Raw genomic sequence first — 57,671 nt, 5'->3', positions numbered from 1 at the left:
CGAACTTCATCAAGCACGTTTCCTCCTAGGGATTAAGTCATGCTCCGTTCCTTGCGCTGTGCTGCCCTGCTGGGCAGCCTTTTTCTGAGTGCGTCAGCACTGGCCGTCGACATTGACCAAGCCAGCTATGGCTACCCTTTGACCAACCCGTTTGAAGCCACCATCGCCACCACCCCGCCTGACCTTCGGCCCAAATTGCCGAGTGATGACGAGATCAACCAGTCCGATTACACCCTGAACATGCGCCCCGAGCGCGAATTCAGCCTGCCGGACAATTTCTGGGCGGTGAAGAAACTCACCTACCGCATCGCCAAGCAAGATCGTGCCGCGCCGCTGATCTTCCTGATCGCGGGCACCGGTGCGCGCTTCGACAGCAGCATCAACGAATACCTGAAAAAGCTGTACTACCAGGCCGGCTACCACGTGGTGCAACTGTCGTCGCCCACCAGCTTCGACTTCATCAGCGCCGCCTCGCGCTTCGCCACGCCGGGGATCACCCAGGAAGACGCCGAAGACATGTACCGCGTGATGCAAGCCGTGCGCGCGCAGAACGCTTCGTTGCCGGTGACCGACTTCTACCTCACCGGCTACAGCCTCGGCGCCTTGGATGCGGCGTTCGTCAGCAAGCTCGACGAGACGCGCCGCAGCTTCAACTTCAAGAAAGTCTTGCTGCTGAACCCGCCAGTCAACCTCTACACCTCGATCACCAACCTCGACAAGCTGGTGCAGACCGAGGTGAAAGGCATCAACAACACCACCACCTTCTATGAGTTGGTGCTGAACAAGCTGACCCGCTACTTCCAGCAAAAGGGCTATATCGACCTGAACGATGCCCTGCTCTACGACTTCCAGCAATCCAAGCAGCACCTGACCAACGAACAGATGGCCATGCTGATCGGCACTTCGTTCCGTTTCTCGGCAGCTGACATCGCCTTCACCTCGGACCTGATCAACCGCCGCGGCCTGATCATCCCGCCCAAGTACCCGATCACCGAAAGCACCAGCCTGACGCCGTTCCTCAAGCGGGCGCTGCAGTGCGACTTCGACTGCTACCTCACCGAGCAGGTTATTCCGATGTGGCGCGCCCGCTCCGACGGCGGCAGCCTGTTGCAACTGGTCGACCAGGTCAGCCTGTATGCCCTCAAGGACTACCTGCACGCCAGCCCGAAAATCGCCGTGATGCACAACGCCGACGATGTGATCCTCGGCCCTGGCGACCTCGGTTTCCTGCGTAAAACCTTCGGCGATCGCTTGACCGTCTACCCGCTGGGCGGCCACTGCGGCAACCTCAATTACCGCGTCAACGCCGACGCCATGCTGGAGTTCTTCCGTGGCTAAATATCTTCTGCTGCTTGCCGCCTTGATGTGCGCAGGCGTGGCCAATGCCGACAACAGCAAGGCCCATGAACCCGTCAAGGTCGACTCCGATGGCTTCAAGGAACCGCTGACCAAGCTCAAGTTCAACCCGGGTCTGGACCAGCGCGAGTTCGAGCGGTCGTCGCTCACCGCGCTCAACGTGTATGACCCACTGGAGTCGTGGAACCGTCGCGTGTACCACTTCAACTACCGCTTCGACCAATGGGTGTTCCTGCCGGTGGTCGACGGCTACCGTTACGTCACCCCGAGTTTCCTGCGCACCGGCGTGAGCAACTTCTTCAACAACCTGGGCGATGTGCCCAACCTGTTGAACAGCCTGCTGCAACTCAAGGGCCATCGTTCCCTGGAAACCACTGGCCGCCTGCTGGTCAACACCACTATCGGCATCGCCGGCCTGTGGGACCCGGCAACCGCCATGGGCCTGCCGCGCCAGAGCGAAGACTTTGGCCAGACCCTGGGCTTCTACGGCGTGCCCGGCGGCGCGTACCTGGTGCTGCCGATCTTCGGCCCATCGAACCTGCGCGACACCGGTGGTTTGCTGGTCGACTACACCGCCGAAACCCAGATCAACTTCCTCAACGTGGCCGAAGTCAGCTCCAACCACCCGGAAATCTGGGCGTTGCGTGCGGTGGACAAGCGCTACCAGACCAGCTTCCGTTATGGTCAGATGAACTCGCCATTTGAGTACGAAAAGGTGCGCTACATCTACACGGAATCGCGCAAGTTGCAGATCGCCGAGTAAACGCCCACAAAAAAGGCCATTCGATTGAATGGCCTTTTTTGTTGCCGCGCGATCAGGCCTTCGCGGTCTTCCAGAGCTTGCCCACCCCGCTGACCAGCGCCAGCACCGCGGCCCCGGCAATGATCCCCGCCACGCCATTGAGCAGCGTCGGCACCAACCACGCCACCCCGCCTGCGCCTTGGCTGACCGTCTCGATCCAATGATGCACCACAGGCACGCCATGGGTGAGAATCCCGCCGCCTACACAGTCGCCATGTATACGGATATGGACACCACAAAGTCCTTTAAATTCAGCATATTGAAAACACCTAGCCGTGTCCACATGGACATCACTAAAATGGACATTCCTACGTCAAATCCGCTATTGAGCGGCTCATCCGCAGCACAGCTCGGGCGGCCATGCATTATCGGGCAGACACCTGTGGAGCCGAGAATCACCCGCTAGTGAGCCACGATAGACAATAATCGATATCTCAAAAACGGCATAGAAATGACCGTCAGGCATTAGCGTGATCAATTCGCCCCCAGTTCGCGGAACCTTGAAACACCGCTGATAGTGACTGCAGCTAAAAAGCCAGCCATGAGGCCTACTACTCCGAAAAATGCAATTTTAAGAGTCGATCCCCATCCAGCACTTGCCGTAACTGTCGCCTCGATAGCATGCTCAAGGGGAGGTATGCCTTCAGCTACAAATGTCCCTCCGACAAGAAACATTGCAAATGTTCCAATCCATGATAACGCTTTCATCAGAAACGGAGCCGCCGACACCAAAACCTGACCAAACTTTTTGATCACTTTCCCCCACACTCCTCGGGCCTTCGATTTCGCAAGGGCGAGCCCGGCGTCATCAAGTCGGACAATGCCTGCGACCAACCCGTAAACGCCTATCGTCATCGCTAGGGCAATAACTATCAACGTCAAAATCTGCTGATATAAGGGAGCATCTGCAACGACATTCAACGTAATTACTATTATTTCAGCACTCAAAATAAAGTCAGTTTTTATCGCACCTTTGATCTTGCGGCTTTCATAATCAGCAAGCTCTTCTGCGTTTTTAGGCATGTAACTCTTGCCCAGCTCTTTTTCACCATGCTCCGCGCGTGAAAATTTAGCTTTAATCGCCTCATACCCCTCGTAGCAAAGGTAGACCCCTCCTGCCAACAGAAGCCACTTGATTGCTACCGGCAGCAGAGCACTCAAGAGAAGTGCACTCGGGACTAAAATTGCTTTATTTTTTAGGGATCCTTTAAATACAGCCCAGACCACAGGAAGTTCACGATCCGCCTTCATACCAGTGACCTGCTCAGCGTTTACTGCCAAGTCATCGCTGAGCACGCTCGCCGATTTTTTAGCGGCCACCTTGCTCATTACAGAAATATCATCTAACAGCACCGCGATATCATCCAACAACGCAAAAAAACTGCTACCAGCCATTTCATTCCACCCTTGGTATATTTTCACAATTCATGGATTAACTAACTGCCGCCATCAAGGCCAAAGCCAATCCCAATGGTTGCATGATAGTCGACACGATGGCATACATGTTCTAAGCGTGCAAAAAATCTTATCCTTGACCCATAGCGCCGCTTAGCGCACGCGACTTAAACAACAAACTTCGCTTGAACGCACGACCGGGTTAATCCTTCGATCTAGCTCTCCTGCCTCACGGCAATAGACAACTACGCACCTACAATCTAATTACTTTCCCACCCTAAAAAACCACAGTAGAAAACATACAAACAATCATTTAATTATACCTAAAACAACTCATTTCACCTCCCACCCAGACATATCATAAATTTAAAAAATTCCAGAAACTAGCAGACAACCCCCACACAAACTTGAAGCTCAGCCAGGAATCAAGAAGTCTTCTGACACTAGCGCTTAAAATTTCTTACAAGTACCAAAAAACTTACTTTAACCCTCTCACCAACCGCACCTCAAAGTATGCTCGGAGCATACTCTTATAATAAATTGGACAGCCTCCATATTTCACGTGCTAGGATTGGCTAATCGGTCAGCCTGGGTCGAGCGGTCGGCACGCAACGGTAACTCACAGGTTCATCACCCCGCTCTGTGCAACTCATTTAACATTAGTCATTGCGGGCAGCCGACACCGCCAAGGCCATTGGAGAATGACCCTGCGAGTACCAATTTTTTCGAAAGATCTCGAATCTGGTAAAGGTGTTTTGCGTTTAGCGAGATGCCTTCAACGTGACTGGCCTGGAAAAAACCAGATCAAGCTAAGCACCGCCCAAAACCTGATGAGCAGATGCCTTGGTTATGTGGATTTTCATGACGTCAGGGTGAGTGCAGACTGTGCCGATCCTGTATTCCCTTCTTTGGAAGATGTGCAAGCACAGAGCTTTGCGACCATCAAAACTGAAATAGCTAAATATTATCGACCAGCAGACATTAGCGATGAAGATATTTACGCACGAATCTGCAAGTGGCCTTTCATACATCTCCATGCTTTCCGCACGCTGTCAGGTGGTTCAGGCGTGAAGCTATCTGAAGAAGCACTTCAGTTATCTAAAAAAACCACCCTCCACTACAGGACATTAGTCTCTACTACTGCGTTGGATGCAAACGACGTTAAAACCATCTTTGAGCGAGTGAGGTCTGCTTTCGGTCATAACTCCAAAGAATTGACAATGAGCTATATTAAAAAACCGATTGGTTACTGCCGGAGTTATGACGACATACCCACGACATCAACCCCCCTCACCGAATGCCCTAACTGTGGGCCTGCCAGCTTTAATATTTCAAAAGGTTGAGTGTGAGCTATATCCCGCCTTAAAAATAATCGTGGCCTGCGGATTCCGTTTTCCCGATAATTGTTCAAGGCACCGCTTGACGAGATGGCAGTTCCTACCGTCAAGCGGAGACCTGAACTATTACACGATTATGAAGCCCGCCGCAGGTACATCGCTCCCGGCGCTCACTACCCAATCGTATAGCAAGCTTCGCAGAAGCGAAGCGTTATACAGCCATAGGAGATACATGCCCCATGCGATGGTTGACTAAGTTCCTCACTGCTATGTGGACGTGGTGTTCTGAAGAAAAGCGCTCCGAGCATGAAGAACTGAAAGAGCAGTCTTTCATCGAAGCCGCAAACAAACTTAAGACACTTCGAGTGACCGAACGTGGCGGAATGTCTATTGATCCGGAAGAGATTCGCGACCAAATTTTGGATAGCCGGGAAGCCTTAAAGCGCCTGGTGGCTCCGTCACATAGAAGGCCTGCGAATGCGCAACCGGAGCCCGACAAAGACACAAAGAATACTAGCGAAATCGGCGCCAGTGATTACGTTCAAATAATCTCTTGGCGGCGCCTACCCTCGAATACAGCGATCCGTTATGTTTGCCTCCAAGGCTTGAACACAGAAAAGTTCGCCATCGCAGTCACTGATTACTTTTCTGGCGACGAAAAGTTTTTATACGCTAATTCGCTCGAGCATAGGATTGCACAGAGACTAAAGACAACTGATTGTGTCGATCCGTTGCTATGGTTCGACTCACTCAGGGAAGCGATGGACGCTCACGATGCCAGTATTTAGAGCATCGACCATGTAGGCTCTCCAGCACCTAACCTCCAGCAGCTGCCTTTTCTGCTGCCTCAAGTAAACCTACTCGAGGATACTGTTTTGGATGCTGCTGGCTAACTTCAAGTAGCTTCTCTTGCAACCAAGATGCATCCAGCGCTGAAAATGAGAAGCCCATCCACTCGAACTGAAGTTCGAAGCCGCCCTCCTCAATGGTTCGAACCGCAACAAGGATGCCTGCGCCGACGGCACCGTCAAGAAACTCAAGGTTAGCATTCTCAACATGTACAGCACCTTCCGCGCTGAACTGCCATGCGCCGCACGACAATCGGTACTTTCTGTTGAGCAAACCTTCTTCACGCACCGCGGCCGTAACGCTTTCTACACCTGTTTGCTCCGCGATTGCCAAAGCTTCGGACAAGCAAAAGGCGATCTCTCCCGCGACCTCTGCACTGACGTCCACCCCTTCAGACTCAAATTCAATTCTCGCGCCTCTCCTGTCAGTGCCTGCAACACGGCATTCATAGAACTCATCGAACTCCCGACCTCGCCAGCACAGGAAGTCGCGCTTGAAACCAATTCTTTCCAACATCTGCATTTACCTTTTCAGCTAAATACAAACAAAAACGGTTTCTCGCTCCAAAAACTTTAGTGGAAACAAAAAATAATTTTGACGACGTTCCATATCAACTCTCGAACCCGGAAGACCGTTTATGCTGTGCGCGCCCTTCGGGGCGGCTGTCGTGAACCGAGCCGCTCGCCGCGTCTCGGCCCGATGGGCTTCCATCCTCGCGCCTCGGCCTGGCGGCCTGCGCGCTCCGCTTGCCAGTTGCATCTGACTCCGATGTTGGAAGGTTTCAACCTAGAAGAATCAGTGTGACCGCCGGCCGAATCCGCCTTCACCACGGAGCTGCTCTTCGACGAACTCGATCGACGAATCCAGCTCGTACTGTATCTCTTCGAAGACTGAGTCGAGTCCAGGATGACTGCCTGATGCTCGTAGCTCAGCCACCAACCGAGAAAGCTCTCGCCCCGTGGCCATAGGCATCCGGACATTACAGTAGACGGTGTCCTTGGTGTCTCGAGTCATAGAGCCTCCTGTTTGCTTCCGATGATAGCTCACCGTAATGGGAAGTCGTATTCGTGGGGCTGGGGCGCCCAAGGTACGGCTGTCATGCACCAAGCCGCCTGACGGCGTCTCGGCCCTGCGGGTTTCCATCCTCGCCTCTACGGCTATGCCTGCGCGCTCCGCTTGCCGATTGGATCAGATACCACACCACCGTCGCTGATGAGCTTGTAACGCTGGACTTAGAGACCCTTGACGATGGAAGATGGCCTTACGCCATAGGGATCGCAAGAGGCATTCCTTGGTAAATCCAACTGTTTACGCAAGGTCTGCACAGTGATCAGAGCAATGATGTCCCTCGACTTAAAGACTGCCTCGACAGCCCAGCGGAATGACTTCGACGCCAGACTCAAGGAACGGGGATGGGTCAAACTAAGCGGTGTCGATACTGTGTGGTGTGGCCGATTTGGCCAAATTGCTAACAACGAGGATGGGATCAAGGAGGTTCGTAACCACATTGCGCGGGCAGTGAAGGATGCTGCAGCAGTAGGCAAAGTTGAGCAGGTTAAGTACGTCGCACAGATTTCAAACGAGGCCGCGATCGGCCGGATCGTCTGGAAAAAAGGAGGCGAGTACGCACATCGCCATTACGATCCCTACACCGCCGAAGTTGAATAACGGGCGCGTTAACCAATGAATTCACAAGCTAACGCTTCGCGTCCGACTCGCACTCATCACCGTCAGCATCCTGGTATGAAAAATTTTGAGAAGTACGCTGAGCGTATGAAGCTCAATGACGTGAACTCTGTGGCGCGTCGGCAGATGTGGCCGGCCATGGTGAAGCGGATCCAAGCAGTCTTTGATGAGATTGAAAACTCACCGCTTGCCAGTCATTTCGGCTCTTTCTTCCTGCACCCGGTCGTTCCAGACGCTTACCGGCATTTGCCTGAAGGCCGATATCTTGCCCAATTGCAGTTGACGTGTGGGTTCCGGCTGTTAGGCCTCGATACGCTGGAAAAAGGCGACGAGCACCCCCAAGGCGTCGCCAAAACGCTCCTCGAAATAGACGCTGCCATGTGGTTCAACCAATCTCCCTCGGGAGCTGTCACGGTTTTCATGGCACCCTATCGTTCAGCAGTGCTGAAAATGAACGAAGAGAACATCATTCTGGGGCTGTACGCGAGCCCTGAGAAGCTGACCGACAAGCTGATCAGGGAGCTGTTCTCCACGTTCTTCAGGTATCTCTCCATTACGAGCGCTCACCACCAGCAGAGCGTGATGGACTACGGCTGGAGGCTGTGGCTGATTTACAAAGATGCCAGGACGAAAAAACACGAAGGGTTCGTCAAAACGCTAGAACGACTTCTCATGGCTGCGGGCGCAGCAGCCTGTATTTGGGTGATATTCCCCTCCACTACGGGCTCTGGGGCTAACACAAACATCGCGCCAGCGCAGCACTCACCCGCCGAGGTGGCCCCGCATAGCGGTCGAGTATTAACTCAGCCTGAACGCCTCTGTGCAGGCACCTGGTTGGAACTTGCGCAGCCTCGGCAGGAGGATGCCCCACCCTGCTCTCCCACTACGCCCACTCGGATTCCCTATCGATGAGCTCACCTTGCAATTCAAGAGGCTCGCGCCCGCATGCCGCCAGCTCCTCACAGGGGGGTGTATAGCTGCGCCCAAGGTATGGATGGTTTGGATAGCTTGAGGTTACCGGTCTTCGAGAGGATCCTCAGCTGTGCGTGCTTCAGGTGATAATTTTCCCAGGATATGCGCAGGTTCGCGTCCTCCAGAAAGGCGACCACACCATCACGCGATCCCACGACCACGCCGAGCGGATTGATTTGGTTTGCCTGACAAAAACTGAAAAGCAACTGATCAAAAGTGTTGGGGGCCAGGTGATCTACGGCCACGTTATGTCGCCCCAGTGATTCTCCTGTCACCGGACACGAAGCAGCACCGAGCAACCCTTGGTCTCGGAAAAGTCGGATCTGTTCTGTGATTGCGGTGCGAGCACCTGCGCGAAAGTCGAAGAGCTTTTGGGGCTGACGCTCTTTTGCTCGAGTGCTAGGGATGAGCTTCACCGCGTGCGTGAAGCCAATGTCAATTTCCGTATCGCAATGCCGGCGGAGCATAAAGCAGCGAGTACCGTGAGATGTCATCTGGGTGGTGATGCACTTGACGCCCTCTCCGGCTTTCTCCGCCCATTCATCGTGGTGCTGGAAAAGTCCGTACAGAAAATCAGAATCAGTGTCACTCACCAACGTGCTGTCAGGCGTCCTAGCCAGAATCTCTCGGCAGCGATCTTTGACTCCGTCCTTCGTTGCAAACCATTCATCATTGATCAGATATGGCACCGTCTGCCCTCAGGTAATGTCTCTCGCAAGTTATTCCAGCCCATCTCCATCTGCACCGCAACTGGATCGTTGGCGATTTGTCCGCCATTAGATAAGGGCACTCGCCCCATCGGGTGCAGATTGACATAGCTGACCGAATCCAAAATAGTGGCACGGTGACAGCTCATGCTCGCGCTCCGCCTGTTCGGGCGTCGTTACCGCAATGTGTCTCCCATCTGCCTACTAGGATGTAAATATGCAGACTGAACCAAAGCCTCTTTCCTCTGGATCTCGCTGGCTTCGATGGGATCCCCACGTACACGCACCAGGCACGTTGTTCAACGATCAGTTCAGAGGTGATTGGGAGGGATATCTAAAAGCCCTTGAAGACGCCCTTCCCGCCATCAGCGCGATCGCGGTGACGGATTACTACCTGCTTGATACCTACAGACAGCTAATTGAGCACAAGCAAGCGGGTAGGCTTGCAAGCTGCGAACTTCTCTTTCCCAATGTCGAAATTCGCTTCGATGTAGGAACTGCAAAATCCTGGATCAACGCCCACCTATTGGTGTGTCCCGATGAAGAAAATCACCTAGAAGAGCTTGAGCGCTTTCTTGCCTCGCTTACTTTCAAGGCTTTCGACGATGAGTTCAGGTGCACCCCAAGCGATTTGAGAAGGCTTGGAAGACGAGCGAACCCTGACATCCAAGATGACCAAGCGGCCCTGCGCCATGGTGCTGAGCGCTTCAAGGTTTCGTTTCAGGAGCTGAAGGACAAGCACAAAAACAGCCAGTGGGCACAAGCCAACCTCATCATCGCAGTCGCGGCAAAGGAGAATGACGGTACCTCCGCACTGAAAGAGGGTGCAGATGAGGTTTTGCGCCAGGAAATTGAGCGGTTCGCGCATGTCATTTTTGCCTCCAACCCGAACCAAAGGGATTTTTGGCTAGGTAGAAAAGCTTTATCCGCGGAGAGCTTGGTTGAGCGGTACAACGGCCTAAAGCCGTGCTTGCATGGCAGCGATGCCCATCAAACTGCCAAGACTGGAGCGCCTGATGGGAAGAGATTTAGCTGGCTCAAGGGAAGCCCTACCTTCGATACGCTTCGTCAGGCTTGTATCGATCCGGCAGGCAGGGCTTTCATTGGAGAGGAACCACCGCCTTACGGGAATGCTTCCGAGGTCATCTCCCAAATCGATATAACCAATGCACCATGGCTCAAGACACCATCCCTGGCTCTGAACCCAGGCCTGATTGCCGTGGTAGGCGCAAGAGGCTCAGGAAAGACCGCACTGGCTGACATCTTGGCGGCAGGCTGTGACGCACGGGGCAACGCAATTACAGGGCACTCGTTCTTAGTGAGAGCCCAAGACCACCTACAAAATGCTGAAGTGAATATCACCTGGTGCAACGGTGACACGCAGGCCAGCCCGCTCAATCAGACGACTGACGATGAGTTCGTGTACCCAAGAGCTCGATATCTGTCGCAGCAGTTCGTGGAGGAGCTTTGCTCAGCCGACGGTATGACGGACGGCCTCCTGGCAGAGGTCGAGCGGGTAATTTACGAGTCGCACTCCCCCACTGAACGTGAGGGTGCCATCAGCTTCAATGACCTGAGAGACATCCGTTCTGAGCGATATCGAGAGGCTAGGCGGCGGGAGGAGGAATCACTCGGCAGCCTGTCAGAGAGAATCAACACCGAACTCGAAAAACGCAGCCTCGTGCCCCAGCTGACTACGCAGGTGCAGGAAAAAGATTCGCTGGTCAAACGGCTAACCGAAGACAGAAGCAAGCTTGTCGCGAAGGGCTCAGAGGTCAGGCTGTCCAGACTGCAGTTACTGACCGCCGCCTCAGAAAAGGTTGCCGGCTATGTGAGGTATTACAAAGCCCAAGAGCAGCAGATTCTTCTGATGCAGGATGAGGTCAACAATGTTCGCCAGGTCGTGGCGCCCAGTGATCTAAGAGACATCCAAGCACGCCATACCAAAAGTGGTCTGGGGAATGATGAGTGGAGTGCTTTCTTCAGGGACTACGAAGGCGACGTCGGAGCCATCCTATCGAATATGCTGCTCAAGGCTCAAAAGAACAGAGACGCATGGATCGGAACCCCACCGGCTCCGAACGAAGACGCTCAACAGGCGTTTATCGCTGAAGGCGCCAAGCTTGAAGAATGCAATCTCTCGTTGCTGCAGGCAGAAATTGATCGACTCCAGCAGTTGGTCAGCGTCGACCAAGACACCGCCAAGCGATTCAAAGAGCTATCAACAAAAATAACCACGGAAACTGAGCTATTGCGGGCCAGCAGGGAGAAGTTAACCGACCATGTCGGGGCCTCCCAACGTCTCGAAGTCTTGGTGAGTGAACGGTGCGATTCATACAAGCGCGTTTTCTCTGCCCTCATTGCTGAGGAGCAAGTTCTCCAGGAGCTCTACTCGCCCATCAAACAGCGCCTGGAAAGCGCCCAAGGAACTCTCAACAAGCTTTCTTTCTCGGTAGCCCGAACTGTCGACATTGAGGCATGGTCAGCCGAGGGTGAGTCCTTGCTCAACCTCTCTAAAAAGGGCCCTTTCAGAGGCCGGGGTACCTTGCGCGAAAAAGTGCTCGAGTCGCTGAATACTCCCTGGCTCTACGGGGATGACGAGACCGTGCTAGCTGCGCTGAGAGAGTTTATTAGGAACTACCATGAACAGCTCGTTGAGCATGCGCCAGTAGCTACATCGGATCTGGCAGAGTATCGGCGGTGGACGAAACGCTTAGCCCAATGGCTCTACGGTACTGACCACATTTCTGTACGTTATGCCATAAATTACGACGGCGTCGAAATCCAAAAGCTCTCTCCTGGCACCAGAGGAATTGTGCTGTTGCTGCTTTACCTTTCGCTTGATGCGAAAGACAGCCGGCCACTGATCATTGATCAGCCAGAAGAAAACCTCGACCCCAAGTCAATCTACAACGATCTCGTCCCACTGTTCATGGCCGCCAAGTCGACTCGACAAGTGATTATGGTGACCCACAATGCCAACCTGGTCGTGAACACGGATGCCGACCAAATCATCATCGCTGAATGCGGCCCTCATAGTAACGGGCAGTTGCCTCCTATCACCTACTTATCGGGCGGACTGGAGGACAGGTTGATCCGTGAGCGGGTATGCGAGATTCTCGAAGGTGGTGAGACCGCGTTTAAGGAGCGTGCTCGTCGACTGCGGGTTCGGCTGTCTAGGTGATGTTCCAAGTCGCCGCTCGATGACGGGTTATACCAGCGAGCGGCGGCTTGGGCACTTAGGCCCAGAGGGCTTTTAAAGCTTGGAAACTCAACAAAAAGTTAGTACGTCGGGCAGGCCATTGGGTCATTGCCCCCAGCACTACTAATCAGCCATTCATTAGGCTTTCCAGCTCTGCGACCTCGTCCTGATGCAGACCTGGAAGAAAATACATCATGTCAAAATGTAGAACGCCAGGCTGGTCGTCAACCATCATGAATTTGTTCATGTCATTCCACAGATAGATAAGATCTTTGTCTGCAGTCACGAAGAACACATTCTCCCCATGGTTCCTAATCTCGCTCAGAAATAGGATTAGGGAATATATATCTAAAGCGCCATTGAACGAGTTCCCCCGCGCGAGGAAGTCTGGTTTGTTGAACTTCAGGAGCCTCAACGTCGGATTATGCTTTTCCACGCTGATCGCCTTGAACACAATGGCCGCAAATATTAGGTGTACCTCTTTGACGTTTGCGGCTCTCGCTAGACCCACGACCTCCTTGAAACTCGTTAAGGTTTGATCAAAGTTCTCCCCCGATTCGTATCTCCGGTACATTTCGTCAATAAACTCGAGTATTTCGTCTAATCCTTGGAAGAACGCTGAGCTAGCTCTATGCAATTGAGGCAGTGAGTCAGCAGTAGCCCTGATCGTAAGATTTGGGACTCGCTCCTGCATCTTGCTTGTGAAAAACCCAAGCTCCTCCTGCATCTCCTCCAGAGAGGGCAGCCGCTTATCAAATCGATTATTACCTTCAAGGAGAATAGGCTTAGGGTCGATCGTGATTTCTCTCTTCTGGAAGAGGTCAACCACTACCTGGATCGAGTTCTCTACTGGAGCTCCACTTTTGTCGATGTGCTTTTTGATCGTGCCGAACGCATTTTTATCAAAAAGCACGATAGCGCCATTAGGGATAAAGGCTAGCGGTCGCCACCCACCAGGAGCCAAGGCAACTGCATCTCCCTTCGAATGTATAAACCGAGCAGGTATTTCAGAATATTCTTTGAAATCCTTTTTTCCATCCATTTCATATGAGACGTTTCTGGCTTTGAGTTTGATCTCCACCCCTGCATCATAGCCAACGTAATCTTGCCAGTTAAAATCAATAAAATCTGACGCGGCGAAACTGGCATAGATAGTTTCAGCAATTCTGAACCAGAAGACGTCGTTACTTGACATGAAACTATCCTTTTTCTCATTAAAAAGGCCCCGCGGGGCCTTTAGTTTTCATTCAAACTGTCTTACTTTGCCAGCCAGCTCTCGACCTTGTCGGCGCCGTACTCGGCTTTCCATTCTTTCAGAATTTTATGGTTACCGCCTTTCGTTTCGACGACTTCACCAGAGTGCGGATTCTTGTACACCTTAACGGAGCGAGCCTTCCGAATGCCTTTGGTCTCTGCAGCTGCAGGGATACGGCGGGTAGCGGACTGAGGGTCGAGGATGGCGACGATATTGCGAAGGCTGTAACCGTACTCGCCCAACAGAGTGCGGAGCTTCTGCTCGAACTCGATCTCACGTTTTAGGCCATCATCGTTTTTCAGGGATTCAAGCTCTGCCAGTTGGGCAGCAAGCTGTTGCTCGAGGGCACGAAATTCAGCAAGGCGGGACATGTAACACCTCAGATAATTAGTGATGGCAGTATAGTCAGCAGCACCCTAGGTGAACAGGTCGGGAGGGCGTTATGAATCTGGCCCTTCATGAGGCTATTCCGTTAAGTCGTAGCAGATAGCATGACGGTGGCGCCCTCCCTCCCCCCAATCGCTTAGAACACAAAGCACACGCTGAAGTGTGAGTGAGCCGTGCAGCCATCCTATTTGTGAGTCACCCGCGCAGCTCGGTGTTCTAGAAGATGCTGCATCTCACTCTCCCATACCTCGAGGAATTTCTCCCAGTCATGAGCGTACGGCCCATCCGATACCCGCGTTGAACCCAAGCTTGCACGCAGAAATCTTTCTCTCCAAGGCTGGGGGATGTTTGCTTCGCGGACAATGCGGCAGCCTATCGGATGAGGCTCCGCAAGTATCGAGTCACGAAGCTGGTCGACACTGAGTACAGTTGCCGGGCTTGAACAGTCATGGGCCTCGCTCAGCTCGATATCGTCGAGAACATCTAAGACGTGAAGCGCCTTGGGGTCTCCAGGTGAAAGAGAGGCAAGCATCCAAAGGGCGTTCCGCCTAGCTACCTCTCGATGACGGAGCTCCTCGTCATGAATCATCTCTCTGAATCTCCAACGTGCTTGGTGGCCGCTGCCAAACGTTGAGACTGGCAAGGAGCCCTACACCCAGCGAGGCATCGCGTGGACGCCCCGTGGTCGTGACTAAAGTGTACCCTTCTCCAAGGGCAGACTTCGCTGCCTATAGATATGCGAGTCGAGGAGGCGTGAATGGCCATAGCTGTAGGAATACCTAGCTCATGAAGCTTGTTCGGTTAATTCGCCATGGAGAAAGTGCCGCCAACGCGGGCAAAGCCAGTTCGAATCACGCAGAGATTCCACTTACTCCGAAGGGAATTGAACAAGCGCACCAGGTGGCCCACTCGTTTAGTCATGCTCCGGCCTTGATCGTTGCTTCGCCATTCACCCGGGCACGGTCAACCGCTCTGGCCACCGCGACGAGGTTCGCTACAGTTCCTTTTGAGACGTGGCCCATTCATGAATTTACTTATCTTGAGCCGGCACGGTGTGCGAACACAACTGTCGCCCAGCGGAGGGCGTGGGTCGAAGAATACTGGTCTAGGTCAGACCCCAAATTCAGGGATGGTGAGGGTGCCGAGTCGTTTCTGGACTTTACATCTAGAGCTCAGTCTTTCCTAGATCGACTTGCAGAGCATTCTGCCGACGACATTGCGGTATTTTCACACGGGCAGCTTATCAACGCCGTCGCCTGGCTGATCGAGCGCAAACCGCAGCGAATCGATGGCCGGACGATGGGTGACTGGCGAGAATTCGAAATCAAGAACCATGTGCCTAACGGCTTCGGGTATTTGCTATCTAAGCACCCGAGCGAGACTTCTTGGAAAGTAAGCTCCGAGCTGTTCGCAAGCAGGCCCAGTCGCGAGCCCAAGAACAACAGCCCGACTCAGCTACAGAGTACCTAATGAACGTTGGAGGACATGATGTCTGAGCAATTGCATTTCACTCGTCAGACCCTATTAGCTGCATCAGATTTTATCGAAAAAGCAGGAACAAACGCAGGTTTTGACCTGATGGTGCAACGTCTTGAGTTGGATCAGTGGGTACCTTCAGGAAGTGAGCTGTCGGTTCCCAAGAAAAGAGTGTTATTCAACAAGACGCTCCTGGCGAGAGCGGAGCTTGTATTCTGGGCTAGGGAAGGACAGATGACACATGGCGAAGCCCTCGTCCGGGAAGCCGTTCGGCTCATGAGTTCGCCTCCCGCACATGCGGATCAAAAGCAGCTCGAGCGCTGCCTGGCGCGGGATGGGTTTGTTGTCTCATGGGATGCAGGAGATTGCGGATCAGGCACTCCACCTTGGCTGAGGCGAAGCTTGCCGCAAAATGTGGACTTGCCTGCTGGCGATGATCTGGTTCATCAGCATCTGAAGCGTTTTGGCTTCGTGAGATCGTGCGGTCATCTTGATCAGGCTATTGACGCGCATACCAGAGGCGACTGGGCCGCTGCTAACGCTCAGATCAGGACATTTATGGAGAGCCTCATTCTGGAGATAGCGACGCAGATTGCATCCGCTGAGCTGCCACCGAACCCCGGTTTGAATAACGGCTTTCAAGCCTTGGCCAAGTGCGGGTTTCTATCCGAGAGCCGTTCCGAATGGAACCAGGATGCGAAAGGTATGTTGAACGGGCTGATGAAGATGTTGCACTCAGATGGTTCGCATAAAGGCCTCTCTGATGAAGACCATTCGACGATGCGACTTCATATTGCGCTGGTCACCGCCAGGGCGATCTTGAATCGTTTGGCGAACAACGGGTGAGGAACGTTTAGCCCATTCACGATCAGCCCAGCGCCTTATTCATTTCGAATAGGGCGCTGGGCTGATCGGCATCACATACCTAGATCGTGCTCAAGTCGACAACCTCTAAGCTCTAATGTCAGCTTTTTCAGCGGCAAGAAGTGCAGAAGACCGTCTGCCAGGTGCTGGCTATGACATGAGAGCAACGCAATGTGTTCGGGTAGTGCATCAAGCGATGGCATCCCGGTGCCGGCCTCCAAAAAAGCTTTTTCTAACACGCGGAGTACGTCCACCCCCACCCACTGACGGCGGAGGTATTCCATAGAGCTGCGCGGAGGTTGGGGCCCAAAGCTATGGAGTAGATCCACAACTGCTTGATGAAGGCCGGTAGCTCCAAGATGGGCCAGCGCGACCTTCCAGAGCATCCCTTCTTGAGACAGGTTAAGCCGCGAGCGAGTGGTATTCACCTGGGTCATGCTTGCTTGTCAGCATCCTGACCATCCGCGGTTGCAGCACCGACTGGAGCCATAGCTGCGAACTCCTGCCGCACCTGATCCTCGCATTTATGGCAGGCGAAATATTGGATTCTCTCCATATCTCCTGTCACAAAAGCACCGCAATGCTCACACGTAACTGCCTGCCATCCGCGATCAAAGCATGAAACGCAACTCCACAACCCATCGATGACGAACACTGAAGGTCGTGTGCACTGACAGTTATGGCAGGACGCAATATGTTCGGCGCCCTCCTCCCACCACTGATCCCCCTCATGGATGTGAGCTGTACAGAGGTCAATCAAAGAGTCGGTGTTGAAAGCGAAGTGGCACGTCGGACATTCGGCGAGCGTTGCATCAAAGAACTCTATTTCTTCATTGCATCCTAGGCAGGGTAATTTGATATCAGCCTTCACCACCGCAGTGTCACTGACCCCGCACACCAGGCAGCTGTAATCTGTCCCCCAGGCGTGTACTTCACCCGCCACTGCTGACGCCAGCTCGCAGTGCCCGCACGCTATGATCGTCTTGCCTTTTTTCACCTCGATTTCGATTTGCGGCTTGAGGATCGTGAACCGAGAATTGAGAAAATCACGCTGCCTCATCATGCGGCGATTCAGTTTTTGAAGCTCAATTTTGTAAGGCTCGAAAACGTCCTTCCATGTCTCTGTGAGCATGGCATACAGGTAGTGCCATGAGGCCCACTGCTCAACGATGACGCCCGCTTGAGTGGCTGCAAGGTCGTCATGACCTGAATGAGCGAAGTGGACGATTTGGTTGCGATGCTCGCCTAGGGCTTTGAAGTTATCGGAGGCGGCGGTGTCAATTCTCTCTCCAAGTATCGAATTGATTCGCTTCAGAGCGTCATCGAGATAGACGGAAAGAAAGTCTCCGACATACAGGTTTTGGAGGTCGGCTGTCTCTGGTTTGGACAGCATAAGCGTCCAGTGCTCCGCCATTAGGCGTGCTTTCAGAAAGAGCTCAATGGCCGTATACAGGTCGACGATAGAGTTCTTGGGTCTTTCCTTGACGTGATCCAGTGACGTCTCTACGAACCCTAGCGCGTTCTTCACCAAAGCATCGAACAGCTGTTCCTTCGTCCGCTTTTCCTGCTTGAGCCACTTTCTTCCCATGAGTCCCACCTAAGTCAATGCACGGCCGCTTGATAGCTGATGTGCTACCTGAGATTTTGACTCAATGGACATGATGGCGCGATAGTGGCTCAGCGCCCTTTACATAGGAACGCTGCGTTTCACCCTCCAAACCTGGGTGCGAGACCAATCAGGGAGTGATCGATGTTCACGTACGACGTAGCCCAGCCTACGGATCAAATGCTGCTGAGCGAAATCCTAAACCTCGATAACGGGGAGCCTTTGGACGTAGACGCGTTTCTACGACGAGATTTGGTCGTCGTAATACAGGATAGGAACGAACTCGCTGGACGCTATGCTCGCGACCCAAGTCAGCCATGGCTGGTATGCAGGATTTGCGGCGGTGCGGTGATGCTTGTGCTTACTCAACAGCGGCGATTCCACTTTCGTCATCATCCAGATGAAGAAGGTACCAAAGGCTGCCCAATTTCGACTAAGGGGGCATTCAGCACCGATCAGATCAATCGGATGAAGTACAACGCTGCGAAAGAAAGCGCGGCTCATCTACGACTCAAAGGGATCATTCGTGACAGTTTGTATGCCGACGCCGCCTGCTCGGAACCGGAGGTTGAAAAGGTATGGCGCGGAATGCCTATCGCTGACCGGGCAACATGGCGCAAGCCGGATGTCCAGGTTTATCGGGAGCAGCAGCGGTTCGCGTTTGAAGTCCAGCTTTCCACTACCTTTCTGACGGAAATCGTAGGCAGGAGAGAGTTCTACCGCGTCAACGGTGGTGCCATCGTGTGGGTGTTTGAGGGCTTCAACCCCCAAGAAAATCGTACCGCTGAGCAGGATATTTTCTACCTCAATAACCTGAACGTCTTCGTTGTGAATGAGCGAACGTTGGAGCGCTCCCGAGAAGCAAAACGTATGGCGCTGACCTGCTGGTACGCGGTTCCACACCTAAAAGGTCGGATGATCTTCAACGAATGGCATGAAGAAGAGGTGTTTCTTGATCAGCTAATGGTCGATACGGAACAGCAACTGGTCTATTTCTACGACTATGCGACTCACCGAAAAGAGCTGGAAGAAACAATCGCTCCTGCCCGACTTCGCCAAGAATTCCACGACTTTTGGCTAGAGCACGGTACCAGCGAGGAACCCGAGGCAGATTTGGCCTGGAGCGAGCTGCGGGAACGTATGACTCTCGCAATGCCGCAGATTTCGCTGCCTCGCTCATTTCATGAGGGCCGATTTCATGGCGCAGTATCCATTGTTCTCAGCGCAAGATATGGTCGCCCCATTGGCTACCGACTGCCCCGCCTGATCAATGTGACGAACACCGCATTCGACTACTACAAGGCCTACCTGTTGCCTTTCGGCTGGACACTGGAAGCTTTCCACCAAGCAGAGTCGTTAGCTTCCCAGGACACGAAAAAAACATGGGAAAAACGCCGCAAAATCATTCGAGAAGCTCTGCGAAGCAAGGATCCGGCATACCGCCAAGACCTTCAATACAATCGGCTATTCGCGTTCTTGGTGCCAGAAATCAAGGAAGAACTTGCGACTGAGAGACATTGGTGAGAAGTCGCCCCTTAGTGCTCATTGCTATAAGTGGTGCTGCTTCGAATTTTCTCCGACGAGCCGAAGCGCCAGGGCCACCCGAGAGATTGAGTAATGCGTAGTTTCGACGTTGATCTGAAACGTGTGACCTACTTGCACTACATCACTGCCAAGGCGGCCATAAATTTCCCCTGGACTCACACGACTTCAGGCGGGTGGCATTACCTATCGTATTGGGACAGCACGACTGGCCTGGCGAAGGTGTCGCTTGCGGGCATTCACTATCCCGACACGTCAAAATACTTTGGCGACACGGGTATCATGAATGCTAGCAAAGAGCTAAAGCAGCGCGGCTGGCAGATCGATCACCAAATCTACATGGCCAATCACTTCCGTGCCGCTGGGGATATGGCTCTTGCTTGGGCCTTCGGCCAATCGAAGCATTGCAACGTCGAACTGTCCGAGTGGTTTCCAGACGATCGGGATTTGGCCGACATGGTCAGCCTTCTCAGACGCGTCCTCGATAGGCTTGATGGCGCAGAACGAGACCGGCTCGATCTATGGCTTGAATCGCAGCTCCGGCAAGATGGTAGGAGCACGCTCGTCTAGAGGCCTCAGATACCCCGTTAATTAACTCGAAAGGTCAACATGACTAATCAATGGCTGCAGCACATTCTCCACCAAGTGATCGAAGTAGTGGAGCAAGCGGGTGTTTTATTAGCCCACGAATACGTACGTCCAGGCGGCCGGAGAGGGTCAGGAGACAAAGCTGAAATTGATGTCGAAATAGAAGTGCTTCTCCGCACTGAACTGCTGGCGCTGATTGATTGCGATTGGTGGGGTGAGGAGACTGGCCACGTACTTTCCGGAAACGCGTTCTGCTGGGTTGTCGATCCGAACGACGGCACGAGCGATTTTTTGAAAGGACTGAAAGGCTCCGCCATATCTGTTGGTTTGCTCCATGACAACAGACCTGTGCTTGGGGTGGTGCACGCATCGGTCACGCCATCTAAAACATCTGACTGCATTGCGTGGGCCAGGGGCATGGATCATCTGATAAGAAATGGCAATCGCATCGTCGTCAATCTCTCGGATCAAAAGCTTTCCGAGGCGAGTACGGTGATGGTCAGCGCTGCAGCTGATAGCAAGCCCGAGATAAACAACGCCCTGTGCGCGCCGGCAGGGTTTTACGCAATGCCATCGATTGCATACCGTCTTGCGCGTGTAGCAGCTGGGGACGGCGTTTGTGGTATCTCGCTCTATCCCGTCAGCGCCCATGATGTCGTAGCTGGACATGCACTGCTTCTCGGTGCGAGCGGAGTGCTCATTGGCGACAATGCGTCTCCCATTCAATACACGACTGAGGCCACCATGGCGAAGGTATCAGGGCGTGTATTCGGTGGAGCACCAAGTGCCTGTACCGCACTGAGTAATCGGAACTGGAACATGGTTTTCGAGTAGTTCAGCCTTCATATCCATCTCGTGCCGCTGGTTCTCGAGCAGACGCCGTGAAACCAGAAAAATGTTGGTGCCCGCTAACTGCTGGCCGGATGCCCATTAGTCCATCCTTCAAACGCCCTAAACTTGTCGGCGCACCTATTCAACATCACCACTAAGAGGCAGACGCCGCTAACAGGCTTGCGAGATACGATCACTCTCGAAGCCTGAGTGAACGCCACGCAGGTATGCATACGCCTCGAATGCTAATCGGGCTACACACTCTCCCACTGACAAGTACCTTCCACGTTATTTTTTGAGCGAGGGACTGGAAACGTAGTCAAATGAGTTTATCCCTGCGAATCGTTATCCAACGGACATCGCCAAGCGACTATTGAGGCTTTTCACTCATCCGCTTCCGAAGGAGATGGAGCGCAAAGACTGCCGCCACTTCTTAATGCAATCACGAGTAACCGACAGAAATCCAAATGGCCATGAAAAATATATATGAATTTTTTATATCACTCTCTTCCAAAAAACACCTTGAATTCACTGATCAATAGCAACGAACAATCTGATTGAGAGTCAAGAATTGACAAGAAATCAATAATCACACTATTGACCTTTCATCTACAATCAGGAAAATGGCCGTGCTCGCCCTCCCACCTCATAAATTTGGATCAAAATGGCATACTCCATCAACATTTCCGCCAGTGAAATCTCCTCCGCCGTCTTCCTCGAGTTTAAACATCTTAGTGATGAATTTCGAATCGTGAAAATCTGTCGTTTCCAATGCATCGGTTGGATCTTAGATGCAATATCAAAAGTTGAAGAAGAAGTGAAAAATGGCGCTATTTGGGTGAACCCAGAAGTGTCTGTGCAGGCGTTGGTAGAATTCGCAAAGATTCCCGAGGTTCTGGCAAAAGAGATTATCGCATCCGATTCGAGGGATGAAATTTTTAATCTGGCATGGAATAATCTATCAGATGAGGAAAAAAACACAGCTATTACCGTAAACTTTACCTACCATCGTAACTTCTGGCTAGGATTTGAGACTTACGCGAAAGCCATAACGCTACACCTAGCCAACACAAAAAAAACCAAAGACCTAGAGGAAAAAGTCCAACAACTTGAATCTGATTTGCGTAGAGGCTCAAAAATAATTTCCCTCGTAGAAAATGATAAAAACGAACACTCCATGTGAAAACATTTTATAACAACTTAAAAACCAAGAGCATTTTTATACATAAAATAAAAACAGAATAACAGAAAATCAACCAACCAAGACGCTAAAAATACAGTTTTTAGGCTGGGTATTTTTTGTGCTTTGAGAATACCGAATACTCAGAGAGAGAGAGAGAGAGAGAGAGTCTGAAACAGTAATGTTACTTAGGGCTCAGCCCCCAACTTACTACTAAAGATCGGAATCACTCAAAGATTCAGGTAGCTGTTAATTTCTATTTTTCCGCTGCGCGGATCTGGCGACAATCATCCCCTTCATTGCAGACGCCCCCTCCTACACTATTCAATAAATATTTCCGCGAGCTCCCCAAGTTCGACAACACGGACAATGTCCGAAGTTGCGCCGAGTTTTTGGTAAGACGACTACAGCGCCCATTCATATTACAGAGCGGCGTCTAATCATCCAGAACCAATGCTCGACCTTCGCACGTACTTGGGGATTGACCCTCTCGATCTTGCGCTTAGCGATTCACAGGGCACTACACACCTTCGCGGTTTAGGTCTGCAGGTGATGCGAACATTGTCTCCATCGCGGATTGGCTGCAGCCAAACCGACCCGGCTTTGCATCAAATAACCACCCAGCATATCCAGTATGCAGATAGGCCGGACGACCATCATTCCCCTTCATGCTATGCGGTTAGGTTAAAGCAATCATACCCTTTCCAGGCATCATCTACGTCTTCTCAACTAGAAACAGTTATTTGCCTGCTTGCGCTCGCGGGGGCATTCGGCCTCGGCAAAGATCATTTACCTCACCAAAAAACTCGGCGGGTGGAGACCAGGCAATTCGCCAAAACTAGGAAGTCATCTTCAGATATTCTTATACACTTCAAGCTCTGCAACGGATTGCATGCAGATGTTCAAGCCAACTCTGAAGACTTGACTGACGTTTGTGCTAAGCCTCGGCAGCATAGTAAGAGACGCCATAGCAGAACTGCGCCACGACACCACCTCAGGAAAGCAACTGCGCGCCCTGCCGATCCAATCACTCGCCCGCTGCGTATACCGTAACTCCGGCGTCTGGCGCCAAGCGGCAAAACACAAGGACCGAAGCCATGCCCAACAGCGCGCACAGCAACATCACCATAGCCACATCACTTGTGACAGGCGTGGTGTGCCCACGCAAATTCATCAGTCCCCCCAACAGCGAAGCCGCGATGCCCACAGACAGGCTCATGCTCAATTGCACAGTCATCGCAGTGAGGCTACTGGCCCGGCTGCTCAAGGCGGCGGGTACATCAGCGTAGACCAGTGCATTTAGAGTGCTATATTGCAGCGAGAGAATCACCGCGCTGCCAAACAGCATCAACACGATGGCCCAATAGGGCGTGGCGCTGGTGAATCCGGCGCATGCTGCCAGGCTCAATCCAGTCAGTAACGCGTTGCGAGTGAGAGTGCGGCGAATACCGAAACGGCGAACTACACGTAATGCCATCAGTTTCATCAGAAGTGCACCAGTACCTCCGGCTAGAGTCAGCAGGCCTGCATGCAAGGGGCTAAGGCCGAAACACATCTGGAACAGCAGCACCAATAAAAGGGGTGACGACGCCGTTCCTAGGCGTAAAATATTGCCACCCCAGAAGCCAATACTGTAGCTAGGAATTCGCATTAGCGATAGATCCAGCAATGGTTCAGAGCATCGCCGCGCATGGTAGATGTAAAGCCCGCCGCACAGCAGCCCCACCGCAATCATCATCGCCACGTAGGGCCATGGTAGCAATCCGTGACTTAGCGCCTCGAACCCAAATACAAGCGCTCCAAGTGCGATTGCACAGAGTAACAATCCTCGCACGTCCAGCCTACGCCCTCGGATACCGGGATACGGAGGCACATGGCGCATCACTAACATCACGCCAACCAAGCCGATTGGAAGATTGATGAGGAAGACCCAATGCCATGACGCGAAGGACATAATCAAACCACCAAGCGGTGGTCCGATCATGGGCCCAATCAGCGCCGGTATAGTCAGGTACGACAGGTTGCGTAACAATTGCTCGCGCGGAGACCAGCGAAGCAAGATCAGCTGCCCCACCGGTACCATCATCGCCCCAGCCGCCCCCTGAAACATCCGTGCTAAACACAATTGCAATAGTGAAGTAGAGGCCGCACAGGCCAGTGATGAGACGGTAAACAGCACAATAGCTACCACCAACAGTCGGCGTGGGCCATACCGATCTGCAGCCCAGCCACTGACCGGAACACAAAGAGCGGCTGCCAGCATGTACAGGGATACAACAAGGTTCATGCGCACACTAGACGCGCCCAAATCGCTGGACATCTGCGGCAACGCAGTCATCACCACGGTAGCATCTATTAACTCCATGCACAGGGCACAGCCCATGATCATCGGAACCCGGCGCGAAAGTGGCCGGGTTGTTGACAAGGGTTCGGATATAGTCACTCAGAAAAAAACCTTATATCTATGATGGCGTGCTGTTGTGATGCTAAATAACGTTATGGACTGCCTTCCAGACACACGAGCTGTAGAGGCAAACAGCGTATGCGAATTGCTCCATCGCTCCGCCCGACATTTCTTCCTGTATTTCCAGTCGCAGCGCCAAATAGACGCTGAGGTAGACGGCGACCAACGGACAGATCGACTCATATGGAATTCCGCGTGCTGCGCGGGACATTTTTCGCCCTGAACCAACAACGTGCTGGAAAACTGATGAAAATCGGCAAATCTGATTGAGGTTGGCCTTCAGATTTCGAAAGATAGGGCATTGCTACCTCCGTGGCGTCTTGAAGGGATCAGGTAAATTCAGAGCTGGGATCTTCGAGGAATAAGCCAATGGATCGGCGACTGTCTACCGGGGGTTTACTACCAACATCAGCAGTAAGCTCAGAAACGACAAATGTAGGTCGACCCCGCTTATCGCTAAACTGTCAACCCAGCGCAGGCTCAAGTCCACCGCCACGTCAATGTGCATACACACCTCGCGAGAATGTCGCAAAAGATTTTGCCGGCTGCGAGGAGCGAGTGCTGCTTGCCAGCGGATAGCCAACTATTGGCCAACTGAACTGGATGGCGGCAACCTCTAAAAGGAACGATACCTGGCCCGCCAATATCAAACTGGGGCACATAGCACGACGCGAGAAGTTGCATCGACGCAAGACAACCACTTGCAGTTTATGTTTTGCTTGACTGACGTCGTGGGCACCTCCAAAAATAAGTGATTGGAACAAAAGGCGCCGGGCCAGGCCCCGCGCATGGTGGCTTCTGGCTATTTCGTTATACAGCGCTGGCTTCATCGCGGGCAGCGCTACCGGCAGTGTCCTGCGCTTGCAACGCACGCCAAGCGGCACTTGGACTAATTCCGTTGAGGTAGTAGTTGCCCAGCGCGCGCTCACGGAGGATGGCCGGGTTATGTGACGCCAGGGTGCGCGCGTTGCGCCAATGCCGGTCTAGGCGTCGGGCTTGGCTTGTGGCCGACGCCCCCCCCACTTCGAACAGCAGCGTACTGGCTTCTAGCACCTGCTCAAGCACCACTTGTTGGGCCTGGTAAGTACGGATGTCAGCATCAACATAATCTGCCTCCTTCGCGGAGCCATTCAGCTCAGCTTGGTGAACGCCCTCCAGCACCTCAGCGGTAGTCAGCACCAGAGACTCGCTGGCGTAGGCCAAGCTCGACAGGCGCCCAATCACCCGCTGTACCAATGGGTCATCCTTCGGGCTGGATTTACCCGGTACTCCGAAGGCGCGGGTACGCCCCAAAACGAAAGTGGTAGCATCGCGCAGTACCGCACGAGCGATACCGGCCAGGGTCGCGAGGTGGAACAGTTGGTAAAACGCCGAAATATAAGAATCTGCCCGCAGTTCACCAGGTTTAAAGCGTCGTAGCACATGTTCCTCAGGCACCGTGACATTATCAAAACGGGTGGTGCCGCTGCCACTCAAGCGCTGGCCAAAACCATCCCAGTCGTCTTCGCGCGTAACGCCTGGGGAGTTCACCGCCACGACTACACTTACGAAATCTTCATCGTCCATTGCAACTGCGGCAACCCAATCCGCATAAATCGCGCCAGTGCAATAGTATTTCTCGCCATTCAGAAGCCATCCATTTTCACCCGTGTCGAGAGTCACGGAGTTGGTGCTGCTATCACTGCGCTCGGCCATCGCAGCTCCCCAAAGCTGTCCAGCAACGACCTTTGGAAACCAGTAATCCTGTGAGGGTGCGTCGTGGCTTAATAGGCGCCCTTCGACAAAGCCGAAATGCGCACGCACAATTTGGGGCAGATTGGAGTCGGCCTCGGCCAAGTCGATCAAAAGGCCAAACAACACCGGAAGACTGACACCGGCGCCTCCATGCACAAGAGGCACACGCAGGGAGCTGAACGCAGAGCCGCGCAACAGCTCGACCGCTTCGAACGCCAACTCCCGCTGCTGCTCACGCTCTACCGCTCCTTCGCAGATCTGTTCGAACAGAGGTTGAAAGCGCGTGCGCAGCGCGCGGTAGCAAGTTTGTTCAGTCATAATTTGTCCTTACATAGCGATGGCATCACACGGGTCGTGCACGTGGATACAGTCAGTAATTGATAAGGTTGAGAACTCACGACCACTTAAACAAAAGCTTTCACCTGGGTCATCCCCCAAAAAACTCCTCATTCCAGGCAATAATGGTTTCGAGCATCAATGCTTAAGCCAGACGATGCCTAGCCGCGATAACATCAGCTCGATCACCGTCGCTGAAGCCCCTTGCCTTCGCGAAAGGCATAAATCTTTCTTCTGGGCCAGAAAGCTCGGGACTTCAGCCGCCCCGGCATCAGGCAACCTGATACGCCAGGCATGTAAGCCTTGCAGTTCGGGTCATAAACCTCCCCGCCAGCTTCATAAGCGTGTATCACACGACGTAGACTGCGCAGGCTTAGAAGTTGTAGGTAACGCCAGCGAACGCACCGAAACCGTCGCCCGGGTACATTGACGCGACATCGCTGCCTCGGGCGTTGTATGTCGGCAGCACCGCTGTCGCATAGTTTTGGTCGGTGAGGTTCTTCAGATCTAGGTACAACTGCCAAGTCTCGCTAGGATCGTCGTAGCCCATACGCCCCCCCCACACCGTATATGACGGTGCGTAAAAGCTGTTCGCGTAGTCCGCCGCGGTACTCGACGCTGATTGCACGTTGACCCCGGCATAGAAACCATTGGCCCACTGGTACTGAAGTTCGCCCTGATACAAGTGCTTAGGAAAGCCCGGTAGCACATTCCGATTGAACACTGGGTCGTTTTCGTAACGGAAGTCGTTGAGGGTGTAAGCTTGACGCCAAGTCAGACTGTCGCCGTTAGCGCCCTCCCACAGACGCGTACTCAACCCGGCTTCAATACCTTGGTGAATGGTCGGCGAGGAGTTTGCTGTAGTTACTACGGCAGCCGAGGTATTTGTCGCCGGTAGCAGTTCTACGCTGAGCAACTCGTTCTTTATCCACGACTTGTAGAACGCCAAACTGCCGTCAAAGATGCCATTCCTACCCTTGATGCCGAACTCTATGGTGTTTGCCGCCTGCGGTACCAGCGGCTTAGCATAGTTAAGGGTGACTGCCGAGCCGGAGATAGAAAAAGTGCTCGGAGGGTCGATGGATCGGCTGGCATTGGCGAACAATTGGACATCTGGCGCGATGTAGTATCGCAGGCCGATGCGCGGTGCCAATTTCCATTGATCGTATATGTAATGCTCGGGCAGCCCGCTGGTATTCGCTCGATCGCTGTATGTTACGTTAACGTTGCGCTTGATCTGTATCGCCGATAGGCCCGTGGAAAAATAAAGACTGTCCGTCAGGCCTAAGTCGTTGCCGAGACTGAATACATGATCGAAGGAACCATCGTACTCAGCTTGCTTCTGCAGTCCCCCTAGATCCTTGTCGCCTTTATAAGTACGTACCCCAGAACGTATATGCTGGGTGCTGCTCCAGCCAACCGTGCTAATGCTGGAAAGGCCTAAAACCTGGTCAGTGCGGGAGTACTTGAGCGAGTAGTTGATGTCCCGCCAATCCCAGTAGCTAGGGTTCACCGGGCTATGACGGGCAAGCACCTGAGGATAATTGTGGTACACCAGACCAGCTTCCAAGGTGGCATCATCGTCGAAAGTGTAAGTGGTCTTGCTTCCGATCCAGGTCGAACCAAACTTGGTAGAGTCGCTACGTGTGGCGAGCGTGGTAGGATTGGTCTGACTAGAGTTCTTTTTAAGTTGTGCACGAGTCAAAGCGCCAGAAATTTCGTGGTGTTCTTCGCGGTAACGAATATATAGACGGGTTTCTAACTTTGGATTGAAGCGATACCCGAAGTTGCTCACCACTCCCTTGGCCTTAGTGAACGTAAAGTCTTGATAGCCGTCGCGGATGGTATTGTCGACGCTGACGAAATAATCGGCGTTCTCGACTACTCCGCCGGTACTGAACGCCTGCTTTTGCCAGCCAAAACTACCGCCTTCGACCTTGATGCGACTACCTGGTGAAGTGAGCCCGGATTTGGTAACAAAGTTGACCGCACCACCCAACGTCAAAGCACCGTATTCAAAAGCATTGGCGCCGCGAAGAACCTCGGTATAGTCGAGACCTTGCGTATCTAGAAGTTCATAAGGCGTACCACCGGCACCGGTTAACGCGAGGCCGTCAAACAGAAACTTGATACCCTCTCGAAAATATCCCGGCGGGGTGGTTGAACCAGATCCGCGGATAGAAATTTTGACGCCGTCATTGCCACCAACAGCCTGGGCGTAAATACCCGGCTGATAGGCCATAGTATCTTCCAATGTAGCCGAACGGCCTTTCTCCACCTCAGCCTGGCTGACCAAACTGGTACCGCCCGCGACCTCGTCAAGTTTGGCCTGCGCTGCTATAGCAGGCGCCTGCTTTAAAGCCTGAACAATGACCGTGCCCAGTCGAATGTCGTCGTTTAAGCTGGCATCGGCGGCAGACGATAAGGGCGTAACAGCTAATAAAACGCTGCTAACAGCATATAGAGATGAGTGTCGAAATACTGTTGAAGTTGTCCAGTGCACGCGGTTCAAGGTCTTGCTCCCCACCTGATTAAAATTAGGCGAGTTTCTATTGGTATAGTCAATCGCACGACGAAAAATGCAGCAATCGTGCCAACCTGCGCAGCCCCTATTTCTACTGGAAATAAAGTTATAGAATGCCTGTCGGGGGTGTTTCAATACCGCAATAGTGTCCAGAAGGTGTTGCAAGGCAAACAGTTATACTCCCATCAGCTGTATCGCAGGATGCCTATCTGTCAGGGCATTCTGAGCGGGCAGTCTTTTGTTGACGACCAATTCACCCATTTTAATCAAACGGGTGCGAGTTACATTGCGACTCAGACCCAGTAGCTTGGCAGTATGAACCTGATTGTAATTACTAAAGCGATAGGCAGACCTAAGCAGAGAATCATCGACGCGCTCATGCAAAGCTCCGACTTGGTCTTCGAACAACTTCAGAAATGCGAACTCTAACAAAGTCTGTGCAGAGCTGTTGCTGACCGAGCAGTCATCCGGGCGCTCAATACGCATATTCGACATTCGTAAGTCGTCAGCACGAATTTCTCCATCGCGACAAATCAACAGTGTGGGGTGAATGACGTTCTCTAGCTCGCGAACATTGCCCCGCCAAGCATATTCCTTAAGGCGGCGTTCGGCATCACTGCTCAGGCGGATTTCGCCATATCCCAGGGGCTGACTGCAGCTCTGGATGAAATGATGGGTAAGGGGGAGGATGTCGCCAGGCCGTTCACGCAATGGACTAAGCTCCAAGCTGACCACATCCAGACGGTAGAAAAGATCCTCCCGAAAATGTCCAGCATTAATGGCCTTTTCTAACTTAACGTTGGTTGCAGCCAATACCCTCACGTTAATCGGAATACTCTTCCTGGATCCCAAACGAACCACTTCTCGCTCCTGCAGGACACGCAGCAGCTTTACCTGAATCGGTAAAGGCAAATCGCCAATTTCGTCAAGGAACAGCGTGCCGTCATTAGCCTCTTCAAACCAGCCCGCCTTAGCACTCAATGCTCCGGTGAAAGCGCCTTTCTCGTGACCGAACAACGCCGCCTCAACCAATGAATCGGAAAACGCTCCGCAATTGACCGCAGTGAAAGGCCGGCTCTTGCGGGCACTTAGATTATGGATATGTCGCGCCACCAACTCCTTGCCGGTTCCGGCCTCACCAATAATCAACACACTCGCCTCGCTTGGAGCGATCAGCTGTAGATGCGAAAGTAACGAGCGTGATTTAGGATCCTCGAAAACCTGTGCGTCGCCCGTATTGTGGTTGCAAGGCCCGGGGATGGAGGCAGAGATAGCAATTGCATCAGGGTTCCTCTAAGAGTAGAACGTAGGGTCAGGCGCGATGCTATTCAGCGCCCAGTTACCAAGTTCGTTGAGTTTATAATCCAGTGAATCGTGAAGCGTCTGAGTACGCAGGTTGCGCCAGTGGCGGTCTAGACCTAAGCAGGAATGTGTAGCACGCGCACCAGTTACCTCGAACACCTTGGTACAGATATCCAGGCCGTTACGACTCGCAGCTACTTTCACTGTTGCAATGTCCACCGCAAGCTTGCCTCGCTCGGCAGCGCTGAGTAGCGGGCCTTTAGCCCAAGCCGCATCCAATTCGTCTACTGCACGATCGAACAGGACTCTGGTGCTTTCCAGAGCGATCCAAAAATTTCCATAGTGTTTCAGAACATAAGGGTCTTGGCTGCTCGTCGATGCAGTTGACCTGAACCATGGACGGGTTTCCTCAAGAGTGTATTTACGGGCGTCTTCGAACGCTCCTTCTGCAATACCCAAGAAAATATTGGCGAAGTGTAATTGAGCAATTAACGGCCGTAGACAGGCGAACGGTGTACTGAGAGGGCCAGGATCAAGCAGAAGATCAGATTCTTCAACGCGTACACGCTCGAAAGTAGCACTGCCACTGTCTGTCTGGCGCTGGCCCATATTTTCCCAGTCGTCATAAAGTGTGATGCCACTTCGCGCACTGGGCAACGCAGCGATCAAAAGCTTACCTCCAGCTAGCGGGTCTACCGCCGACGCGATAAGCATTTCCGAGTTGGTTGCGCCAGAGCAGAAACTTTTCTTGCCGTTGAACTCCCGCCATCCACCGCAATTCCTGACGATAGTACGAGTGTCGAGGGGATTTAAGGCATTTCCCCAGAACCAGTTGTTACGGGCCGTAAGTTCGAACCACGGCTGCCACTGTTCAGGTCTACCAAACAGGCGGATGGTAGCGAGCATCAGATGGTGAAACCCGAGTACGTGAGCGACCGAACTGTCGGTTTTGGCAAACTCACGTACCACTTCGAAGGTCTCACGCCAACTGGCACCGTGCCCGCCAAATTGATTGGGGATACTCAGAGCTAGCAAACCGCTTTTACGCAGCGCTTCACGTTCTACGGCAGGGGTACCACCGCGTTGATCACGCTCAACCGCTGTTCTAGCAAATTCGATAGCCAATTCGCGAGCAATTTCCAGTGGGGACACGGGAGTGTTTTGCAGATTGGCAGTCACACTGTTTACCTCAAGTTTTGGCCGCGGGTGCAAGGCAGAGACGACCGCCATCTTTCCTTAAATCCTTTCAACCCGCATGGTTAAATTTCGAGCGAGGTATTTCTACTCTAAATCAAATCGCTACTGTTAGAGGCTGGAGAAGCAATAGCTATACCACTTATCAGCATCTGCATTTATTGGAGTTATAACTACTGCCGCCTGTATTGGCTATCTAATTAAGTACACAGATGTTGATGCACTGTTTGCCGAGCAACAGCTGAGCCAGAATCATCAACTCAGCGAGGGAGTTTTTGCAAATCACCCACGGTGTTTTTATCCACTGCAACAGTTCGGCAGGTAGTAGCGATTACTACTTCCACTAACACGAGCAACTTCCCTCCCACTCATCATGCTCTTCGGAACCGTCGCAAATATCGCCAATGGCGTCCACATTCGGCTGCACGAGGTAGCCGCCAACCCTAATATCTAGGTTTTGCAGATTAGGCGCAGCTATATTGTGTTTTCGCGACAGGGGCTTTCGTAGGGCCCATGCCGAAGCTATTCATCCTGCGGACGCAAAAAAATTATCGGGAACATCCGACTTGGCTTGGTATGAATCACTGATTGGAGCGGGAGGCGTCAAATTGTGTTGGACGCCGCCGCTATTGGCATTGCGAGTGCGCTGCTCAAGATAGATCCGTATTCCCTGATATGCAGGCCATTTCCAGCCTAGACTCAGCAGCGGAGTTCTTAAATTCAAGAAAAACGAAAATCTTGATGGACAAAAAGGGAAAAACGATTACGCATGGTTTGCCGAGATAATGAGTAAGTAATCGAAGATGGTGGTAGCAATTTTTTGTGCTCCCAAGGAACCAACATTTACGATTTTGAAATCATCAGTTCGGTGATACGTTTTTAATGCGGTGCCTGGACGCGAGTGACCGCTGAAGTGAAACTTAGCAAGCTTACATTAAAAAATTCAAAGGACCCCATCCGATTACCAGACAAGATAGCTAGCAGATCGTATCTGTCTTGCAATTGCCCCCAACTGCAACCACAATTTGAGCGTCTCAACGTAATAGGCCGCCACTACCTCCAAAGGGAACAGCCTACTTCAAAGTTTACTGAAGTTGTGCTTATACCGTTACTTGGCGGTAATTACCGACAATTTAGTAACCCCTGCCCTCTCGATAGACGCCATGACCCGCGCCACTTCGCCATAATTCACCCCATTATCAGCTTGCAACTGCACTCGCACATCCGGGTTTTTCGCCTTGGCCGCATGCAGCTTGAACTCCAGCAGATCGGCCTGGATTTCATCCTTGTTGATGAACACCTTGCCCTTGTCGTCGATGCTCACCACCAGCGGATCCTTCTGTTCCACCGGCGCCACTGATTCGGTCTTCGGCAGATTGATAGGAATCGCGTTGGTCAGCAGCGGCGCGGTGACGATGAACACCACCAGTAGCACCAGCATCACATCCACCAGCGGCGTGACGTTGATTTCGCTCAGCACTTCATCGCTGTCTTGTGTGGAGAAGGCCATATCAGGACACCTCCTTGACTTTCTGCCCGGCGACGCTGGCGCCCGACTTGTTCAGCACTGGATGCAGCAGCACGCGGAACGAATGTTTCTGCGCCAGGCTGTAGAAGTCGTGGGCGAAGTCGTCGAGGTCGGCGACGGTCAATTTCAGGCGACGCAGGAAGTAGTTGTAGACCAGCACCGCCGGCACCGCGACGGCGATCCCGACACCGGTGGCGACCAGGGCGGCGCCGATCGGCCCGGCCACGGTTTCCAGGCTCGCCGAGCCTGCCGCACTGATGCCTTTCAACGCCGACATGATACCCCAGACGGTGCCGAACAGGCCGATAAAGGGCGAGGTGCTACCGATACTGGCCAGAATCGCCAGGCCGGTTTCCAGTGAACGACGCTCACGGACGATCTGCTGGCGCAGGGCGCGTTCGAGGCGATCCTGGTGGTTGATCGACTGGCTGAGGTCCGTGGCCTGCACACCCTCCGGCACCTGAATCGCCGCGTACCCAGCCAATGCCAGGCGGGCTGCTGCCCCAGGCTCGTTGTGCGCAAGTTCGGCGGCCGAATCGAGGCTGGAAGCGGCCCAGAATTGCTTGTGGAATTTGCGATCCTGGTTTTTCAGCCGGGTGAACTGCACACCCTTGAGCAACGCCAGTCCCCAGGTCGCGACGGAAAAAAGGATCAACAACCAGATGACGGCGTGTTCGATGGATTCGAAGGGGGATGCAATCAGATTCATGGTCAGGCTCTCCAGCAAGGCATTGGATCGGTTGTAGCGATGCGCCTTGTGTCAGGTAGCTCGCGTGTCGTGGTTCAATAAGTTTGCTTTTAATCGGTAGGGCTACTTGATCTTGAAGTCGATCGGCACGCTAACCCAGCCGTCCTGGGCGACATCGCCCTGCTTGGCCGGGACAAAACTCCAGCGCTTGACCGCCGCCAGTGCCGCGTCATCGAGTTGATCGCGACCACTGCTTTTCTGGATCTGGATCTCACTGGGCTTGCCGCTGGCCATCACATGCACCCGCAACAGCACCGTGCCTTCCCAGCCGCGACGCATCGCCAGCGACGGGTACTCCGGTGCCGGATTCTTCAGGTAACCGACGCTGGCGGAGGCCGACGTCACCGGTTTCGGGGCCGGCGGTGCGGGTGGCACTGGAGCAGCGACCGGTTGTGGCGGCGCGGGTGGGGCCAGTGGTTGCTCCACCGGTTTGGCCACGGGCTTGGGCACTGTCTTGGGTTTTGAAGTCGGTTGGGGCTGCGGCGGCTTCACGGCCAATTCGTCCTCCACCGGCGGTGGCTGTTCGACCACCGGCGGCGATATCGGCTCGTGTGGTGGTGGCTGCGCCACCGGAGGTGCCGGCTGTGAAAACTCGATGGTCATCGGCGGGATATCCGGCGGCACCACAGGCAGTTGCGGCGGCGGTGCCTTGTTGAGCCAGACAATCACAGCGCCGTGTAGAACCAGCGCGAATAGACCCGTCAGAACTGCCTCGTGGGAACTCAGAATACGTTTCGGAGTGTAGTTCAAACTCGACAGTGCCAAAGGGCGGCTAAACACTCGTTCCAGCTCATGTAGATCACCGTTCCGCGCCGGACGACTCAGTAACTCCAGTGCATTGACGCTTTGAACATTGGCCATTAAAGCTCCTAGAGTTTAGAGATAGATTAAAATTTAATCACCAGTAGTTCCTTAAAGAACCTTTAGTGCTTGCTTACTCGTACCACTCGGTCGATGCCAAAGCAATACTCACACCCGCTATTACAATGTATGATGCCGTGGATTTCCATTTGTTAATTATTGGCTCACGCACGTAGCTTCAGTGTTTTTATTTGAGTAACTTTACGATGCCACCAGCGGGCTGCTTTAGTCGCCTGCCTCCCATCGCGGCCTTAAACAGGATTATATTTTATATTTCCCATAGAAGTAACTTCACCAACAAAAAAACCAACACCAAGACACTTACATCAAACGAGTTATCCAAGATGAGCAGCGCTGCTACATGTTACTTTAAATCATGTGTTTCAGAAATACGACCCGACGACGGATTTCGGAAAAGTACTCGAATTGACCGACAACATAACCTCCATGTGTAAACGCGACCATGCATGTAGATCTTCAAAACAGATAAACATTAAGGGTATTGAACAAATGTGGACACAGCATAAAATTTTAAAATTACATATAGCTTAACATCACCCACCGAGCAAGATTTTTTGAATGTGGACAAGCTGGCATGAGTTACGGCTCCCACTCAGAAAAAAAGAATCCTATACACAAGCGTGTATACACCGGCGCTTCGGCAACATCTATTCCTAATACATTACATACTTCCTAGTCGCGACTTACCAAAACCGTACTGAAGAAAGGTAGCTTCAACAGTTTCAACTGACTGGTAGGATTGGGACCCGCCAAGATCCTCCAAGACAGGATCACTTGGGATCAGCTGTAGGACAAAAACGCCAGCATAGTATCTTCTATAACATAATCACATCGCCAATCAAGCGTAGCGCCTGAGATTAGTGAAGCACTCATAACTTGGTCAACCAACCTCTACTAGAGGTTACATCAGCACTTATTTATTCACCCACGAGTCATAGAAATAGGTTGCTCCAAGTGAGGGTTCCAATCGAACGCCGCGGGCAGTCTTATAAATTCCTATGCGAGCACTTTGTGGAAAGCTAACCAGTTGTAGATACTGCTCGGCGATCTGCTGTTGGGCCTGGTAATACAGCTGTCGGCGGTGCTCGGGATTAAGAGTGGTAAGCGCACTCTGCATCAGAACGTCGAACGCGAGACTGGAATAGCCCGCACTATTTTGATGAAAACCACCTGGGCCCGCGGGCTGGATGAACGCAGAGCTAAAAATGATCCTCATCACGTCCGGGGTATTGGTAATCCAATAACCGGCCCGCACGTCGTAGTCCCAAGCGATTTGGCGCGCGGCGGCTTGAGAGTCGCTCATCCTGTCGAGCACTACGTCGATACCAACTTGACGAGTAGTAGCTTGCACCTGTTCCCACATCGTTAACTCGGAAGGTGGCATTCGTGCGCCTATCAAAACCGTAGCTTGCAGGCGTTTGCCGTTTTTGGTTCTGTATCCATCAGCGTCGCGACTTTTCCAACCAGCCAGATCGAGTAGCAAAGCTGCTCGATCAAGGTCGTAGTCTTGACTATGCTCAAAGTCCGGACTATAGAACGGTGTGGAAGTACTGAGAGGCCCTTCCGCACGGGGAAATTCGCCGAAATAAACGCTTTTCAGCGCGCTTTCAATATCGGCGCTGCGCACGAATGCCTCGCGCACACGGATATCGTCGAATGGTGCACGTCGAAGATTGAAAGTTCCATTTGTGGGGTTTCCCGGTCGCTGAGCAATGATCAGGCTGATATCCGGATTGCGCCGCGCAGCTTCATGCGACTCGGGAGGAAGCGCCTCGATAACGTCCACCTCTCCAGCTTGCAAAGAGGCGAAGCGCACCGAGGGTTCCTCAATAAACTTCCAGATTATACGGTCTAGATAGGCCTCCCCCTGATGTTTGGCTGTAGGCGGCGCGGAATTGTAGTTCGGGTTGCGCACCAGCTCTATCTGACTCTGACGGTCCCACTTAACTACCTTGAACGGGCCGCTACCAACCGGGCTTTTACAGTTAATATCACGACTACGAGTTAGCGCAGTTGGCGACTCCATACCCAAAAAACCTTGAGCCAAAACCTCAAGAAACGCAGCATAAGGTGTGGCGAGGTGGACAACAGCAGTGTTGTCGTCGACCACATCTGTGCCGACGTACTGGCGGATATATCCACCGGCGGTGCCTGAGCGGGTATTCGGATTGACAATGTGGTCAAGGTTAGCTTTGACCGCAGCCGCGTTAAACGGCGTACCGTCAGTGAAGCGCACGTCGTCGCGCAAATGGAAGGTGTACATCAAACCGTTATCGGATATCGTCCAGCTTTTCGCCAACCACGGGCCTATCACACCAGCGCTATCCATAGACACTAGCGAGTCTAGATACTGTTGAGCAACGATAACTTGCGGCATCTCGCCTTCAACATGTGGATCAAGACAGGTGGGTTCGCGATCAGAAGCGTACACCAATGTTCCGCCATGCACAGGAAAGTCCCCGTGCACTACAGCTGGTTTTTTACGCTCACAGGCACACAGTGTCAAAACCAATACGCAGGCGCCGAGCAGCGGAATGAAATAGCGATGGTAGATTATCAAGTTCCCTCCAGCAGACATTGTTGTCGCAATTTCGATGAGGCGCTCTAGCCTAGTTGAGCGCCCTCAAATCCAAGATCAACATAAGATTCGAGAGCGATATGGGAGTCGCGCCCACAGTTTTATCGCACAGGCGCCTCAACTCGAAACAGAAGAACTCCTGAAGCGTAGCGGTTCTAGCGATTGGATTAGCGCTGCGGGATCGCGATAACGCGCGGCGGGGTGATCGGCGGGAAGGCGCGAATTTCCTGGGCCGAATAAACGCTCTCGCAAGGTTTCACCAGGGGTGTAACGCTCACGAAACCTCCCGCGGCGGCGCAACTCAGGGACTACCAGATCAATGAAATCGCGGGCCGTCTCGAACGACAGATATTGACGAAGATTGATACCATCGATACCGTCCACGTCTAGCCAACGCTCTATCTCATCCGCGACTGCGGTGGGCGTACCCGCTACAAAATAGCGATCCTCCTTCAATCCTCCGAACCGAGCCAGTAGTTGTCCAACGGTAGTTTCAGGATCGTACTGTGTTAGTGCCTCCCAACCAGGATCAGCCCGCTTGATGATGTTCCGCAGGTGCTCATCCCTTCCGTACGCTTTTAGGTCTATAGCCAGTTGCGCGTGGGCCATGGCACCGTCAGAACTGACCAGTCGTCGGTAACTATCAAGTTTAGCGGACACCTCTTCAGCAGTACGACCAACGATCACTCCAGCCTGTACGATGAATTTGATGCTAGCCGGATCGCGCCCCTGCTCCTCAGTGTTACGACGCATTGTAGCGATGTTGCGACGCGCATCTTCGTGGGTCACACCACCTGTGAACACTACTTCAGCGTGACGTCCTGCAAAGGCGCTGCCCGCTGGAGAACCGGTAGCCTGGAACAACACCGGTGTACGTTGACGCGAAGGCTGGCATAAGTGCGGCCCGGCAACTTTGAAATTCTCACCGATATGATTGATGTATCGTACCTTAGAGGGATCGGTATATATGCCCCGCTCGCGGTCCTGCACAACTGCATCATCGTCCCAAGAGCCCTCCCACAATTTATAAAGTACATCAAGATACTCGTCGGCAATTTCATAACGCCGGTCATGAGGCACTTCCTGATCTAGACCAAAATTGCGAGCTGCATTGGGCAGATACGAGGTAACAACATTCCAGCCAATTCGACCCTTAGTTAGGTGGTCTAGAGTGCTCATGCGTCGAGCGAATGCAAAAGGCGGCTCGTAAGTGGTCGAAAATGTCACTCCGAAGCCGAGTTCGCGAGTCACGGCAGCCATCGCGGGGACGAGTAATAACGGGTCATTGCTAGGCACTTGCAGACCTTCGACCAATGCGGTTTCCGGTCCATTCCGAAAGCGGTCGTAGACGCCCACTACATCCGCAAGAAATACACCATCAAAGGTGCCATATTCGAGCAATTGGGCCAACTCGGTCCAATAATCCAGATCGTTGAAACGGTGACGATTATTTTCCGGGTGAACCCACATACCGGGAACGATGTGGCTTACACAGTTCATCTCGAACAGGTTTACGTGCAATTGCTTGGGCATACCACTCTCCAGTCAGGCGGCAGGGTTAGGAATACGGCGATGCAAAGCCTGAATCTCAGTGACCAATTGCTCGTCCAAGCGAACGTCCAGTGCACCGAGATTTTCTTCGAGTTGCGCCAGAGTGGTCTGCCCGGTGATAGCGCTGGCGACAAACGGCTGACTAATGACAAAAGCTAAGGCAAGTTGCGCCGGGGTAATGCCGTGACGTTGCGCAAGCTCAACATAGCTGGCTGCTGACTCCTCGGCACCGGGACTGCCATAACGATTAAAACCGCGATACACCGAAGACAGCCGAGCGCCCTCAGGCCGCTTCCCATGCAAGTATTTTCCGGTCAACGTACCGAACGCCAGCGGCGAGTAGGCCAGTAAACTCAAACTATCGCGATGGCTAAACTCTGAAAGACCGTTCTCGTACAAACGGTTGAGCAGATTATAGGGATTCTGGATACTGACGATACGCGGCAGTCCACTTGTTTTGCTGTGATGTAAAAAGCGCGCAACGCCCCACGGCGTTTCGTTGGACACACCGATGTGGCGAATCTTGCCGGCCTTGACCTGATCACCGAGAATCGACAGGCTTTCTTCGATAGCGGTGCTGTCCGGGTCGTCGTCCGTGTAAGGGTAATCGCGGGCTCCGAAAATGTTCGTGCTGCGGTCAGGCCAATGCAACTGGTAAAGATCCAGGTAATCAGTCTGAAGGCGCTTCAAGCTGCCATCTAATGCCGCTACGATGTTACGGCGGTCGTGATGCGACAGGCCGCCTCGAATGTGTAGCTGCCCGTCAGGGTCACGAGCAGGGCCTGTGATTTTGCTAGCCAGCACCAACCTGTCGCGCTGTTTGCTTTTAGCAAGCCAGTTTCCGAGGTAGCGTTCGGTGGTCGTCCAAGTGTCCGCCCGACTCGGAGTCGGATAGAGCTCTGCGGTGTCTATCAAATTGACCCCGGCGGCCACCGCAGAGTCCAGCTGCCGGTGAGCATCTTGCTCTGTGTTCTGGTGCCCCCAAGTCATAGTACCCAAACTGAGTACGCTGACCTCGAGTCTCGTGTGGCCTAAACGACGGTAAATCACTTTAGCACTCCTAAATCATTGAACCAGCACGTAAAAGCGCCGCGAGACAAACATTGTCTGAGAGCAGTTGGGTCTTGAATTTCACGTGCTTCAAACAGCACTGGCTTCGTCGCCTGCCCACTGTCCCTCTCGCGTCTCGCTGTGCATTGCGCGCCATGCCGAAGCGGGGCTAATGTCATTGAGGTAATAGTTGCCCAACGCCTGTTCGCGATAGATAGCAGGGTTGTGAGAGGCTAGAGTACGGGCATTGCGCCAGTGGCGATCAAGGCTCCGCTGGTTACTGGTAGCTGAAGCACCACCCACCTCGAAAATTAAGGTGGTGGCTTGGAGGACCTGCGGTAGAATGATCTGCTGGGCTTGGAAGGCATGTACTTCTGCGTTATTACATAACTGCTCAGCCCCAGACCCGGCCTCGTACGCAGCCTGCAAAGTATGGCCCAACGCCATTACCTGGGCCTCGGTGGCGAAACTCAGACTTGACAGCTGACCTATCACCCGCTGTACCAGTGGGTCGCTGGCTGGTCGTGACTGTCCAGGTATGCCAAATGCCCGGGAGCGACTTTTGACGAATGCCACAGCATCAACAAATGCTGCCCGAGCGATGCCCGCCAACGTGGCTAGATGCACCGCTTGGTAGAATGCCGTTAAGTACGACTCGGCACGGAGTTCCCCCCTTGCAGACCTACGTAAGATGTGTTGTTTCACCACAGGCACATCCGTAAAGTGCGTGCTACCGCTGCCTGTCATCCGCTGGCCGAAGCCGTCCCAGTCATCCAGCACCTTTACGCCCGACGCACGCGTTGACACAACTAGACTAACTAATTCTTCGCCGTGATTGGCCGCTGTGGCAATCCAATCCGCGTAAAGCGTACCGCTGCTGTAGTATTTCTGCCCGTTCAACAGATACTCACCGAAAGCATCCTCGGTAAGCGTCACACTATTTCCGGTACTATCTGTGCGCTCAGCCAAAGCTGATCCCCACAATTCACCGGCCACAACCTTGGCAAACCAGAAATCTTTGGAAGCAGCGTCATTAGCCGACAAACGCCCCTCTACAAACCCCAAATGCGCACGCAGAATTTGTGGGAGGTTAGAATCAGCCTCTCCTAGCAAGACCAATTGGCGCAGCAATTGCGGAAGGCTCGCGCCTAGCCCCCCATGGCTTCGTGGCACTCGAAGCGCTCCAAAGCCAGCCTCACGCAGCCATGCTACCGGCTCGTAAGCCAGCCGGCGCTTTTGCTCACGCTCCAACGCACCAACGGCGATGCGCGCATAGATTGGCTTGAAGCACGAATCCAGTTCAGCATCGGTTATAGCCTGTCCAGCCTCATGACTCATTTGCATCTCCTTAGTTTCCTTAGTTTGCTTAATCCTTGCGTTTAAATTCGCAAGCTCTTGTCGCCGGCTCAGCAACTGCTGGCTCCTTTTTAGGAGCCAATCAAGGATCTATCCAAAATTACCGAATACGTTTATTGCAGATGCCGTGCCAAGTTTTCAGCGCGTAATTACGGGCCCTTGGCACTGCGAACAAGTGGGGACTGAGACAATTTGCTGGAATGATGTTTGCAGGCGAACAGTTACTTCAGCATCAGTAAAAAATCTATACATTTTTGTTGCAAAGACAGCTGAGTTGGTAAGTGACGAAAAAATCCAAGTCTACGGGAGCATTTCAGCGACACTAAAGTAGATGTAGATGGGGTGAGCAATGATCGCCAAACTGCTTACAAAATTGGCTAGACTGATGGTGATTTTTGGCATTGATGCAAACAAGCTATTCCGCCGAATAAGGAATTTCTTATATTCAGACAAACTTGTCTTTTTATCTTGGCTTTAGCGATATCGAGCCTCTGCTTGGAAAACTGTACACTTAACGTGGCGCCCTCATAAGTTATCCAATCTCATATCATTCAAGTCAAAACTCATCAAAACGCACAAACTTGCATCTTTACAGCAGGTGCTGGCAAGCCACAACCATGCATGCCGACCTTAAACTGCACACCCACCTAAAGATAGCAATAAACTGCAATCAAAGCTTCATCACCCTTTAAGCTGCTATCTTCTCCTCCAAAGATACAGCAGCCATCAAGTGCTATTTGTCATTACGCCGATGAAAGCAGGCGCGCCGTGAGAGATTGCAAGCGAAACACCTACCGGAGACATCGTCACTCATACTCTCGCCCTCACATGCAGTAAACAGACCACTACATCTCGGAGCTAAAATAATATACTTTACAGTAACTGCAATATTATCTACCCCCCAATAACACTGTCACTCGAGGCGAAGCTTTACGCACTAACTTTAATAGCCATAGTTCCGACCTTACTAGGCACGATCAAGAGGGGCCGTTTTTTCATCGAGCAAAATCAAGAAAGAGCCATGCACGATAAGTTGGTAGCCGCTAAACGTCGACATACCTTCTGAAACACCTCTACCTATTCTACCGCACAAAACTACGGACATGAAAACTCTCTCTGAATCATAAATAACTATTACGTTTGGCTAAGGCGAAGGCACTTCAGTAGAGATAAAGCCCAACACAAGTAGCGCCTCACCCAAAGCGCTAGCAAATAAGATTTTAAATCAAAAATCCGAAACGATTGATACTTGTTTTTCTGCATGATACGAGGATCGTACAAGAGGCCCCGCAGCAATGTTACTGAAGCCCATTTCCTCCCCGAGCGCCGCGAAGCGCGCGAAAACGTCTGGATGCACAAATCGTTGTACAGGAAGGTGGTTTCGCGAAGGTTGCAAGTACTGACCAAGCGTGAGCATATCCACTCCGTGCTCTCGCATTCTGTGCATCACCTCAACCACTTCTTCATCTGTTTCGCCTAATCCCAGCATCAATCCAGATTTAGTCGGGACGTGAGGAACGCGTTTTTTGAAACCCTCAAGCAAATCCAGTGACCATTCAAAGTCCGATCCAGGTCGAACGGCTTTGTAAAGACGCGGCACAGTTTCCAGATTGTGATTGAAAACATCTGGAGGCTCTTGCTCGGTAATAGCCAGAGCTACATCCATGCGCCCACGATAATCCGGCACTAAAGTTTCCAACCTGACATCAGGAGACATCTTGCGGATTTCACGTAAACACTCGACGAAGTGGCTTGCGCCGCCATCTCTTAAATCGTCGCGGTCGACTGAAGTAATAACCACATATTTGAGACGAAGATCAGAAATTGCCGTCGCAAGATTGAGAGGCTCGTTCGCGTCCAATGGTTTTGGACGACCGTGTCCCACATCACAAAATGGGCAGCGCCGGGTGCAGATATCACCCATGATCATGAATGTCGCTGTCCCTCCGGAAAAGCACTCTCCGAGGTTCGGGCATGATGCTTCTTCACAGACACTATGTAGCTTGTGCTTTCTAAGTAGTGCCTTGATTCGGCTCACTTCTGGTGATGCCGCAATTTCCACACGTATCCAATCCGGTTTGCGAGGAAAGTCTTCGGTTGGAATGATCTTGACCGGGATGCGTGCGACTTTTTCTGCACCGCGAAGCTTCACCCCCGCCTGCAATGGTTGAGGGCGACTTGAAACAGACGGGAGCTCGCTCATGGCAACTGATCCTTTAACCGCGGTAGTAACGTTGAGGCACGAAAGGCGTCTTCGTAACTCGCATCGGAATACGCTTACCGCGGACTTCGGCGTAGAGAATCGAATCCACAGAAGCAAAGGTTGCTTCCACATAACCCATCGCGACTGGCCCCCCTAGAGTTGGGCCAAAACCACCACTGGACACCTCTCCGATAACGGCTCCCTCTTCGGAGTGAATCACTACACCTTCTCGAACCGGGATGCGTTCCAAAGGCAACAGGCCTACACGCTTTTTGCTCACACCTTTTTTCTGTTGAGCAAAGATTCTCGAAGCCCCAGGAAAATCACCGGCGCGGATACCATCTACGCGACGCGCTTTCGATATTGCCCAAACGAGACTGGCCTCGATCGGCGTAACCGTGGCGTCCATGTCATGACCGTAAAGACACAATCCGGCTTCGAGACGCAGTGAGTCGCGCGCGCCTAAACCGATCGCTTTGACTTCAGGTTGTGCGAGCAGTGCTCGAGCAAGTTCAACTGCTTTTTCTACAGGAACCGAAATTTCGTACCCGTCTTCACCCGTATACCCGGAGCGGCTAACGTAGCAGGAGATTCCATTGATTTGCGTCGCACGAAACTGCATGAAAGTCATCTCTTTGACAGCCGGTGCAAGGCGTCCCAACGCTTGGGCAGCCAAGGGCCCCTGTAAAGCGAGCAAAGCCCGACTCTCGAAAAGTGGCTCTACTTCACAGCGACCCTCCAAGTGTTGCTTAAGGTGAGCAAGATCTTGCTCTTTGCATGCTGCGTTGACGACGACGAACAAGTAGTCGCCAGCGTTGGCGACCATCAGGTCGTCCAGGATGCCGCCATCCTCATTGGTAAACAGCGCGTAACGCTGCATACCCACCGGCAAGTCCACAATGTCCACTGGCACGAGGGACTCAAGTGCAGCAGCGGCACCTTTCCCGTGTAAACGGATTTGCCCCATATGGCTGACGTCAAACAAGCCTGCCTGTTCGCGAGTATGTAGATGTTCTTTCATCACTCCCAAAGGGTACTGAACCGGCATCTCGTAGCCTGCAAAAGGCACCATTCGTGCACCAAGCTCCAGATGAAGATCATGAAGTGGCGTACGTTTCAAAGATTCTGTGGTCATCTCAAAAATTCTCCATCAGTTCGGCCTGTGCCTCAGCACTCAATAATGTTGACGGCCAACCCACCGCGCGCCGTCTCTTTGTATTTGGTCTTCATGTCCGCGCCGGTCTGGCGCATGGTTCGAATGACTTTATCCAAAGAAACGAAATGATCTCCGTTCCCTCGTAATGCCATACGGGCAGCATTAATAGCCTTCACAGAACCCATTGCATTGCGCTCGATACATGGAACTTGAACCAGCCCGCCGATGGGATCGCAGGTCAGTCCCAGGTTGTGCTCCATGCCTATTTCGGCGGCATTCTCAACTTGGCGAGGCGTCCCACCCAGTACCTCGCATAGAGCGCCGGCAGCCATGGAGCAAGCCACCCCTACCTCTCCTTGGCAGCCGACCTCTGCACCGGAAATCGAGGCGTTTTCTTTGTAGAGGATGCCTATCGCAGCCGCGGTCAAAAGAAAACGCTGCACACCTTCGTCACTCGCACTACCGATGAAGTTGACATAGTAGTGAAGAACTGCCGGAATAATTCCGGCTGCGCCATTGGTAGGAGCCGTAACAACACGACCACCACTGGCGTTTTCCTCGTTGACTGCCAGAGCGTAAAGATTCACCCAATCAAGTACCGAAAGGTTGTCCCTAAGCCCAGCTTCAGGACTGGTGCGTAGCTGACGGTAGAGATCCGCAGCGCGCCGTTTCACCTTTAGGCCGCCAGGCATTATTCCTTCGTTGTTGCAGCCTGCGCGGACGCAGTCCTGCATTACCTTCCAAATGTGGAGAAGCCCACGAGTCGTTTCCGAAGCAGGACGCCACACTTCCTCGTTGTGAGCCATCAGCTGACTGATGGACAGTCCATGACGCTCACACAATGCCAATAGCTGATCACCACTGCGAAACGGAAATGGCAACGGCGTTTTGTCCTCAACAATCCGGTCATGACCGGCCGCGTCCTCGTCGACGACAAAGCCACCACCGACTGAGTAGTACTCACGACTGCGAAGTTGAATACCCGCCTCATCGAATGCCCGAAAAATCATCCCATTCGGGTGATACGGTAAAGGTCTGCGAATCATTGCCAGGTGCTCTTTCTCGACAAAACGGATCCGATGCTTACCTAACAAATTGAGACTGTTGGCTGCCCTGATCTCGACTAATCGACCATCAACATTGGTCGTATCAACCTTGTCTGGATATTCACCCTCAAGCCCAAGCAATACCGCCTTGTCGCTACCGTGGCCCTTACCAGTTGCTCCCAGCGAGCCGTACAACTCAACCCTGACAGAGCTCACTGCTCGCAACAGAGCATCACTCTCCAGGCCCTCAACAAACGTCACCGCCGCGCGCATAGGCCCAACGGTGTGGGAACTGGACGGGCCAATACCAACCTTGAACAGATCAAAAACACTGAGCGACATGAACGACTCCAACTAGCGTGCGGGCAGCATCACTTTCCGTAGACTGGATAACGCGCGCAAAGCGCTGCGACTTGCTTAGCGACGTGCGCCTCCACATCGGCATCGCCCAAGTGATCAAGGATGTCGCAAATCCAGCCTGCTAGCGCTTGGCATTCTGGTACTTGAAAGCCACGGGTTGTGACCGCAGGAGTACCAATACGCAGTCCTGATGTCACAAACGGTGACTGAGGATCATTGGGGACAGCGTTTTTGTTGACCGTGATGCGAGCGCGACCAAGCGCAGCGTCAGCGTCTTTGCCAGTGATGCCTTGTTTGATCAGGCTTAACAAAAACAGGTGATTGTCAGTGCCGCCCGAGATCACCTCATAACCGCGTTCAATAAACACGGCGGACATTGCCTTGGCATTGCCAATCACTTGAGTCTGATACTCTTTGAAAGAAGGCTCTAAAGCCTCTTTGAAGCAAACAGCCTTGGCGGCGATGACGTGCATCAGGGGGCCGCCTTGTCCGCCAGGGAAAACTGCGGAGTTGAGCTTCTTTTCCAAGTCTGGGCTGGCGTTGGCGAGGATCAAGCCGCCTCGAGGGCCCCGAAGCGTTTTATGGGTGGTAGTGGTAACCACATCCGCGTATGGAAGCGGATTTGGATATAGGCCTGTAGCAACCAAGCCCGCAACGTGGGCCATATCAACAAATAGATAAGCCCCGACTTTGTCAGCGATTTCGCGAAAACGCGCGAAATCCAAAGTCTTCGAGTAAGCCGAAAAGCCGGCTACCACCATCTTGGGTTTGTGTTCGATTGCGAGCCGCTCGACTTCGTCGTAGTCGATCAGACCATTGGCATCAATACCGTATTGAACAGCGTTGTAGAGCTTGCCCGAGGAACTCACTTTTGCACCATGAGTCAGGTGACCACCGTGGGCCAGGCTCATACCCAAGATAGTGTCGCCTGGATTCAAAAGAGCGAGGTATACAGCGGCGTTGGCCTGAGACCCGGAGTGTGGCTGTACGTTGGCGTAATCAGCACCGAACAGCTTTTTTGCTCGATCGATTGCCAGTTGTTCTACAACGTCGACGTACTCACAACCACCGTAATATCGCTTGCCCGGATAACCTTCAGCGTATTTGTTAGTCAGTGCTGAGCCTTGGGCCTGCATGACCTGAGGACTGGTGTAGTTTTCCGAAGCGATGAGCTCAATATGAGCTTCCTGCCGCCCTTCCTCGGCATTCATTGCAGCGATCAAAACAGGGTCGAAATCTGACAGTGTGAGGCTCTTGTGAAACATGGAATATTCCTCAAAGAACGGGAGACAAGGTGCACTTGTGTCCCCCTGGTTCAGACTGAATTTAGGCGTCTTGATACAAAGACATTGGTGGGCAGGCGCACGAAAGATTTCGATCACCATAGACATTGTCTACTCGACCAACAGGCGGCCAATATTTGCTCTCCATAACAGAGGGAACCGGGAATACGGCCTGCTCACGACTGTAGGAGTGGTTCCACTCGCCGGTAAGCTCTGCAGCTGTATGGGGAGCGTTTTTGAGGGGGTTGTCGTCCGTGTGCAGATCACCACGCTCAACAGCGCGAATTTCTTCACGGATGCAAATCATCGCGTCACAGAAGCGATCCAGTTCTTCTTTGGACTCACTTTCCGTTGGCTCGACCATCAGTGTTCCTGCTACCGGAAAAGACATGGTCGGGGCGTGGAAACCGAAGTCTATCAGCCGCTTGGCAACATCCTCGACACTGATACCGCTGCTTTCTTTGATTGGGCGGACATCAAGAATGCATTCGTGCGCAACGAGACCATTTTCACCGGTATAGAGCACTGGATAATGCTCTTCCAAACGGCGAGCGATGTAATTCGCACTTAATATGGCAAGCTCAGAAGCGCGCTTGAGCCCCTGCCCTCCCATCATGCGGATATACATCCATGTAATAGGCAAAATACTTGCACTTCCGAACGGAGCAGCGCTGACGGCACCGTTTTTGTTTTCCAGATGCCCGTGGCCCGGCAGGTAAGGTGCGAGGTGAGACTTCACACCAATCGGGCCTACACCTGGGCCACCGCCGCCGTGAGGGATGCAGAAAGTCTTGTGAAGATTCAGGTGAGATACATCACCACCGAATTGGCCAGGCGCGCACAAGCCGACCATGGCATTCATGTTTGCCCCATCGATGTAAACCTGACCTCCGTGCTGATGGATGATGTCGCAGATCTCGCCGATCCGCTTTTCAAAAACGCCATGAGTCGAAGGGTAGGTAATCATCAGAGCGGCAAGCTGAGCACGATGCTTCTCGGACTTGGCGAGAAGATCATCGACGTCAACGTTTCCGCGTGCATCGCACGCGACAACTACCACACGCATTCCAGCCATTTGAGCAGTGGCTGGGTTGGTACCATGTGCTGAAGACGGGATGAGACAAACGTCTCGCCCAGCCTCGCCACGGCTTTTATTGTAAGCACGAATCGCCAGCAGTCCTGCGTACTCACCTTGCGAGCCCGCATTAGGCTGAAGTGATACTGCATCGTAGCCGGTAGCGGCGCACAGCATCGCCTCCAACTCTTGTGTCAGCTCCTGGTAACCCTTGGTCTGCTCGGGCGGGGCGAATGGATGCAATGCACCGAACTCAGGCCAGGTAACCGGGATCATTTCACTCGCAGCGTTCAGCTTCATGGTGCACGACCCCAATGGGATCATGGTGCGATCGAGAGCCAGATCTTTATCGGCAAGCTTTCGTAAGTATCGCATCAGCTCTGTTTCAGAGTGGTACCGATTGAACACTTCGTGAGTCAAGAATCGAGACTCTCGGCTCAATTGAGCTGGAATTCGGCTACCGGCCAAATCGGCCATATCGTCAAAGCTTGGCACCTTCTGATTGGGAGCCGCGAATACAGTCCACAGCGCCACAATCGATTCAGTTGTGCACGTTTCATCGATAGATACACCAACACGCGAATCATCAAGAAACCGCAAATTGATGCGAGCCTTTTTGGCACTCGCAAACACTTCAGTTGACGGCTGTGTAGTGATCACGCTAAGCGTATCGAAGAAGTAGTGTTGCTCGACCTGATGGCCGAGATCCTCAAAGCCCTTGGCCAAAATCGCGGTTAAACGATGAACACGCTTGGCAATATTTTTCAGGCCCTCAGGGCCGTGATAGACGGCGTAGGTGCTCGCAATGTTGGCGAGTAAAACTTGAGCCGTACAAATATTGCTCGTCGCTTTCTCACGGCGAATATGCTGCTCGCGGGTCTGCATAGCGAGACGAAGGGCAGGTTTGCCATGGCGATCAATCGATATGCCGACTAAGCGACCCGGCATGTCCCTTTTGAAAGCATCACGAGTTGCAAAGAACGCTGCATGCGGGCCGCCAAAGCCCAGGGGCACACCAAAACGTTGAGCGCTGCCCAATACAACATCCGCTCCAAACTCACCTGGTGGAGTCAGCAGAGTCAAAGCCAACAGATCCGCGGCAACTGCGACCAGGGTTCCTAGCTCGTGAGCCTTGTTGATCAGCTCTCGATAGTCAGTTACAGCACCAGTGCTCGCTGGATACTGAAGAAGCAGCCCGAAATAGCCATCAATCCCCTCCTTCAGCAGTTCGCCTTCATCACCCACGACAACGTCGATGCCCAACGGTTCTGCTCTGGTGCGCAGGACTTCCAGGGTTTGGGGGTGGCAATGTTGTGAAGCAAAGAACGCTGGTGCTTTGCTTTTAGACAGGCGCAGGCAAAAGGTCATCGCCTCTGCGGCAGCTGTTGCTTCATCCAGCAGAGACGCGTTAGCAATGTCCATCCCTGTGAGGTCGCTCACAAGCGTCTGGAAATTCAGTAATGCCTCTAGCCGACCTTGTGAAATTTCTGGTTGATACGGCGTGTAAGCGGTGTACCAGGCAGGATTCTCAAGCAGGTTGCGCAGGATCGGTGCAGGGGTAAGACAAGGATAGTAGCCTTGCCCAATGTATGTGTTGAACAACTCGTTTTTGGAGGCTATTGCCTTCAACTCAGCAAGGGCTTGAGCTTCACCCTGCCCGGTTGTTTGTTCGAGAACGCTAGTCCCTTGAATAGTATCAGGCACAACACTATCGATTAAGGTTTCGAGAGAGTCGTAACCAACAACCTCCAGCATTTCACGTACATCTTGGTCACGGGGGCCAATGTGACGAGCGACAAATTCGTTTCTTGTATCTACGGAAACTGAGTTAGCCATAATCTGTTTCCCCTCAGGCATTTTCCGCCAAGTACTGTTCGTAACCGTCTTGATCCATTAAATCGTCAAGGGCAGATACGTCGGCAGGACGAATTCGGAAGAACCAGCCGGAGTCCATGGGAGATGCGTTCACCAACTCAGGCTCATCGGAGACAGCCACATTCACCGCCACTACCTCACCGGCAATAGGCATCGTGATATTGCTTGCGGCTTTTACAGACTCAAGCACAACAACTTCAGCACCCGCCTCAAAGAAAGACAAATCGGGAAGCTGTACAAAAACTATATCTCCCAATGCCTCTTGCGCAAAACTGGTGATCCCTACAGTTAACTCACCTGATTGCTCCAAGCGCAGCCATTCATGGTCGTTAGTAAAACGTAAGCTCATGATAAGTCCCTAATACAGGTTATTATTATCCAGCCGAACACGATCCAGCTCCACACCGAGCTAGCAATTGTCGTACCAACAAAATAAACCTATTTAAATCATGGAGTTATCGAATCGGAATTGAAGTTAGGTTCTTGCTCGTATCGATATCGTTCCAAAAACTCATGTGTCATACATGACATATTGATCACCACAGCAATTTACAGGGGATCGAGACATGCGGAGCAAATTCGTTCCGCCGGAATGAAAACGCTCCATAGCAGTTTTTTTGCCTTCCGACCTAACATGATTTTAGTTAACACTAACGTGCCAAACCATCGCTACACTGCCTATCGTCAGGAGCAAATGAAACTATCTCTATCGCACAGAAAGCTAGTAGCCATATTATTTTTGTGGAAATTATTACCAAGCAACAGGTGAAAAGCATGACCTGCAACGCGCAAGCTTCTGTTTAACAAAAGCCAATACCTTGCTTAGTGTTCACTTTCTAAAGGCATAGAAAATGTTCTTTTATTATTTTGCATCGCAACAAATGTTTTGAATTGCTTAATATTCCCAAAGAAAAAAAGCTCCCTGGTTAGCTGTTCATACTCAGTCATATCCCGCACATTAAGAACCAACAAAAAATCAAAATCCCCAGTCACATAATAAACCTGTTGGACTTGCGGACAGCTAACAAACCGCTTTTTTATTTCATCCAATAAGTCAAGGCGCTCATTTTCAAGCTTAACTTCGACTATAACGGTTATAGGTCTACCTACAGCCGCCGGATCCACAATACTCACGTTCTGAGTTATGACGCCCGAAGCCTCTAGGGCTGCTATCCGTCGATTCACTGCCGAGGGCGAAAGATTTACACCTTCAGCCAATTCCCGTTGTGAGATTCGATTGTTCTCTTGAAGGAAATTGAGAATTTTACGGTCGTAAGCATCAAGCTGCATGTCGGTAATCCTTCACTGATGGCTAGCTCATTACAGCAGAAAAAGCCGCGCCACGCTCACTCCTTGCGCCGCAAACCTCCAAACGAAGCACTTAGAGGTCTCCTAGCGCAACAAAATGCCAAAAACGCAACGATGATGCATTTGCGCCCCTCATTTTCGAGCAATCGTGCGCGAGGGGCGCCGTAGCATCAGTCCATCCCACCTGCTTGTCAGGCAAGGGCTGCGCTCCACTGCAAACAATAAAAACGGAGGATGCATGATCAAAGCTATCCCTACAGCAATCGCAGCTTTTAGTTTGGTACTGCCCCGCCACCTATCCGATGGGAGTTGCACCATGAATATCGCTCAAGAAAAACGAAATCACCCCGACGTAGTTACAAAAGCTAGTCGTTTTCTAGCAATTGGCGCGGCAAGTATGCTTTTAGTTGCCACACTTAGTTTAACCAGCATGGCTAACGCAGCAAGCTTGGCAGAAATTGAAACTCGTGGAGCCCTTAACGTCGCAACCGAAGACAGCTACTATCCCTTCGAGTTTATTAAGGACGGACAATCCGACGGTTTTCATAAAGATGTTCTTGTAGAGCTCCGCAAATACGCTCAATTCAAAGTCAACCAAGACATTATGCCTTGGACAGGCCTACTTGCGGGCATTACATCTGGGAAGTATGACGCGGCAATTACCGGGGCTGGCGTAACTGAAGATCGTTTGGGTGCGTTTGACTTCGTTGCACCTGTCGCGCCTGACATCTCGTATTACATCAAGCGTGCTGATGACGACCGTATTAAAAAGCTTTCCGATCTCTCCGGATTAACCGTTGGAGTACAGGCGGGAGGAGCGCAATTGGCCAGATTGGCGCAGCTAGATGCGAAGCTCAAAGCGTCCGGAGGTTCAATTGGCAAGATTGTTCAGTACCAATCTTACCCAGAAGCTTATGCCGATCTAGCAAATCGCCGACTCGATTACGTAGTGAACTCGATCGTACCTGCCAACATGCTTGTAAAAGAGCGTCCAAAGGTTTTTGCTGTTGGTGAACCAACTTCGAGTATGGGGTATATAGCTTGGCCCGTCGCGAAGGGTAACAAAGAGCTGCTCGACTATCTGACAGGATTTGTCGATCACTTGCGTGATACAGGCAAATTAGCCGAACTACAAAAAAAATGGTTGGGCCAATCTTTTGATAACCTTCCACACGTTGAAATTACATCTTCTGAACAACTCAGTCAGCTAACAGCTAAATAATCTGAGGGGCCCCATCGCTGGCACAAGAGGTGCCAGCGATGGTCAGGCCGGTAAATATTTCTTTTGGTTTGGCAGGCAGCAAAAGACCAAAAGACTTGTTTGAAGGGTGTACTCAATGGAAACCGGTGACTGGATCACTCTCCTTAATGCTGCCTGGACAACCATTTGGGTTTCCGGCATATCCATCGTCTTAGGTATTATTCTGGGACTTGTTGTTGCAATGTTACGCGCAGCTAAAATCCCGGTCGTAAGCCAGACTCTCGCTGTATATGTCAGTCTGATCAGGGCGACTCCCATGGTCACGCTGGTTTTATTCCTTTTTGTGATTGCTCCGTCTATTGGCTGGGAAGTCGATGCGAGAGTGGTCGCCATTGCGGCCATGACTGTCAACACCACAGCCTTTAACGCCGAGATCTGGCGCAGCGCCCTGACCAGTTTCTCTCGCGAACAACTGGAAGCAGCAAAAGCCGGTGGCATGACCACGGGGCTGACGCTTCGTCGCATTATGCTTCCGCAAATGCTGACTACCAGCCTTCCCGGGCTCGTTAACGAAATGTCCCTCTTGGTCAAAAGCAGTCCAGCGATAGCGATGATCGGTATCGTGGATTTAACCCGAGTCACTAATCGAATCGCAGCAGTCACCTACGATCCCCTCCCCCCCATCCTAGCTGCGGGCCTGCTTTACATTTTAATCATCGGTGGTCTTGTTCGCTTCCAACGTATTGCAGATTCGCGCGCTAAGCGCTTGGCCATGTAGGTATTCCCATGAACGGACTTAAAATGCTATGGGACAACTTAGATGTGTTCGCAACTGGCCTTCAAAATACGCTTATTCTATTTTGTGTATCGTCAGTGCTCGCATTTATCTTGGCCTGCTTTATCGCCTTCTTACTAGAAGGGCGAGATAACTTTTCACGAAGACTCATACGATGGGGTTTAGACCTCATGCGCATGCTCCCTTTTTTGATTTTTTTGTATCTTCTTTACTACGGACTTCCAAATGTAGGAATTAGTTTAGACGTCTGGTCTGCAGGTTTCATTGCATTGATCACCTATCATGGTGCGTATTTCGCTGAGATTCTTCGTGCAGCGAGAACCTCACTACCGTCTGGTCAAGCAGAAGCGGCATACGCCCACGGCTTCATTAACTCGAAGATGTATTGGAGAATTCTGCTCCCGCAAATGGTAATGCGTTCGGGGCCACTCTTTGGCAATCAATTAGTCTGTCTACTCAAGGACACTGCCTTTCTATCGATCATTACGCTAATGGATCTAACGGCTGCGGCATCTGCTGTACAAGCAAAGTATTTCGTTCCTTTACCGCCATTTATATTCGTTATTGCACTTTACTGGTCTATCACACTGACAGTAGAGACACTTCTACGTCGACTTGCCCGACGAGCGCAGAAAAGAGGATTGGTATATGAATAAGTCCGCTCCGGTCGTTGAAATACGAGACCTCCATAAGCACTTTGCCGGCATTGAGGTTCTTCGCGGAATCGATCTCAAAGTCGAACGTGGTCAAACCGTCAGCATTTTAGGTTCTTCAGGCTCAGGCAAATCCACCATGCTCCGCTGCATTAACTGGCTGGAAGTCCCGGACGGTGGTGAAATTTACATTGGCGGCGATCGCATGGGAGTCAAAAGTAACGGTATTAAACCTATGTCAAATCGCGAGCTTGCAGCAATGCGTGCGCGGACTGCGATGGTGTTCCAAAGCTTTAATCTTTGGCCGCACCTTACCGTGCTTCAGAACGTTACTGAGGCCCCCGTTCATGTAATGGGTGTAAGTCGAAAGGATGCCAATGATCAAGCCATTGCGCTGCTGGAAAAGGTCGGACTGTCTCACAAGCATGATGCCTACCCTTGGTCGTTATCAGGCGGGCAACGACAACGAGTTGCGATTGCCAGAGCTTTGGCAATGAACCCTGAAGTCATTTTGTTCGATGAGCCAACTTCTGCTCTCGATCCAGAACTCGTTGGCGAAGTCCTGGCAGTAATGCGCTCTCTGGCTGAGGACGGATTCACCATGGTCATCGTGACTCATGAAATGGAATTCGCACGCGCAGTATCCAATGAGGTCGTCTTCATTGAAAAAGGATTGATCATCGAAAGGGCTGCGCCAGAAAAATTCTTCACAAACTCTGATAGCGAACGCGTGCGCCAGTTTTTAGGGCGTTACAGAACCGCCAATGCATAACCTACCATCCAAACCACTTATTCGATTTCAACGTAATTGCTGCCTCATCAAATCGCCTCAATGAAAGCAGCTTGAGCGTATGCATCGTTCAGTGCGACTGATGACCCAGTCGCCCCTACACAGGCCCATTCACAGTGATTATAGGAGCCGGTATGTTATTCGAAAACCCTAGAGCATCTCGTAGCGTCTACCCTGCTGACCTCCAGGAAGTGATGAGTGTCAGCTCAGCTCACCAGTCTCGTGATTGGCTTTCGAGTTGGGAGCATCTCAGCCAAAACTCAACTCCGTTATGGTCTCTCCCCGGCGTAGCAAAAGAGGCCGGAGTCGCTCAGTTCTGGGTCAAAGACGAGTCGGTACGTTCTCCATTGGCCAGTTTCAAAGCCCTCGGGGCTCCTATTGCGTTAATCAGGTTAATCCTGCGTCTCATGCCCCACGAATCCTTTGATCCTAGAGGGCTAATAACTGGACGATACCAAAATGATCTTCGTGACTTCACTGTAATTAGTGCCACTGACGGAAATCATGGGCGAGCTCTGGCCGCCGCTGCGCAAAGCGTAGGCTGCAAATGCGTAATAGTTCTGCACGCTAATGTGAGTACAGAGCGTGAAACTGCAATTGCAGAGTACGGTGCCCAGATCATTCGGATTGATGGGAATTACGATGAATCCGTAGAGCACACCGCCAAGCTAGCAGAACAGAACGGATGGCCTGTCGTCTCGGACACTTCATATGAAGGGTATGAAGTTGTACCTCGTGACGTGATGCAGGGCTACGGCACCATCAGTGCTGAGCTAATTGAGCAAACCACTGTTGACATACAAGTGGCATGCCCTTTCACCCATGTTTTTCTGCAAGGTGGTGTTGGAGGAATGGCTGCTGGGATCAGCAGTTATCTTTGGGAGGTTTACCAAGAGCAGCGTCCCACATTCATCATGGTCGAACCCAAACAAGCCGACTGCCTTTATCAGAGCGCAGTTCAGGGTCGCCCTGCTAAAGCCACAGGCTCAGTTGACTCCGTCATGGCGGGCTTGGCATGTGGTGAAACCTCCCCGCTCGCCTGGCGGTTCCTAGAGCCGAGTGTCGATTTCTTCCTGACCATAAGCGACGAAGATGCCATTGGTGCAATGCGCCTGCTCGCAAGAGGAAGCGCTACTGACATTCCAATCGTAGCCGGCGAATCGGGTGTGGCTGGCCTGGCTGCTCTAAAAATACTGGTACGAGATTCAGAAGCAGCCAAAAAAGTCGGCATAGGCAGTGATTCTCGAGTCCTGATAATCAGTACTGAAGGTGCTACTGCACCTGCGGTATACGAGAGTTTGGTGGGCGAGTCTGCGGAAGCCGTGGGTGCACGCCAACGCAATTGGCAACTAAAACAACTGTGATTAAAAGAGCGAAGGAGCACCTTCAGTGATTGACCAAGATGATTTTCACAAGCAGCTTGTGAGCTGGCGCCACCACCTTCATCAACACCCTGAGGTAGGTTTCGAAGAAGTCAAAACCTCGAACTATGTTGCTGATGTACTCGTCTCCATGGGGCTCGAGGTTCACCGAGGTATCGGTGGTACGGGCTTGGTTGCCAGCCTGAAAATCGGCGACAGTCCTGCGGTAGTAGGTTTGCGCGCAGACATGGATGCGCTTCATATTCATGAAGACGCGCCTGGCCGTGATCATGCGTCTATGACCGCCGGAAAAATGCATGCCTGTGGGCATGACGGCCACATGACGATGATTCTTGGGGCAGCAAAATTGCTAACCGAGAGTCGAGATTTCAACGGTACCGTTCGCTTCATTTTCCAACCAGCGGAGGAACATGGTTGTGGTGCGAAGGCGATGATTGCTGATGGTTTGTTTGATCGATTTCCAGTTGACGCAATCTACGGCGCTCACAACATGCCAGGGCTGCCCGCAGGATCGATCGCAACCCGCTCAGGAGGAATTATGGCAAGTGAGGATAACTTCGTTATCCGGATCAAAGGCCAAGGTACCCATGCGGCGAGACCCCACATGGGGATTGACCCCATAGTAATCGCTTCCGAAATAGTTTTGGCGCTGCAGACGGTAGTTTCTCGCAACCTCGACCCGAGCGTTCCGGCAGTGATTTCATGCACAGAGTTCATCACTGACGGAATCCGGAATGCGATTCCAACGAATGTCGTGATTAAGGGGGACACTCGAAGCTATGCGCCCGAAGTCCAGGCGATGCTGGAAAAACGGATGCGAGAAATATCTGAAGGCATCTGCAATCTCCATGGTGCATCGTGCGAATTCGAATACACCCACGAATTCGCACCAACCGTAAACTGGGAGCAGTGCACTCCCATCGCCGTCGCTGCGGCGACAAAAACTGTTGGCCCGGATCAAGTGAATGCTGACATCCAACCGATGATGATTTCTGAGGATTTTGGCGCGTTTCTCCAGGTAGTGCCCGGCAATTTTGTGTTCATTGGAAACGGTGAAAAGGCAGGTGAAGGTGGTATCCCTCTTCACAACTCCAAGTATGACTTCAACGATAATGTGCTCACTACTGGGTCACGCTACTTCGCTGAAGTTGCCCGAACAGCATTAGCTGTGGGGTAGGTAGGAAATGGGGTAGCACCGCTAGGTGCTCCCCTCTTTTACCGTTGGGAGGGCGAACCACGAATAGCTCTCCCCCCCAAACTG

General features: G+C 52.4%; 43 protein-coding genes and 2 pseudogenes. 19 read left to right on the top strand and 26 right to left on the bottom strand.

Going from position 1 to position 57,671, the window contains the following annotated elements; translation table 11 throughout:
- The first annotated feature begins 39 nt into the window (after positions 1-39).
- Positions 40-1,338: a serine/threonine protein kinase gene (locus tag ACP7EW_RS14545; protein WP_033897629.1), complete on the top strand. Its 1,299-nt coding sequence runs from the start codon at positions 40-42 to the stop codon at positions 1,336-1,338.
- Positions 1,331-2,119: an MlaA family lipoprotein gene (locus tag ACP7EW_RS14540; RefSeq protein ID WP_426217886.1), complete on the top strand. Its 789-nt coding sequence runs from the start codon at positions 1,331-1,333 to the stop codon at positions 2,117-2,119. Before ACP7EW_RS14545 ends, ACP7EW_RS14540 begins: the two co-directional genes overlap by 8 nt.
- Positions 2,120-2,171: 52 nt before the next feature.
- On the opposite strand, the pseudogene ACP7EW_RS14535 reads toward ACP7EW_RS14540, so the two are convergent.
- Both ACP7EW_RS14535 and ACP7EW_RS14530 read right to left on the bottom strand, forming a co-directional pair.
- Positions 2,172-2,363: pseudogene (locus ACP7EW_RS14535) on the bottom strand (DUF808 domain-containing protein); the annotation flags it as partial.
- A 269-nt stretch (positions 2,364-2,632) separates the two neighbouring features.
- Positions 2,633-3,553, bottom strand: coding sequence for a DUF808 domain-containing protein (locus ACP7EW_RS14530; protein WP_426217884.1), 921 nt, complete (start codon positions 3,551-3,553; stop codon positions 2,633-2,635).
- Between the two features lie 701 nt (positions 3,554-4,254).
- Between ACP7EW_RS14530 and ACP7EW_RS14525 the strand changes: the two genes are divergently transcribed.
- Positions 4,255-4,896 (top strand): hypothetical protein, encoded by a 642-nt coding sequence (locus ACP7EW_RS14525; protein WP_426217882.1) that lies wholly within the window; start codon positions 4,255-4,257, stop codon positions 4,894-4,896.
- A 233-nt stretch (positions 4,897-5,129) separates the two neighbouring features.
- Positions 5,130-5,678, top strand: coding sequence for a hypothetical protein (locus ACP7EW_RS14520; RefSeq protein WP_426217880.1), 549 nt, complete (start codon positions 5,130-5,132; stop codon positions 5,676-5,678).
- A 28-nt stretch (positions 5,679-5,706) separates the two neighbouring features.
- On the opposite strand, the gene ACP7EW_RS14515 is transcribed toward ACP7EW_RS14520, so the two are convergent.
- Positions 5,707-6,261 (bottom strand): hypothetical protein, encoded by a 555-nt coding sequence (locus ACP7EW_RS14515; RefSeq protein ID WP_426217879.1) that lies wholly within the window; start codon positions 6,259-6,261, stop codon positions 5,707-5,709.
- A gap of 816 nt (positions 6,262-7,077) precedes the next feature.
- Here ACP7EW_RS14515 and ACP7EW_RS14510 point away from each other — a divergent pair.
- Both ACP7EW_RS14510 and ACP7EW_RS14505 read left to right on the top strand, forming a co-directional pair.
- Positions 7,078-7,407, top strand: coding sequence for a hypothetical protein (locus ACP7EW_RS14510; RefSeq protein ID WP_426217877.1), 330 nt, complete (start codon positions 7,078-7,080; stop codon positions 7,405-7,407).
- A gap of 75 nt (positions 7,408-7,482) precedes the next feature.
- Positions 7,483-8,337 (top strand): hypothetical protein, encoded by an 855-nt coding sequence (locus tag ACP7EW_RS14505; RefSeq protein WP_426217875.1) that lies wholly within the window; start codon positions 7,483-7,485, stop codon positions 8,335-8,337.
- Between the two features lie 47 nt (positions 8,338-8,384).
- Here the strand turns inward: ACP7EW_RS14505 and ACP7EW_RS14500 are convergent, their stop codons facing one another.
- Positions 8,385-9,086, bottom strand: coding sequence for a DUF3223 domain-containing protein (locus ACP7EW_RS14500; protein ID WP_426217873.1), 702 nt, complete (start codon positions 9,084-9,086; stop codon positions 8,385-8,387).
- A 235-nt stretch (positions 9,087-9,321) separates the two neighbouring features.
- Here ACP7EW_RS14500 and ACP7EW_RS14495 point away from each other — a divergent pair, with 235 nt between their 5' ends.
- Complete coding sequence (locus tag ACP7EW_RS14495; protein ID WP_426217871.1) at positions 9,322-12,288, top strand: TrlF family AAA-like ATPase; 2,967 nt, start codon at positions 9,322-9,324, stop codon at positions 12,286-12,288.
- A gap of 145 nt (positions 12,289-12,433) precedes the next feature.
- Here the strand turns inward: ACP7EW_RS14495 and ACP7EW_RS14490 are convergent, their stop codons facing one another.
- Both ACP7EW_RS14490 and ACP7EW_RS14485 read right to left on the bottom strand, forming a co-directional pair.
- A complete protein-coding gene (locus ACP7EW_RS14490; RefSeq protein WP_426217868.1) occupies positions 12,434-13,501 on the bottom strand; it encodes a hypothetical protein in 1,068 nt (355 codons plus the stop codon).
- A 62-nt stretch (positions 13,502-13,563) separates the two neighbouring features.
- Positions 13,564-13,932, bottom strand: a complete 369-nt coding sequence (locus ACP7EW_RS14485) for a histone-like nucleoid-structuring protein, MvaT/MvaU family (protein ID WP_426217866.1) — start codon at positions 13,930-13,932, stop codon at positions 13,564-13,566.
- 802 nt (positions 13,933-14,734) lie between these two features.
- Here ACP7EW_RS14485 and ACP7EW_RS14480 point away from each other — a divergent pair.
- Both ACP7EW_RS14480 and ACP7EW_RS14475 read left to right on the top strand, forming a co-directional pair.
- Positions 14,735-15,418, top strand: coding sequence for a histidine phosphatase family protein (locus ACP7EW_RS14480; RefSeq protein WP_426217864.1), 684 nt, complete (start codon positions 14,735-14,737; stop codon positions 15,416-15,418).
- Positions 15,419-15,436: 18 nt separating this feature from the next.
- The gene (locus ACP7EW_RS14475) at positions 15,437-16,270 is read left to right on the top strand and encodes a hypothetical protein (protein WP_426217862.1); all 834 of its coding nucleotides are present in this window, start codon (positions 15,437-15,439) and stop codon (positions 16,268-16,270) included.
- Between the two features lie 451 nt (positions 16,271-16,721).
- Here the strand turns inward: ACP7EW_RS14475 and ACP7EW_RS14470 are convergent, their stop codons facing one another.
- The gene (locus ACP7EW_RS14470) at positions 16,722-17,876 is read right to left on the bottom strand and encodes a hypothetical protein (protein WP_426217860.1); all 1,155 of its coding nucleotides are present in this window, start codon (positions 17,874-17,876) and stop codon (positions 16,722-16,724) included.
- Positions 17,877-18,038: 162 nt separating this feature from the next.
- On the opposite strand from ACP7EW_RS14470, the gene ACP7EW_RS14465 reads away from it, so the two are divergent.
- From ACP7EW_RS14465 to ACP7EW_RS14450, 4 genes are all read left to right on the top strand, one after another.
- The gene (locus tag ACP7EW_RS14465; RefSeq protein WP_426217858.1) at positions 18,039-19,418 is read left to right on the top strand and encodes a DUF6035 family protein; all 1,380 of its coding nucleotides are present in this window, start codon (positions 18,039-18,041) and stop codon (positions 19,416-19,418) included.
- A 93-nt stretch (positions 19,419-19,511) separates the two neighbouring features.
- A complete protein-coding gene (locus ACP7EW_RS14460; protein ID WP_426217856.1) occupies positions 19,512-20,006 on the top strand; it encodes a hypothetical protein in 495 nt (164 codons plus the stop codon).
- Between the two features lie 39 nt (positions 20,007-20,045).
- The gene (locus tag ACP7EW_RS14455) at positions 20,046-20,858 is read left to right on the top strand and encodes an inositol monophosphatase family protein (protein ID WP_426217854.1); all 813 of its coding nucleotides are present in this window, start codon (positions 20,046-20,048) and stop codon (positions 20,856-20,858) included.
- Positions 20,859-21,519: 661 nt separating this feature from the next.
- A complete protein-coding gene (locus tag ACP7EW_RS14450; RefSeq protein WP_426217852.1) occupies positions 21,520-22,038 on the top strand; it encodes a hypothetical protein in 519 nt (172 codons plus the stop codon).
- Between the two features lie 1,024 nt (positions 22,039-23,062).
- On the opposite strand, the gene ACP7EW_RS14445 is transcribed toward ACP7EW_RS14450, so the two are convergent.
- The 19 genes and pseudogenes from ACP7EW_RS14445 to ACP7EW_RS14355 all read right to left on the bottom strand — a co-directional run bounded on the left by ACP7EW_RS14445 (position 23,063) and on the right by ACP7EW_RS14355 (position 51,570).
- Positions 23,063-24,424: an MFS transporter gene (locus ACP7EW_RS14445; RefSeq protein WP_426218083.1), complete on the bottom strand. Its 1,362-nt coding sequence runs from the start codon at positions 24,422-24,424 to the stop codon at positions 23,063-23,065.
- Positions 24,425-25,309: 885 nt separating this feature from the next.
- Complete coding sequence (locus tag ACP7EW_RS14440) at positions 25,310-26,551, bottom strand: acyl-CoA dehydrogenase family protein (protein WP_426217850.1); 1,242 nt, start codon at positions 26,549-26,551, stop codon at positions 25,310-25,312.
- Between the two features lie 391 nt (positions 26,552-26,942).
- Complete coding sequence (locus tag ACP7EW_RS14435; protein ID WP_426218081.1) at positions 26,943-29,072, bottom strand: TonB-dependent receptor family protein; 2,130 nt, start codon at positions 29,070-29,072, stop codon at positions 26,943-26,945.
- A 195-nt stretch (positions 29,073-29,267) separates the two neighbouring features.
- Positions 29,268-30,376: pseudogene (locus ACP7EW_RS14430) on the bottom strand (sigma-54 interaction domain-containing protein).
- Between the two features lie 10 nt (positions 30,377-30,386).
- Entirely contained in the window at positions 30,387-31,574 is a 1,188-nt protein-coding gene (locus tag ACP7EW_RS14425) for an acyl-CoA dehydrogenase family protein (protein WP_426218079.1), read from the bottom strand.
- Between the two features lie 1,123 nt (positions 31,575-32,697).
- A complete protein-coding gene (locus tag ACP7EW_RS14420; protein WP_426217849.1) occupies positions 32,698-33,099 on the bottom strand; it encodes an ExbD/TolR family protein in 402 nt (133 codons plus the stop codon).
- A gap of 1 nt (position 33,100) precedes the next feature.
- Positions 33,101-33,826, bottom strand: coding sequence for a MotA/TolQ/ExbB proton channel family protein (locus ACP7EW_RS14415; protein WP_426217847.1), 726 nt, complete (start codon positions 33,824-33,826; stop codon positions 33,101-33,103).
- Between the two features lie 102 nt (positions 33,827-33,928).
- Positions 33,929-34,726 carry an energy transducer TonB gene (locus ACP7EW_RS14410; RefSeq protein WP_426217845.1) on the bottom strand — a complete coding sequence of 266 codons (798 nt, stop codon included), beginning with the start codon at positions 34,724-34,726 and terminating at the stop codon, positions 33,929-33,931.
- A gap of 934 nt (positions 34,727-35,660) precedes the next feature.
- Positions 35,661-37,259: an ABC transporter substrate-binding protein gene (locus ACP7EW_RS14405; protein WP_426218077.1), complete on the bottom strand. Its 1,599-nt coding sequence runs from the start codon at positions 37,257-37,259 to the stop codon at positions 35,661-35,663.
- A 183-nt stretch (positions 37,260-37,442) separates the two neighbouring features.
- Complete coding sequence (locus ACP7EW_RS14400) at positions 37,443-38,858, bottom strand: LLM class flavin-dependent oxidoreductase (RefSeq protein WP_426217843.1); 1,416 nt, start codon at positions 38,856-38,858, stop codon at positions 37,443-37,445.
- A 12-nt stretch (positions 38,859-38,870) separates the two neighbouring features.
- Positions 38,871-39,926 (bottom strand): NADP(H)-dependent aldo-keto reductase, encoded by a 1,056-nt coding sequence (locus ACP7EW_RS14395; protein WP_426217841.1) that lies wholly within the window; start codon positions 39,924-39,926, stop codon positions 38,871-38,873.
- Between the two features lie 90 nt (positions 39,927-40,016).
- On the bottom strand, positions 40,017-41,264 hold the full coding sequence (locus ACP7EW_RS14390; RefSeq protein WP_426217839.1) for an acyl-CoA dehydrogenase family protein: 1,248 nt from the start codon (positions 41,262-41,264) through the stop codon (positions 40,017-40,019).
- Positions 41,265-42,507: 1,243 nt separating this feature from the next.
- Positions 42,508-43,485: a lipoyl synthase gene (lipA, locus tag ACP7EW_RS14385; protein WP_426217837.1), complete on the bottom strand. Its 978-nt coding sequence runs from the start codon at positions 43,483-43,485 to the stop codon at positions 42,508-42,510.
- Positions 43,486-43,498: 13 nt separating this feature from the next.
- Positions 43,499-44,620 (bottom strand): glycine cleavage system aminomethyltransferase GcvT, encoded by a 1,122-nt coding sequence (gcvT, locus tag ACP7EW_RS14380; RefSeq protein WP_426217835.1) that lies wholly within the window; start codon positions 44,618-44,620, stop codon positions 43,499-43,501.
- 32 nt (positions 44,621-44,652) lie between these two features.
- Positions 44,653-46,029 (bottom strand): L-serine ammonia-lyase, encoded by a 1,377-nt coding sequence (locus tag ACP7EW_RS14375; RefSeq protein ID WP_426217833.1) that lies wholly within the window; start codon positions 46,027-46,029, stop codon positions 44,653-44,655.
- 29 nt (positions 46,030-46,058) lie between these two features.
- Positions 46,059-47,312, bottom strand: coding sequence for a serine hydroxymethyltransferase (gene glyA, locus ACP7EW_RS14370; protein WP_426217831.1), 1,254 nt, complete (start codon positions 47,310-47,312; stop codon positions 46,059-46,061).
- Between the two features lie 61 nt (positions 47,313-47,373).
- Complete coding sequence (gene gcvP, locus ACP7EW_RS14365; protein WP_426217829.1) at positions 47,374-50,241, bottom strand: aminomethyl-transferring glycine dehydrogenase; 2,868 nt, start codon at positions 50,239-50,241, stop codon at positions 47,374-47,376.
- Positions 50,242-50,254: 13 nt separating this feature from the next.
- Positions 50,255-50,632 carry a glycine cleavage system protein GcvH gene (gcvH, locus tag ACP7EW_RS14360; RefSeq protein ID WP_426218075.1) on the bottom strand — a complete coding sequence of 126 codons (378 nt, stop codon included), beginning with the start codon at positions 50,630-50,632 and terminating at the stop codon, positions 50,255-50,257.
- A gap of 470 nt (positions 50,633-51,102) precedes the next feature.
- The gene (locus tag ACP7EW_RS14355; RefSeq protein ID WP_426217827.1) at positions 51,103-51,570 is read right to left on the bottom strand and encodes an Lrp/AsnC family transcriptional regulator; all 468 of its coding nucleotides are present in this window, start codon (positions 51,568-51,570) and stop codon (positions 51,103-51,105) included.
- Positions 51,571-51,826: 256 nt separating this feature from the next.
- Here ACP7EW_RS14355 and ACP7EW_RS14350 point away from each other — a divergent pair, with 256 nt between their 5' ends.
- The 6 genes from ACP7EW_RS14350 to ACP7EW_RS14325 all read left to right on the top strand — a co-directional run bounded on the left by ACP7EW_RS14350 (position 51,827) and on the right by ACP7EW_RS14325 (position 57,587).
- Positions 51,827-52,810, top strand: coding sequence for a transporter substrate-binding domain-containing protein (locus ACP7EW_RS14350; RefSeq protein ID WP_426217825.1), 984 nt, complete (start codon positions 51,827-51,829; stop codon positions 52,808-52,810).
- A 115-nt stretch (positions 52,811-52,925) separates the two neighbouring features.
- Positions 52,926-53,567, top strand: a complete 642-nt coding sequence (locus tag ACP7EW_RS14345; protein ID WP_426217823.1) for an amino acid ABC transporter permease — start codon at positions 52,926-52,928, stop codon at positions 53,565-53,567.
- 8 nt (positions 53,568-53,575) lie between these two features.
- Positions 53,576-54,241, top strand: coding sequence for an amino acid ABC transporter permease (locus ACP7EW_RS14340; RefSeq protein WP_426217820.1), 666 nt, complete (start codon positions 53,576-53,578; stop codon positions 54,239-54,241).
- The gene (locus ACP7EW_RS14335) at positions 54,234-55,010 is read left to right on the top strand and encodes an amino acid ABC transporter ATP-binding protein (RefSeq protein ID WP_426217818.1); all 777 of its coding nucleotides are present in this window, start codon (positions 54,234-54,236) and stop codon (positions 55,008-55,010) included. Before ACP7EW_RS14340 ends, ACP7EW_RS14335 begins: the two co-directional genes overlap by 8 nt.
- 152 nt (positions 55,011-55,162) lie before the next feature.
- On the top strand, positions 55,163-56,392 hold the full coding sequence (locus ACP7EW_RS14330) for a diaminopropionate ammonia-lyase (protein ID WP_426217815.1): 1,230 nt from the start codon (positions 55,163-55,165) through the stop codon (positions 56,390-56,392).
- Positions 56,393-56,417: 25 nt separating this feature from the next.
- Positions 56,418-57,587, top strand: a complete 1,170-nt coding sequence (locus ACP7EW_RS14325) for a M20 aminoacylase family protein (protein WP_426217813.1) — start codon at positions 56,418-56,420, stop codon at positions 57,585-57,587.
- Positions 57,588-57,671 lie beyond the last annotated feature (84 nt).

Source organism: Pseudomonas sp. DWRC2-2 (assembly GCF_049897885.1).
Lineage (GTDB): Bacteria > Pseudomonadota > Gammaproteobacteria > Pseudomonadales > Pseudomonadaceae > Aquipseudomonas > Aquipseudomonas azotoformans_A.
The sequence above is the reverse complement of the archived record's forward strand: the minus strand, read 5'-3'. Positions and strand labels throughout refer to the sequence as shown.

Coding starts and splice junctions, on each gene's coding strand:
- ACP7EW_RS14545 (WP_033897629.1), top strand. CDS start 40: ATGCTCCGTTCCTTGCGCTGTGCTGCCCTGCTGGGCAGCCTTTTTCTG.
- ACP7EW_RS14530 (WP_426217884.1), bottom strand. CDS start 3,553: ATGGCTGGTAGCAGTTTTTTTGCGTTGTTGGATGATATCGCGGTGCTG.
- ACP7EW_RS14525 (WP_426217882.1), top strand. CDS start 4,255: ATGACCCTGCGAGTACCAATTTTTTCGAAAGATCTCGAATCTGGTAAA.
- ACP7EW_RS14520 (WP_426217880.1), top strand. CDS start 5,130: ATGCGATGGTTGACTAAGTTCCTCACTGCTATGTGGACGTGGTGTTCT.
- ACP7EW_RS14515 (WP_426217879.1), bottom strand. CDS start 6,261: ATGCAGATGTTGGAAAGAATTGGTTTCAAGCGCGACTTCCTGTGCTGG.
- ACP7EW_RS14510 (WP_426217877.1), top strand. CDS start 7,078: ATGATGTCCCTCGACTTAAAGACTGCCTCGACAGCCCAGCGGAATGAC.
- ACP7EW_RS14505 (WP_426217875.1), top strand. CDS start 7,483: ATGAAAAATTTTGAGAAGTACGCTGAGCGTATGAAGCTCAATGACGTG.
- ACP7EW_RS14495 (WP_426217871.1), top strand. CDS start 9,322: ATGCAGACTGAACCAAAGCCTCTTTCCTCTGGATCTCGCTGGCTTCGA.
- ACP7EW_RS14490 (WP_426217868.1), bottom strand. CDS start 13,501: ATGTCAAGTAACGACGTCTTCTGGTTCAGAATTGCTGAAACTATCTAT.
- ACP7EW_RS14485 (WP_426217866.1), bottom strand. CDS start 13,932: ATGTCCCGCCTTGCTGAATTTCGTGCCCTCGAGCAACAGCTTGCTGCC.
- ACP7EW_RS14480 (WP_426217864.1), top strand. CDS start 14,735: ATGAAGCTTGTTCGGTTAATTCGCCATGGAGAAAGTGCCGCCAACGCG.
- ACP7EW_RS14475 (WP_426217862.1), top strand. CDS start 15,437: ATGTCTGAGCAATTGCATTTCACTCGTCAGACCCTATTAGCTGCATCA.
- ACP7EW_RS14470 (WP_426217860.1), bottom strand. CDS start 17,876: ATGGGAAGAAAGTGGCTCAAGCAGGAAAAGCGGACGAAGGAACAGCTG.
- ACP7EW_RS14465 (WP_426217858.1), top strand. CDS start 18,039: ATGTTCACGTACGACGTAGCCCAGCCTACGGATCAAATGCTGCTGAGC.
- ACP7EW_RS14460 (WP_426217856.1), top strand. CDS start 19,512: ATGCGTAGTTTCGACGTTGATCTGAAACGTGTGACCTACTTGCACTAC.
- ACP7EW_RS14455 (WP_426217854.1), top strand. CDS start 20,046: ATGACTAATCAATGGCTGCAGCACATTCTCCACCAAGTGATCGAAGTA.
- ACP7EW_RS14450 (WP_426217852.1), top strand. CDS start 21,520: ATGGCATACTCCATCAACATTTCCGCCAGTGAAATCTCCTCCGCCGTC.
- ACP7EW_RS14445 (WP_426218083.1), bottom strand. CDS start 24,424: ATGATCATGGGCTGTGCCCTGTGCATGGAGTTAATAGATGCTACCGTG.
- ACP7EW_RS14440 (WP_426217850.1), bottom strand. CDS start 26,551: ATGACTGAACAAACTTGCTACCGCGCGCTGCGCACGCGCTTTCAACCT.
- ACP7EW_RS14420 (WP_426217849.1), bottom strand. CDS start 33,099: ATGGCCTTCTCCACACAAGACAGCGATGAAGTGCTGAGCGAAATCAAC.
- ACP7EW_RS14415 (WP_426217847.1), bottom strand. CDS start 33,826: ATGAATCTGATTGCATCCCCCTTCGAATCCATCGAACACGCCGTCATC.
- ACP7EW_RS14410 (WP_426217845.1), bottom strand. CDS start 34,726: ATGGCCAATGTTCAAAGCGTCAATGCACTGGAGTTACTGAGTCGTCCG.
- ACP7EW_RS14400 (WP_426217843.1), bottom strand. CDS start 38,858: ATGCCCAAGCAATTGCACGTAAACCTGTTCGAGATGAACTGTGTAAGC.
- ACP7EW_RS14390 (WP_426217839.1), bottom strand. CDS start 41,264: ATGAGTCATGAGGCTGGACAGGCTATAACCGATGCTGAACTGGATTCG.
- lipA (WP_426217837.1), bottom strand. CDS start 43,485: ATGAGCGAGCTCCCGTCTGTTTCAAGTCGCCCTCAACCATTGCAGGCG.
- gcvT (WP_426217835.1), bottom strand. CDS start 44,620: ATGACCACAGAATCTTTGAAACGTACGCCACTTCATGATCTTCATCTG.
- ACP7EW_RS14375 (WP_426217833.1), bottom strand. CDS start 46,029: ATGTCGCTCAGTGTTTTTGATCTGTTCAAGGTTGGTATTGGCCCGTCC.
- glyA (WP_426217831.1), bottom strand. CDS start 47,312: ATGTTTCACAAGAGCCTCACACTGTCAGATTTCGACCCTGTTTTGATC.
- gcvP (WP_426217829.1), bottom strand. CDS start 50,241: ATGGCTAACTCAGTTTCCGTAGATACAAGAAACGAATTTGTCGCTCGT.
- ACP7EW_RS14355 (WP_426217827.1), bottom strand. CDS start 51,570: ATGCAGCTTGATGCTTACGACCGTAAAATTCTCAATTTCCTTCAAGAG.
- ACP7EW_RS14350 (WP_426217825.1), top strand. CDS start 51,827: ATGATCAAAGCTATCCCTACAGCAATCGCAGCTTTTAGTTTGGTACTG.
- ACP7EW_RS14345 (WP_426217823.1), top strand. CDS start 52,926: ATGGAAACCGGTGACTGGATCACTCTCCTTAATGCTGCCTGGACAACC.
- ACP7EW_RS14340 (WP_426217820.1), top strand. CDS start 53,576: ATGAACGGACTTAAAATGCTATGGGACAACTTAGATGTGTTCGCAACT.
- ACP7EW_RS14335 (WP_426217818.1), top strand. CDS start 54,234: ATGAATAAGTCCGCTCCGGTCGTTGAAATACGAGACCTCCATAAGCAC.
- ACP7EW_RS14330 (WP_426217815.1), top strand. CDS start 55,163: ATGTTATTCGAAAACCCTAGAGCATCTCGTAGCGTCTACCCTGCTGAC.